At 34.6% G+C, this 57671-nt stretch carries 56 protein-coding genes (1 of these 56 running past the window's edge); 28 read left to right on the plus strand and 28 right to left on the minus strand.

Annotated elements, in window-relative coordinates; translation table 11 throughout:
- The 6 genes from C8J95_RS06025 to C8J95_RS06050 form a co-directional block, all read left to right on the plus strand.
- A partial coding sequence (locus C8J95_RS06025) for a pitrilysin family protein (RefSeq protein WP_146173448.1) occupies window positions 1-1053 on the plus strand: 1053 nt, incomplete at its 5' end.
- A gap of 129 nt (window positions 1054-1182) precedes the next feature.
- Window positions 1183-1575, plus strand: coding sequence for a DUF3060 domain-containing protein (locus C8J95_RS06030; RefSeq protein WP_255412731.1), 393 nt, complete (start codon window positions 1183-1185; stop codon window positions 1573-1575).
- 105 nt (window positions 1576-1680) lie between these two features.
- On the plus strand, window positions 1681-2010 hold the full coding sequence (locus C8J95_RS06035; RefSeq protein ID WP_107807597.1) for a PadR family transcriptional regulator: 330 nt from the start codon (window positions 1681-1683) through the stop codon (window positions 2008-2010).
- A 5-nt stretch (window positions 2011-2015) separates the two neighbouring features.
- Window positions 2016-2738, plus strand: coding sequence for a hypothetical protein (locus C8J95_RS06040; protein ID WP_107807598.1), 723 nt, complete (start codon window positions 2016-2018; stop codon window positions 2736-2738).
- 4 nt (window positions 2739-2742) lie between these two features.
- Window positions 2743-3453 carry a hypothetical protein gene (locus tag C8J95_RS06045; protein ID WP_107807599.1) on the plus strand — a complete coding sequence of 237 codons (711 nt, stop codon included), beginning with the start codon at window positions 2743-2745 and terminating at the stop codon, window positions 3451-3453.
- Window positions 3454-3539: 86 nt separating this feature from the next.
- Complete coding sequence (locus C8J95_RS06050; RefSeq protein ID WP_107807600.1) at window positions 3540-4232, plus strand: hypothetical protein; 693 nt, start codon at window positions 3540-3542, stop codon at window positions 4230-4232.
- Between the two features lie 32 nt (window positions 4233-4264).
- Here C8J95_RS06050 and C8J95_RS06055 read toward each other — a convergent pair whose 3' ends face one another.
- Genes C8J95_RS06055 through C8J95_RS06065 form a run of 3 tightly spaced genes read right to left on the minus strand, consistent with a single transcriptional unit; the run spans window position 4265 to window position 6690 of the window.
- Window positions 4265-5026, minus strand: coding sequence for a hypothetical protein (locus tag C8J95_RS06055; RefSeq protein WP_107807601.1), 762 nt, complete (start codon window positions 5024-5026; stop codon window positions 4265-4267).
- A 13-nt stretch (window positions 5027-5039) separates the two neighbouring features.
- Window positions 5040-5567: an RNA 2',3'-cyclic phosphodiesterase gene (gene thpR, locus C8J95_RS06060; RefSeq protein WP_107807602.1), complete on the minus strand. Its 528-nt coding sequence runs from the start codon at window positions 5565-5567 to the stop codon at window positions 5040-5042.
- Window positions 5560-6690: a serine hydrolase gene (locus C8J95_RS06065; RefSeq protein WP_107807603.1), complete on the minus strand. Its 1131-nt coding sequence runs from the start codon at window positions 6688-6690 to the stop codon at window positions 5560-5562. The genes thpR and C8J95_RS06065 overlap by 8 nt, the downstream gene beginning before the upstream one ends.
- 571 nt (window positions 6691-7261) lie before the next feature.
- Here C8J95_RS06065 and C8J95_RS06070 point away from each other — a divergent pair.
- Together C8J95_RS06070 and C8J95_RS06075 are read left to right on the plus strand one after the other, a co-directional pair.
- Window positions 7262-7633 (plus strand): hypothetical protein, encoded by a 372-nt coding sequence (locus tag C8J95_RS06070; RefSeq protein ID WP_107807604.1) that lies wholly within the window; start codon window positions 7262-7264, stop codon window positions 7631-7633.
- Window positions 7634-7901: 268 nt separating this feature from the next.
- Window positions 7902-8825: a hypothetical protein gene (locus C8J95_RS06075; protein ID WP_107807605.1), complete on the plus strand. Its 924-nt coding sequence runs from the start codon at window positions 7902-7904 to the stop codon at window positions 8823-8825.
- Between the two features lie 61 nt (window positions 8826-8886).
- On the opposite strand, the gene C8J95_RS06080 is transcribed toward C8J95_RS06075, so the two are convergent.
- Entirely contained in the window at window positions 8887-12252 is a 3366-nt protein-coding gene (locus C8J95_RS06080) for a methylmalonyl-CoA mutase family protein (RefSeq protein ID WP_107807606.1), read from the minus strand.
- Window positions 12253-12429: 177 nt separating this feature from the next.
- Between C8J95_RS06080 and C8J95_RS06085 the strand changes: the two genes are divergently transcribed.
- Window positions 12430-13956, plus strand: coding sequence for a membrane-binding protein (locus tag C8J95_RS06085; protein ID WP_255412732.1), 1527 nt, complete (start codon window positions 12430-12432; stop codon window positions 13954-13956).
- An 8-nt stretch (window positions 13957-13964) separates the two neighbouring features.
- Window positions 13965-14297, plus strand: a complete 333-nt coding sequence (locus C8J95_RS06090; protein WP_107807607.1) for a hypothetical protein — start codon at window positions 13965-13967, stop codon at window positions 14295-14297.
- Window positions 14298-14357: 60 nt separating this feature from the next.
- On the opposite strand, the gene C8J95_RS06095 is transcribed toward C8J95_RS06090, so the two are convergent.
- Window positions 14358-15473 (minus strand): DUF3667 domain-containing protein, encoded by a 1116-nt coding sequence (locus C8J95_RS06095; RefSeq protein ID WP_107807608.1) that lies wholly within the window; start codon window positions 15471-15473, stop codon window positions 14358-14360.
- A 318-nt stretch (window positions 15474-15791) separates the two neighbouring features.
- On the opposite strand from C8J95_RS06095, the gene rplM reads away from it, so the two are divergent.
- The 3 genes from rplM to rpsB all read left to right on the plus strand — a co-directional run bounded on the left by rplM (window position 15792) and on the right by rpsB (window position 17581).
- Complete coding sequence (rplM, locus tag C8J95_RS06100) at window positions 15792-16247, plus strand: 50S ribosomal protein L13 (protein ID WP_059156676.1); 456 nt, start codon at window positions 15792-15794, stop codon at window positions 16245-16247.
- Between the two features lie 5 nt (window positions 16248-16252).
- Window positions 16253-16639 carry a 30S ribosomal protein S9 gene (gene rpsI, locus C8J95_RS06105; RefSeq protein WP_034868046.1) on the plus strand — a complete coding sequence of 129 codons (387 nt, stop codon included), beginning with the start codon at window positions 16253-16255 and terminating at the stop codon, window positions 16637-16639.
- Between the two features lie 183 nt (window positions 16640-16822).
- The gene (gene rpsB / locus C8J95_RS06110) at window positions 16823-17581 is read left to right on the plus strand and encodes a 30S ribosomal protein S2 (RefSeq protein ID WP_009085459.1); all 759 of its coding nucleotides are present in this window, start codon (window positions 16823-16825) and stop codon (window positions 17579-17581) included.
- A gap of 72 nt (window positions 17582-17653) precedes the next feature.
- On the opposite strand, the gene C8J95_RS06115 is transcribed toward rpsB, so the two are convergent.
- Window positions 17654-18094, minus strand: coding sequence for a DUF6759 domain-containing protein (locus tag C8J95_RS06115; RefSeq protein WP_107807609.1), 441 nt, complete (start codon window positions 18092-18094; stop codon window positions 17654-17656).
- 143 nt (window positions 18095-18237) lie between these two features.
- Between C8J95_RS06115 and tsf the strand changes: the two genes are divergently transcribed.
- The 3 genes from tsf to C8J95_RS06130 all read left to right on the plus strand — a co-directional run bounded on the left by tsf (window position 18238) and on the right by C8J95_RS06130 (window position 22754).
- The gene (tsf, locus tag C8J95_RS06120) at window positions 18238-19062 is read left to right on the plus strand and encodes a translation elongation factor Ts (protein WP_059325960.1); all 825 of its coding nucleotides are present in this window, start codon (window positions 18238-18240) and stop codon (window positions 19060-19062) included.
- A gap of 107 nt (window positions 19063-19169) precedes the next feature.
- Complete coding sequence (gene guaB, locus C8J95_RS06125) at window positions 19170-20630, plus strand: IMP dehydrogenase (protein ID WP_065081046.1); 1461 nt, start codon at window positions 19170-19172, stop codon at window positions 20628-20630.
- Window positions 20631-20747: 117 nt separating this feature from the next.
- Entirely contained in the window at window positions 20748-22754 is a 2007-nt protein-coding gene (locus C8J95_RS06130; protein ID WP_107807610.1) for a beta-N-acetylhexosaminidase, read from the plus strand.
- Between the two features lie 31 nt (window positions 22755-22785).
- Here the strand turns inward: C8J95_RS06130 and C8J95_RS06135 are convergent, their stop codons facing one another.
- The 9 genes from C8J95_RS06135 to C8J95_RS06175 all read right to left on the minus strand — a co-directional run bounded on the left by C8J95_RS06135 (window position 22786) and on the right by C8J95_RS06175 (window position 32707).
- Window positions 22786-23832, minus strand: a complete 1047-nt coding sequence (locus tag C8J95_RS06135; protein ID WP_078771889.1) for a hypothetical protein — start codon at window positions 23830-23832, stop codon at window positions 22786-22788.
- A 121-nt stretch (window positions 23833-23953) separates the two neighbouring features.
- Window positions 23954-24910 (minus strand): acetyl-CoA carboxylase carboxyltransferase subunit alpha, encoded by a 957-nt coding sequence (locus tag C8J95_RS06140; protein ID WP_107807611.1) that lies wholly within the window; start codon window positions 24908-24910, stop codon window positions 23954-23956.
- Window positions 24911-24956: 46 nt separating this feature from the next.
- Complete coding sequence (gene gltX, locus C8J95_RS06145; RefSeq protein ID WP_107807612.1) at window positions 24957-26468, minus strand: glutamate--tRNA ligase; 1512 nt, start codon at window positions 26466-26468, stop codon at window positions 24957-24959.
- A 282-nt stretch (window positions 26469-26750) separates the two neighbouring features.
- Window positions 26751-27650 (minus strand): glycosyltransferase family 2 protein, encoded by a 900-nt coding sequence (locus C8J95_RS06150; RefSeq protein WP_146165445.1) that lies wholly within the window; start codon window positions 27648-27650, stop codon window positions 26751-26753.
- Entirely contained in the window at window positions 27647-28468 is an 822-nt protein-coding gene (locus C8J95_RS06155) for a DUF6492 family protein (protein WP_107807614.1), read from the minus strand. Before C8J95_RS06155 ends, C8J95_RS06150 begins: the two co-directional genes overlap by 4 nt.
- Before the next feature lie 69 nt (window positions 28469-28537).
- Window positions 28538-29749, minus strand: coding sequence for a glycosyltransferase (locus C8J95_RS06160; RefSeq protein ID WP_107807615.1), 1212 nt, complete (start codon window positions 29747-29749; stop codon window positions 28538-28540).
- 4 nt (window positions 29750-29753) lie between these two features.
- Window positions 29754-30701: a hypothetical protein gene (locus tag C8J95_RS06165; RefSeq protein ID WP_107807616.1), complete on the minus strand. Its 948-nt coding sequence runs from the start codon at window positions 30699-30701 to the stop codon at window positions 29754-29756.
- On the minus strand, window positions 30698-31690 hold the full coding sequence (locus tag C8J95_RS06170; protein ID WP_107807617.1) for a hypothetical protein: 993 nt from the start codon (window positions 31688-31690) through the stop codon (window positions 30698-30700). The genes C8J95_RS06165 and C8J95_RS06170 overlap by 4 nt, the downstream gene beginning before the upstream one ends.
- A gap of 36 nt (window positions 31691-31726) precedes the next feature.
- Window positions 31727-32707 (minus strand): hypothetical protein, encoded by a 981-nt coding sequence (locus tag C8J95_RS06175; protein WP_107807618.1) that lies wholly within the window; start codon window positions 32705-32707, stop codon window positions 31727-31729.
- A gap of 328 nt (window positions 32708-33035) precedes the next feature.
- On the opposite strand from C8J95_RS06175, the gene C8J95_RS06180 reads away from it, so the two are divergent.
- Window positions 33036-33908 carry a hypothetical protein gene (locus C8J95_RS06180; protein WP_107807619.1) on the plus strand — a complete coding sequence of 291 codons (873 nt, stop codon included), beginning with the start codon at window positions 33036-33038 and terminating at the stop codon, window positions 33906-33908.
- A 28-nt stretch (window positions 33909-33936) separates the two neighbouring features.
- Here the strand turns inward: C8J95_RS06180 and C8J95_RS06185 are convergent, their stop codons facing one another.
- The 7 genes from C8J95_RS06185 to pdxA form a co-directional block, all read right to left on the minus strand.
- Window positions 33937-34683 (minus strand): glycosyltransferase family 2 protein, encoded by a 747-nt coding sequence (locus C8J95_RS06185; protein WP_107807620.1) that lies wholly within the window; start codon window positions 34681-34683, stop codon window positions 33937-33939.
- Window positions 34684-34713: 30 nt separating this feature from the next.
- Window positions 34714-35949, minus strand: a complete 1236-nt coding sequence (rocD, locus tag C8J95_RS06190) for an ornithine--oxo-acid transaminase (RefSeq protein ID WP_107807621.1) — start codon at window positions 35947-35949, stop codon at window positions 34714-34716.
- Window positions 35950-36129: 180 nt separating this feature from the next.
- A complete protein-coding gene (gene accC / locus C8J95_RS06195) occupies window positions 36130-37488 on the minus strand; it encodes an acetyl-CoA carboxylase biotin carboxylase subunit (protein ID WP_107807622.1) in 1359 nt (452 codons plus the stop codon).
- Between the two features lie 90 nt (window positions 37489-37578).
- A complete protein-coding gene (accB, locus tag C8J95_RS06200) occupies window positions 37579-38055 on the minus strand; it encodes an acetyl-CoA carboxylase biotin carboxyl carrier protein (RefSeq protein ID WP_107807623.1) in 477 nt (158 codons plus the stop codon).
- Between the two features lie 104 nt (window positions 38056-38159).
- Entirely contained in the window at window positions 38160-38363 is a 204-nt protein-coding gene (gene rpmF, locus C8J95_RS06205) for a 50S ribosomal protein L32 (protein ID WP_034868008.1), read from the minus strand.
- 38 nt (window positions 38364-38401) lie between these two features.
- Window positions 38402-38941 carry a DUF177 domain-containing protein gene (locus C8J95_RS06210; protein ID WP_107807624.1) on the minus strand — a complete coding sequence of 180 codons (540 nt, stop codon included), beginning with the start codon at window positions 38939-38941 and terminating at the stop codon, window positions 38402-38404.
- A gap of 48 nt (window positions 38942-38989) precedes the next feature.
- Window positions 38990-40078, minus strand: a complete 1089-nt coding sequence (gene pdxA, locus C8J95_RS06215; protein ID WP_107807625.1) for a 4-hydroxythreonine-4-phosphate dehydrogenase PdxA — start codon at window positions 40076-40078, stop codon at window positions 38990-38992.
- 43 nt (window positions 40079-40121) lie between these two features.
- Between pdxA and C8J95_RS06220 the strand changes: the two genes are divergently transcribed.
- From C8J95_RS06220 to C8J95_RS06230, 3 genes are read left to right on the plus strand one after another with little or no spacing between them, the layout of a single operon-like run.
- Window positions 40122-40703 carry a riboflavin synthase gene (locus C8J95_RS06220; protein ID WP_107807626.1) on the plus strand — a complete coding sequence of 194 codons (582 nt, stop codon included), beginning with the start codon at window positions 40122-40124 and terminating at the stop codon, window positions 40701-40703.
- Between the two features lie 3 nt (window positions 40704-40706).
- Complete coding sequence (locus C8J95_RS06225; protein WP_107807627.1) at window positions 40707-42164, plus strand: ATP-binding protein; 1458 nt, start codon at window positions 40707-40709, stop codon at window positions 42162-42164.
- The gene (locus C8J95_RS06230) at window positions 42164-42853 is read left to right on the plus strand and encodes a tRNA1(Val) (adenine(37)-N6)-methyltransferase (protein WP_107807628.1); all 690 of its coding nucleotides are present in this window, start codon (window positions 42164-42166) and stop codon (window positions 42851-42853) included. Before C8J95_RS06225 ends, C8J95_RS06230 begins: the two co-directional genes overlap by 1 nt.
- Window positions 42854-42909: 56 nt before the next feature.
- On the opposite strand, the gene C8J95_RS06235 is transcribed toward C8J95_RS06230, so the two are convergent.
- A complete protein-coding gene (locus tag C8J95_RS06235) occupies window positions 42910-43620 on the minus strand; it encodes a cell division ATP-binding protein FtsE (protein ID WP_107807965.1) in 711 nt (236 codons plus the stop codon).
- Between the two features lie 171 nt (window positions 43621-43791).
- Entirely contained in the window at window positions 43792-43947 is a 156-nt protein-coding gene (gene rpmH, locus C8J95_RS06240) for a 50S ribosomal protein L34 (RefSeq protein WP_009085498.1), read from the minus strand.
- Window positions 43948-44097: 150 nt separating this feature from the next.
- Here rpmH and C8J95_RS06245 point away from each other — a divergent pair, with 150 nt between their 5' ends.
- On the plus strand, window positions 44098-45102 hold the full coding sequence (locus C8J95_RS06245) for a bifunctional oligoribonuclease/PAP phosphatase NrnA (protein ID WP_107807629.1): 1005 nt from the start codon (window positions 44098-44100) through the stop codon (window positions 45100-45102).
- 116 nt (window positions 45103-45218) lie between these two features.
- Window positions 45219-48323, plus strand: a complete 3105-nt coding sequence (locus tag C8J95_RS06250; RefSeq protein WP_107807630.1) for a carboxypeptidase-like regulatory domain-containing protein — start codon at window positions 45219-45221, stop codon at window positions 48321-48323.
- 67 nt (window positions 48324-48390) lie between these two features.
- Here the strand turns inward: C8J95_RS06250 and C8J95_RS06255 are convergent, their stop codons facing one another.
- The 4 genes from C8J95_RS06255 to tilS all read right to left on the minus strand — a co-directional run bounded on the left by C8J95_RS06255 (window position 48391) and on the right by tilS (window position 53412).
- The gene (locus tag C8J95_RS06255; RefSeq protein ID WP_107807631.1) at window positions 48391-49158 is read right to left on the minus strand and encodes a hypothetical protein; all 768 of its coding nucleotides are present in this window, start codon (window positions 49156-49158) and stop codon (window positions 48391-48393) included.
- A 10-nt stretch (window positions 49159-49168) separates the two neighbouring features.
- Window positions 49169-49924 (minus strand): alpha/beta fold hydrolase, encoded by a 756-nt coding sequence (locus C8J95_RS06260; RefSeq protein ID WP_107807966.1) that lies wholly within the window; start codon window positions 49922-49924, stop codon window positions 49169-49171.
- A gap of 138 nt (window positions 49925-50062) precedes the next feature.
- Complete coding sequence (locus C8J95_RS06265) at window positions 50063-52114, minus strand: thioredoxin family protein (protein ID WP_107807632.1); 2052 nt, start codon at window positions 52112-52114, stop codon at window positions 50063-50065.
- The gene (gene tilS, locus C8J95_RS06270) at window positions 52111-53412 is read right to left on the minus strand and encodes a tRNA lysidine(34) synthetase TilS (protein ID WP_107807633.1); all 1302 of its coding nucleotides are present in this window, start codon (window positions 53410-53412) and stop codon (window positions 52111-52113) included. Before tilS ends, C8J95_RS06265 begins: the two co-directional genes overlap by 4 nt.
- Before the next feature lie 133 nt (window positions 53413-53545).
- Between tilS and C8J95_RS06275 the strand changes: the two genes are divergently transcribed.
- From C8J95_RS06275 to leuS, 6 genes are all read left to right on the plus strand, one after another.
- Window positions 53546-54193, plus strand: coding sequence for an O-methyltransferase (locus tag C8J95_RS06275; RefSeq protein ID WP_107807634.1), 648 nt, complete (start codon window positions 53546-53548; stop codon window positions 54191-54193).
- Complete coding sequence (locus C8J95_RS06280; protein WP_107807635.1) at window positions 54193-54912, plus strand: C40 family peptidase; 720 nt, start codon at window positions 54193-54195, stop codon at window positions 54910-54912. The genes C8J95_RS06275 and C8J95_RS06280 overlap by 1 nt, the downstream gene beginning before the upstream one ends.
- 17 nt (window positions 54913-54929) lie before the next feature.
- Entirely contained in the window at window positions 54930-55280 is a 351-nt protein-coding gene (locus C8J95_RS06285; protein ID WP_107807636.1) for a nuclear transport factor 2 family protein, read from the plus strand.
- Between the two features lie 25 nt (window positions 55281-55305).
- Complete coding sequence (locus C8J95_RS06290) at window positions 55306-56544, plus strand: 3-deoxy-D-manno-octulosonic acid transferase (protein ID WP_255412733.1); 1239 nt, start codon at window positions 55306-55308, stop codon at window positions 56542-56544.
- Window positions 56545-56631: 87 nt separating this feature from the next.
- Window positions 56632-57084 (plus strand): lipocalin family protein, encoded by a 453-nt coding sequence (locus C8J95_RS06295; RefSeq protein ID WP_255412734.1) that lies wholly within the window; start codon window positions 56632-56634, stop codon window positions 57082-57084.
- A gap of 115 nt (window positions 57085-57199) precedes the next feature.
- On the plus strand, window positions 57200-57671 hold the 5' end (the start) of the coding sequence (gene leuS, locus C8J95_RS06300) for a leucine--tRNA ligase (RefSeq protein ID WP_107807639.1). 2348 nt of this gene lie beyond the right edge of the window; only the first 472 of its 2820 coding nucleotides appear in the window; it begins with the start codon at window positions 57200-57202; its stop codon lies beyond the right edge, outside the window.

Raw genomic sequence — 57671 nt, forward strand, 5'->3', positions numbered from 1 at the left:
AAATCCAGTATCAATTTTGGATTCGGAGGCCAAAGTTTGTCTGTTAATGTAAATACATATAAGAATAATTTTGCTGAGGTGATGGGAATTTTAAAAGATATATTATCTGATTCTGTATTCCCTCAGGATGAACTTACCAAATCAATAAAAGAATACAATACATATTTGGAGTCATCTTTAAATGATCCCCAGACCTTAGCCTTCACGGAGATTAGCAGAATAAATCAAGGCTATCCAAAAGACCATATTTACTATACTCCATCAATTCAGGAGCAAATTGACTTTAATAAAGGAGTGAAACGCGAACAAATCGTTGACTTCTATCAGAATCTTATTGGAGCTAACTACGGAGTAGGTTCAGTGATCGGTGATCTGGATGCTAAAACTGTTAAAACAGTATTAGAAGATACATTTGGAAAGTGGAATACAAAAACCAAATACAATTATGTAGTTCCAACTTTCTTCCCTTCTAAAAAAGAAGATAAGGTAATTAACACTCCGGACAAAGAAAATGCAGCGGCAGTTGGTGCTATAAACTTTAAAATGGATAGAAAGAGTCCTGACTATCCGGCTCTTCTTTTGGCAAATGAAATGTTAGGAAGCGGAGGGTTCTTGTCAGCAAGAATTCCGATGCGTCTTCGTGAAAAAGATGGAATCAGCTATGGCGCAGGATCATATATGAGTGTACCTTATATAAATAATGTTGCTTCATGGGGTTATTATGCTTTCCTTAATCCAACAAAGAAAGATGCTGTAAATAAAGCTGTTCGTGAAGAAATTGCAAAAGCTTTAAAAGAAGGTTTCACTGATGGAGAACTTAAGGCAAATAAGCAAAGCTGGCAAAACTCTAGAAAAACGGGATTGGGTAATGACGGAACTTTAATGGGATTAGTAAATAGTAAATTGTTATATGATATTCCGTTAGAAGACTATGATGCTCTGGAAAGTAAAGTGCTAAATATAAGCGTACAGCAGGCAAATGAGGCATTGCGTAAGTACCTTAAAACAGATCAGCTTACTACATTAGATGTAGGGGATTTCAGTAAAAAATAGATTCTAATGATATAGGAGCCAAAGAATTACATTGCAAGAAATATTGTACTGAATAGTAAAAATATTTTTCATTATATAATTTAATAATGTTTTTTTCGTTATAACTGATAAAATACTAAATGATATATTATGAAAAAATTATTTTTTTTATTCTTTTGCATGTTGTTCATAGGTACATCTGCTACAATTAATGCACAGGTTTTCGGAGGGAATAGTAATACATCTGGCAGCGTAAGTGAAAAGGATGGAAATATCCATATTGAAGGAGTAGGACATCAAAAGAAATTTAGTTCGGATGGTGGAGTACTACATATAGAAGGAACAAACAATACAATCACTGTGAGTGGATTCTTGTCTAAGGTAATTATAGAAGGAGCAAGTAACACGGTTTATATAGATAAAGTAAGCAGTGTAAAAATTGAAGGAGCAGGGACTAAAGTGTATTACAAAACATCACCTACTAAAACCGGACGACCGGCAACTAATATTTTTGGAGCAGGAAGCAGTGTTATAAAGCAATGATTTAATACTTAAATATAGAAATAAAAAAGGTATCAAAATTTTTTGATACCTTTTTTATTTATGCATAAGAAATTTATGTATATTTGATATGTAAGAAAATTAGGTATGTCTAAAAAAAATAATAAATTATACAAAGGAACTTTGCAGAATATCATTCTGAAGCTTCTAGCTCAGGAAGTTAAGATGTACGGCTACCAGATGACGCAAAGGGCAAAAGACCTGACGAAGGGAGAGCTGGAGATGACAGAAGGTGCGCTTTATCCACTGTTACATAAATTGGAAGATGATGGACTTATTACATCTGAAATACAGAATATTAATGGGCGTGACCGTAAATACTACTTGCTTACAGAAAAAGGAAAGTATCAGCAAGCTGAACAAGAAGAAGAAATGAAAAGCTATATTCTGAATCTGAATACTATTTTTAATATTTAACAGAAATGGAAAACCAGGAGAAAAAAATAACAGACTACTTAATTGAGAAAAGGCTTCCCTTGGATATCCTTCTGGAGGTAAAAGATCATATGGAAGATCAAATAGCGGTATTGGAAAGTGAACAAAATTTAGATTTTGATGAAGCTTTTGAACAAACTAAAATTTCCTGGGAAAAAGATTTAAAGATGGGATTTAGCCTCTTTTCCTATAAATTCAGGAAGATTACCAGACTCCAAAATAGTATTATGATGCGTAATCAACTTAGGATTCAGAAAGAGGTAATGCTAATAATGTTGGCGATATTTTTTACGACTGTATTTTCAGCTTTTTATCTTCCCACAATTTCCAAGTATATTTTTTTAATAATTTATAGTACTGTAGCACTTTTAGGAATTGTGGCTTCTATTTTAGACAGGAAATTATTACAGACAACAAGAGCAAATTATGATAAGAATATTAGTGTTTTTCAGAGAAGTACAAGCAATTATATGTTAATAGGAGCTTTCTTTATTATACTTAGTAATATTATAGATATTGATGCTTGTATGGAAAAGGTAAGAAATAGCATAATTCAACTATTTAGCTATAAAAACTTTGCGGGACAAAATATTCTGCATCTGATGGCTGCATATCTCTACATCTATTCAGTTGTGTATGGATACTTTTGCTATATCAACTATAAAAAAGCAATAATAAAAATAAAGGAGAGAATGACATTTGAACTTTAACACCATGAATACACTATCACAAAATAATCCAGTACGTCAATACTTATTAGCAAAAAAACTTCCGTGGGATATTATGTTGGAAGTAGAAGACCATATTCTTACACAGATACAGGACTTAGAAATATCAAAAAACCTGACATTCGATGAAGCCTTTTTGCAGGCTCAATTATCATGGAAAGAAGAACTGAAAACAGACCGCCCGTCACTAACAACTTACAATGAATTTCTGGCGACGCCTTTTGTTAGGAAAATTTATTGGCAAAAGCATAAAAGTGTAATTTTTCGTTCTATAGGCTTTGGCTTGTGTGTGTTAATATTTCTTATTCTTGCCGCAAAAGGATTAGATATTTCGTCTTTCCGAATTGTCTTTATGGTTATGGTGATTCTGTCTACTTTTACTCCTGTCTTGTATTATATCAGGTATTTTCGGGTATTTCGGTTTACAGATAAGTTTGCAAACAAAGTTTCAGTATACCAACGAGAGTTTATCATATGGAATTTTATCTTAGGAGGTTTTAATTTTTTCTGGGTTTCACAAAAACAAATTCCGGAATTTTACCAGCTATTAAATGCATATAAATTAGAAGATACTTTATATACCTATTTCATGTTTGCATTTTTATTATTCTGGATGGGTATGTCTTGTTATTGTCTTCTATTTAGCCTGAGGTTTGTAAAATCTGTGAAACAAATAAAAAAACAATTAGCATTATGATTGCTACAAAAACAGAAGAATAGAGTCCAAAAATACAGAAACAGTATTATACAGATAAAACCCTTTTTACAAAAAATACAATAACGATGGATATACTAGAAAGAAAACAGATTCAGAAATATCTGGAAGATAAACGTCTTCCGTTGGATATTTATATGGAGATAGAAGACCATATTATTTCTCAGATAGCAGAAATGGAGACAAAAGGAGTCAGTTTTCAGGAGGCTTTTTTACAGATAAAAACTAAATGGAAGAAAGAATTATCCTTTCAGAATTTTAGTTTTAGTGATGTGAAAGCAGTACCCAAAATTGTAGCTAAGATAAGAAGTGCATATGTAAGAGAAATAGTGCCTAAAATTTTGACTATTTCATTCTTGATATTATTAGTTCTGGTTTTGGGAGCTTATAAATCCGACTTAGAAAGTTTTAAAATATTTTATACAATTATTTATGCAGGATTTATAATTCTTCCGATTATTGTCTTTGTCTTAAATTTTATGGTATTGGTTCAGAGAGGGAATCACAATAAGCGCCCACTGAATGCTTATCATAAGATGGTAGAGCTGGCTGTAGGAATGTTTATATTTCCGATGGTAAATATAGCTAATACGTCAAAGTCATCTGAAATGTTTTATAATGTATTTTACATATCTGAAACAAGTTTGCTAAGCAAAATATTAACACTTAGTATGCCATTATATTTTTCATCAGTATGTTTATTTGCTGCCTTTATTTTTATAAAATACAAAAGAGAAGTCGCTAAAATGAAACTAGCATAAAAAAGAAAAGGTGTAGTCAACTGCACCTTTTTCTATTTCTCATCTAGCCCCTTACTGAACTCCATTAGTGTTTTCCCTTGGATAGCTCTTTTGCTGCCTTTTTCAATAGCCTTATCCCATTCTTTTTCTCCTTCTTCCGTTCGGCCAATAACATATAAATAACTGCCTAAAGCGGTATGTCCTTCAGGTTCTCCCATGTCGATTATTTTTTTCGCTAATGCTAATAACTCAGGATGTGGCTGAATATTTTGTTTTGATAGATCTTTCCCTGTGATCAGGCCCGGAGTAACTTCCAGCATTTTCGCTCCGAATAAATCAAGACAGGATTTTGCAAGTCCCTTGTCACAAAGTTCTGTATTGAAGCTGATAAAATCCGTGTCGAGTAGGGCCGCCAGGTCACCCTGATTTTTCTTTTTATCGTAGTATTGGGCTAATAATTCTGCTTTCTTTTGTGATAATTCAGGGTTCTTTCGGTTATTTACCGATACAGAATCTTTATTGAATTTCCATACTTCATTTTCAACCCAGGTGGAGATACCGTGAAGTTCCTTTCCTTTTATTTTAAATATAAAAATATCTTTATCGGGATAGATTATTAGGCTGTCATTTCGGGTAAAATAATCTCCATGTGCCATTTCACCGATCAGAACTTTTCCGTTGCCATCGAAATTAAAACTCCCATATAAGCCTCCGTTTCCTTTGATACCATAATAGCCTTGTAATGCGTTATCGGGTTTTTGAGCGAAAGTAAAAGTTGACAGAAATATTAAAAAGTAAGATATAATTTTTTTCATATGGCCAAAGATACTATTCTCCGGTTAATTTTTTTGACAATAAAGGGATCCATTTTCCATCATGGCGAAGAAGTCGAATTTCATCGACTACGAATTTAGTTTTGTAATCTTTATGTTCATAGAAATCCCATGCTTTCTTGAAATTATCAAAGCTTAGATCTCTATAACCGACTGTTACATGAGGATTGAAAGAATTTTTTATAAAGCTAAAACGTTCTTTTACTTTGGAATGAAGTGTATTCAGGTTTTCACTTTTTTCAGGTTGAACAAACAGAACCGGATTTTTGGGATTCGGAAAAGATCCAAATCCATCTAATACTAACTCGAAAGGTGAAATATGTGTATCAATCTTCTGAAAAGCTGTAATGATATCCTGTTCCATATCCTGATCTCGCGAAAAAGGAGGGAATAGGGTAATATGAGCATCATTTTTCAATGCCTTGGAATTACTGTAATTTCTGGCCAGATCTTCTTTGAAAACCCTGATTTCCTCAATAATTGATTTTGGGGGATAGATGGCTATGAAATATAATTTATTCATTTTTATGCTCAACAGGCTTTAGCAAATCTTTCTGTAAATCTACGATAACATTCTGAAGATTATCTGTAATGTTTTTAACCTCCTTATGTGGATTAAATACTGCATTTTTACCTTTATTTTCATCAGCAATGTTAGAAAGAATAATTACTGAAGTTTTGGTTTCCGGATAATAAATATTCAAAGAAGGAGATCCCTTTACATAGCCACTATGGAAGTAAGCTTCAGGTTTTCCGGTATTCAGCATAATGCCATAACCATATCCCATTTTCCCAAAGATAGCATGTTGCCTTTCCGCGTTTTTCTTTGTGAATTCTTTTAGAGTTTCCGGCTTTAGAATTTTACCTCCATATAATTTCTGATTCCAAAGATGAAGATCATCTATAGTTGACAATATTCCACCCGCTGGTGTGCCTATTTCTTTTCCGGCAAGTCGTTTAGGCATATTGGGAACAACTTCCTGACCCTTATTATTTCCAAGATATGCACTTGCAAAATTTCCGGTTTTAAAAGTTAATGCTGTAGATGAATGCTGTAAGCCTATTTTACTAAAGAGCTCTTTGATATTTTCGTCGTAGGATTTTCCGGAAACTTTCTCCAAAATCTGGCCTAATGCATTAAATCCATCATTAGAATAAAAGAAACCTGTTCCGCTTCTAAACATAAGTCGGTTGCCTATAATGTTCAGTCCGGAAGTATGATTCAGTAGCTGATTAATGGTTATATTTTCATATTCCTTGATTCGAAAATTTGGCAAATACTGTGAAACTTTGTCTTCCAGTTTTAATTTGCCCTGTTCCTTTTGCAATAAGATAAGAACAGCAGTAAACTGCTTGCTTACCGAGCCAATCGCAAAAATGGTGTTGTTGTCAATTTTAGTTTTACTCTTAAAATTAGAATAGCCATTTTCTTTTCTGTACAATAAAGTACTGTCCTTAAAAACAGCAATACTTCCGTTGAAGTGATACTTTTTAAACACTGTATCAATCTGCTGTTGTGTAAGTTTAGTTTGAAATGCTGTTATTGTAGAATCTATAACAACATTGCGGTCGATAGTTTTTTGCTGTTCTGTTTTACATGAAAATAACAGCGCGAAAAGAAATAGAAATCCTAATTTTTTTACCATAAGTGTTTTGTTATAAGTTTGAATAGAGTATTGATTAAAATAACATAACTGATTTTAAATTTAGTGAAATACTCTGAAGTCTCCTAACGCAACAAATTCCATGCTAAAAAGGAATTAATAATTTTTAGTAACTAATTATAATAAATGTGAAATGAAAATTGAATAGTTATTCGTTGAAAATAGAACACTTGCTAGATATAATAGAGCAACAGAGAGTTGAATATCTCGATTCTGTATCCGGATACTTTCATTTGTTGGTGAAAATTATTTTTTAATTGACGACTATAGAGCAGAATATAAAATTAATAATAGAAAAAGGAAGTGAGATAGAAATGGTATTGATGATAAATATAAAGCAAGTGAAAATTATTTATGATCTTATTTATTAGTTTATTGTACTGATATATGTTTAAGATATGTGTTGGGTGTTTTTTTGTATAAATAACCGCACAAATAATTTGATTCAAATTGGGGAAATCCGTAAAATAGTTTGATGTGAATCTAATATATAATTTTATATATTTTGATATATGAAATATATTTTTTAATTTTGTAATTAAATATATTTATTATGAATATTTTAGATACAATTGTATTTGAAGATCCTAATAAAGTAAGAGGAGCTATTAAAGCTACAATTCATAAATCTGGAAAACTTGGATTTTCATCCGGTGCTGAGGAATTTTTGGAAATTGTAGATAATACTTTTTTTAAAATAGGCTTTAATGACAATACAGATGATGGAAATATTTATATGGTTCCTTCTAAAACGGAAGAAGGAGCCTTTAAAATTTCTAAGGCTGGACAATATTATTATATTAATTTAAAGAATGTTTTTGATAAACGAGGGATAGATTACAAGAACAAAAGTTATATATATGATATAAAGAAAGAGAAAAGTGATAATACCAATTATTTTATTTTAATTAAAAGAAAAAAATAAAGGAGGGAGAAAAAATTGTAAAAAAAGGCTGAATAAACAGCCTAGGAAAATTTATTAGATTTTGTTTTATTTTGGTGGGGACCTAATATATAAACAAAATATATTCTAAAGAAGTGAGATTACCTCGTCTACTTTTGTTGTGCGAAAGTACAATAATTGTTTCTTTTTTCCAAATATTAAATTCGTTTTAACACTCATGTACGTTAGAGTGAAATATAAAAATTTAATTATGTTTTTTTTCGAAGAAAACAAAAAAAAGAAATAAATTATGAATTATAAAGTTTCAACTTATAAATTCTCTATACAAAATAAAAATGGTGAGAATTTTCCTTTAGGCAATTTGCCTGGTAATATAGATTTTTTAAATCTCTTTGAAGAGTTCTGCCAAGATATTATTACCAACACCAAGAAATTTAATGAAAACGGAAGAGATAAGAGTCTTACGTTAAGAGAGCCTCAAAAGACTATCAATGATGAAAGATTTATATGTGGTAGGTTTGATGCTGGTACGACTGGAGACCCTGTGAATATTAATAATCCAGAAACAAACGTTACGAATTATTCTGTTACGTCTGATGAATTACAAGCAAGGATTTTGAATTTTTATATTCAGATCCCCAGAGGTAATAATGAAGGTTTTTTGATCTTACAGAGAAAATCTACACATAGTATAAAGAAGGGTTTTGAAGATTGTTTTAACAGTTTCTTGATGAGAAAAGGTTTTGAGGGAGAAAATAAAATTAGAATTAAGCTTTCTCCTGCTCCTAATTTTAAATTAATGGAAAGAATGATGGAGTACGGTGATTTGAAAGAGATTAATCTAGTTAAGAATTCTGTCGCAACAAATTTTCAAGATTATTTCGATGGAATAGGCTCTTTTGGAGGGGTTAGTATTCAGCAGCTGAAATTTGATAAGAAAATTGCAAAAGCCGCATATAAACCTGTCCTATATGATCTATATAGAGGTAAATATAAGGAGAATGAGCAAATAGAAATTAATGGACATATGTATGATGAGATTACATTTACATTATATCTTGATAAAACGACGAAGACTTTTTATGTGAAAGATAAATCGAAAATTAGATCTGAAATTGATATAACATCAATGATTGGTGAAGATCTGTATGGAGAGATACCTTTGAATCAGTTTGTAGAAATTGCTAAAAAGCTAATTACAGAGATATCATAAAAATTAAAAAGAGAGACTCAAACATAAGTCTCTCTTTTTTTAGCTATAAATTATGATAAATCTACATATTTCTTCTGTATTTACCACCTACTTCAAACAAAGCATTGGTAATTTGCCCCAAAGAACAATATTTTACAGCATCCATCATAACCCCAAATAGGTTTTGCTGATTAATGGCTGCATGTTGTAATTTTTTTAAAGCTTCTTCAGATTTTCCTTCATTTGCTTCCTGGAAGTTGTGAAGAGATTCAATCTGTGCTTGCTTTTCTTCCTCGGTGGAGCGAATAACCTCTCCTGGTAGAACCGTTGGAGAACCATCTTTGCCCAGGAAGGTATTTACACCAATAATAGGGTACTCACCAGTATGTTTTAGCCATTCATAATGCATAGATTCCTCCTGGATTTTTGAACGCTGGTACATAGTTTCCATAGCACCAAGAACTCCTCCTCTTTCTGTGATTCTGTCGAATTCAGTATATACAGCTTCTTCTACCAAGTCTGTTAATTCCTCGATAATAAAAGAGCCCTGAAGTGGATTCTCATTTTTAGCCAGACCCAATTCTTTGTTGATGATAAGCTGAATAGCCATTGCTCTTCTTACAGATTCTTCTGTTGGTGTTGTAATGGCTTCATCATATGCATTGGTGTGAAGTGAATTACAGTTGTCATAAATAGCATATAATGCCTGAAGCGTAGTTCTGATATCGTTGAAGTCAATTTCCTGAGCGTGAAGTGAACGTCCGGAAGTCTGAATATGGTATTTCAACATCTGGCTTCTTTCATCGGCACCATATTTTAATTTCATGGCTTTAGCCCATATTCTTCTCGCTACACGACCGATGACTGCGTATTCAGGGTCGATACCGTTGGAGAAGAAGAAAGATAAGTTTGGTGCGAAATCATTGATGTCCATCCCGCGGCTTAGGTAGTATTCTACATAGGTAAATCCGTTTGCCAATGTAAATGCTAACTGCGAAATCGGATTAGCTCCGGCTTCTGCAATATGATATCCTGAAATAGAAACAGAATAGAAATTTCTTACTTTTTCTTTAATAAAGTATTCCTGAACATCACCCATTAATCTTAGTGCAAATTCGGTAGAGAAGATACAAGTGTTCTGTGCCTGATCTTCCTTCAGAATATCTGCCTGAACTGTACCCCGAACGGTAGCTATTGTTTGGGCTTTGATTTTTTCATAGACATCTGCAGGGATTACTTCGTCTCCGGTAATTCCTAACAACTTTAGGCCTAATCCATTATTAGATGGCGGTAATTCTCCGTTATATTGTGGTCTTTTTAGACCTTTATCATCAAACTTGGCTTTTAGAACAGCTTCTAATTTTGATTCAAGTTTATGTTCAGTAATATATTTTTCAACGTTCTGATCTATGGCTGCATTCATAAAGAAAGCCAATAGCATAGGAGCAGGTCCATTAATGGTCATAGACACAGAAGTAAGTGCATTCACAAGGTCAAAACCAGAGTATAGCTTTTTAGCATCATCCAGTGTTGCAATAGAAACTCCGGCATTACCAATTTTACCATAAATATCTGGTGGTAAAGCAGGATCCTGACCATATAATGTTACGGAATCAAAAGCTGTAGACAAACGTTTTGCAGGCATTTCAGCCGAAACATAATGGAATCTTCTGTTGGTTCTTTCTGGTCCGCCTTCTCCGGCAAACATTCTGGTTGGATCTTCACCTGTTCTTTTAAACGGATAAATACCAGCTGTAAACGGAAAGCTACCCGGAAGATTTTCCTGTCCTTTCCATTTAATAAGATCTCCCCAGTCATTGTATTTTGGTAATGCTATTTTAGGAATTCTGAGGTGAGACAGAGATTCTGTTGAGGTTTCGACTTTAATTTCTTTTCCACGAACAAAATAAGAATAGAACTCTGCATTAAAAGCTTTTTTAGTATCGTTCCAGTTTTTCAGAAAGTCTATATTTTCCTGTTGCAGCTCTTTTTCCGATTTTTGATATTCAGTTTCTAAAACATCATTGGAGATAATTTTCTTAACACCATCAATATGATACATCGTTCTGGCCAGTTCAGCCTGTTTCTCTATAGCTGCATCGTATTGCTTGTTGTTTTCTACAATTTCAGACAGATAACGAACTCTTTTTGGTGGAATTATAGTAACTTCATCTGTTACCTCTTGCTCAATGAAGGTATTAAATTCAGGAGCATCGTTACCCTGAACCTGTTTAAGAGTTTCGTTTACTTTTATTATTAGTCTGTTGTAGAGTTCTGTTGTGCCATGATCGTTAAACTGAGAGGCTTTAGTAGCAAAAACAGGCATGTCATCCAATGGACTTTCCCATAAAAGATGGTTTCTTTGAAATTGTTTTCTTACTGCTTGTAATGCATCTAAGGCACCACGCTTATCAGATTTATTTAAAGCCACAAGATCTGCATAGTCCAGCATGTCTATCTTTTCAAGCTGAGTAGAGGCTCCGTATTCAGGAGTCATTACATACATTGATACATCGGCAAAGTCAGAAACTTCCGAGCCAGATTGCCCGATACCAGATGTCTCCAGTATAATAACATCCGGATGTGCTAATTTTAGGACATTTAGAGCAGAGTGAATAAATGGCGAAACCGAAACATTATTTTCTCTGGTAGCCATCGAACGCATGTAGACTCTAGGATCATTAATGGCATTCATACGGATTCTGTCACCTAATAATGCACCACCAGTTTTCTTTTTGGAAGGGTCTATAGAGATAATGGCAATTTTTTTATCCGGATTAGAACGCAGAAAGCGTCTTACCAGTTCATCTGTTAAAGACGATTTACCAGCACCACCAGTACCGGTAATACCGATAATCGGAATGTTAAGGTCCTTTGATTGTTCATCTATAGCCTTTACCAGCTCAGGTTTTTCGTCTGAGAAATTTTCCACTGCCGAAATAATCTGGGCAATGCTTGTTGGATTGTCAAAGTTTATAGCATCGAGATCTTTAGCAGTTATATCTTTTCCGGTAGCGAAATCAGATCTGTGTACAAGATCATCAATCATTCCCTGAAGGCCAAGCTCGCGCCCGTCGTCCGGAGAATAAATTCTGTCGATACCGTAATCCATAAGATCTTTTATTTCTTCCGGTAGAATAACGCCACCTCCGCCACCGAAGATTTTAATCTGTGGTGAGTTCTTTTCTCTCAGCAGATCATATATATACTTAAAGTACTCGTTATGTCCGCCCTGATAGGAAGTCAATGCTATAGCGTTAGCATCTTCCTGTATTGCTGTATTTACAACTTCTTCTGCTGATTTGTCATGTCCAAGGTGGATAACCTCGCATCCGGTTCCCTGGATTACCCGCCGCATAATGTTTATAGCAGCATCGTGTCCGTCGAACAAAGCCGCTGCTGTAACGATCCTAACTTTATTGTCAGGAGTATATTTTTTTGTATTCATATTAGGGTTTAGTAATAATTCAAATATAATAAATTGAGAGCATATCTTCTTCAGAGTTATATGGTTAACAGAAAAGGCTTGAAAATGGCTGGTTTCAGCCATTTTTGCTTAGAAATCATAGTCTATAGATTAAAAATTGATACTTTTATGCACGTAAAATTTAATACTAAACACTATATGATAAACTTTAAAACTACTTTAATAATAGCGTTAATCAGTGCATATTCTGTAACATTTGCTCAGGAGCGTATTTATTTTGATGAAAATTGGGAAGCTACCACCAAAGACCAGATGGTTTACTACCGTGAAACCTCTAAACAAGGAAATCTTATTCTTTTAAAAGATTATTATAAAAACGGAGCATTGCAATTCGAAGGTTTAGCATCGGATGTAACGCCAAACAATGAAGTATATGAAGGGAAAGTAAAATGGTATTTCCCTGATGGCAAACCTGAAAAAATTGCAGAATATGTAAAGGGTGTACCAACAGGCGTATCTAAAATGTTTGACGGGCAGGGACGTATTGTTGAAGATCTGATCTATAATAAAGAAGGAAAGTATGACGGGACATCCTACCTTTATAAGATTGTTGATGAAGATACAGGGTATAATATGATCACTGAGTATAAAAATTCTGAAGCTACATTTACTGTTATTTTCGATGATTCTAAAAAGGGAATACGAAGTGAAACTATCTATAAGGATGGTTATGAATCTGAAGTTAAATATTACGATGAAAAAGGGAAATATCTAGGTAGCAAAACATATAATCAGAAAGAAGGTAAATATGAAGGTACTATTATAGAATACTATTATGGACCAATGAGAATTGCCAGTATAGAAAGATATAACAAAAAAGGAGATCTGTTGGAGTCCAGAAGCTATTATAGAAACGGTAAGCTAAAACAAGATGTGAAAATCTCCGGTAAAAACAGACAGAAAATAACCTATAATATAGAAGGTAAAATAATAGCAAAACTTGACTTAAAATATAATGAAGAAATTAAAGATGCTGTTGCATATGAAGGTGAAGATTATGAATTCTATGAAGAAGGAGAGACTGTAAGAAATATATCTGTTTATCATGATGGGATTTTTACTTCTGATAAAAATTATGATGAAGACGGAAAATTAAATACCGAAAATTTTTATAAAGGTGAAGACAAGGTAGCTGTTAATTACTATAATACTGATGGTTCTTTAAAAGCAAAACTTGAGTTAAAGGATGGCGTTGGTTATAATGGGACTGAAATTGCCAGCACTGGTGAAATAGTGTATAAGGACGGAGTTGTTCAGGATATGAAAAGACTTTTTGAAAACGGAAAAGTACAATGGACAAGGCATCTTAACCCCGAGAAAAATATATATGAATCTAAAGTATATAACGAAGACGGAGCAGTACTTTATTCTTATACAAGATCAGTACAGGAAGATTCATTTAATGGGGAAGTATTACAATATGTAAAAGGTAAAGTAAGTAACAAGGCTGTTGTAAAGGATAATAAGCTTGTTGGTGGCAAAATCCGAATCGATGAAGATGTACGTGATGTAGAGATCGAAAGAAAGGGAGAATGGATAATAATTCGACAGTATACAAAAGCAGGTAAGCTATTTTCTGAAGAAAAAATTCTTATTAATGAAAATCCTTATGGAGAATCTTATTATTTTCGCGAAGAATCTCTTGTCAAGAATTATAACTATTAATAAGAAGCATGAAAAAAGCAATTTTATATCTTTTATTGGGAACTGCAGTTAGTTTCCTGTTCCATTATTTTTTATCAGGATTCGGGAAAGTTTCATTAGACCTTTATTATGCTTTTGCTTTTGGATTAGGTTGGGGAATGGCTTATTTCCTAGACAGACCCGATTTTGCACTGCCAAAAAAATTGGGGCTATCCTTTATAGGAATTATCCTTTTAGTAGTATTGGGAATTCTTTTCTTTAATCTGGAAATTGCTATTCCCTCTATTATTCGTTTTTCAACAGTTTTTGTTGCCTATTATCTTTTGGCTAGCTTCAGACAAAGCAAATCATTGAGAAAATAAAATAAAAGAAGCGTTTCAGATATCTGAAACGCTTCTTTTTTATACTCTAGATTTTGATGTTTAGTGAATCATCAGGAAGCTTATTAATATTAGAATCATTAAAAGGAATGTAAATAAAATTGTATTAATAAAGAATAAAGATATCCCTGCAATACCTGTAGTAATCGGATGTGTCCTATATACTTTATAATGAGCAATGAAAAAATAAACGCCACTATAAATTGAGAATATGGTAGCTAAGAAATATCCGATATTTCTGAAAAATGATAAAAACGGGAACCATTTTGCAATAAGACTTAGGAATAGAACTATTGCAATCTCTACTAATAGAAATGAAAAATAATGCAACGTGAAAACACCGTGATCAAAATACCAAAACTTTTTCTTGCTGTGGAATAGCCATAGTGTAAGTGCAAATAAAGGTAGATATAAAAAGAGAGCTTTTGGCAGGGAATGAAAGAAAGTTATAATTAAGCCATTCAGTACATCTTTATAAGTTGCACCATGTTCATGAAGCTCAAAAGCTTTTTTTACAATAGGTCGCTCAATAGTAGTAAAGTTCATAGGATTTTTTGCTTGTATTGAATCGTATTGTTTTATATTATTAGCACCTTTTATATGAGTGCCTTCTAAAAAGCGTTGATCTTTCCAGTTCATAAGATCACCTTGGATAGTATTTTTTTTAATCAGAGAATCTTTTGTAGCTTTTAAGAATGTCTGAAGTTTTATTGAATCAACTTTCTTTATGTTATTTTCTTTGACGATAATACCTGTTGCTTCAATTGTGTTTAATTCACGGAGGTGATTTTGAGTTTGAATCAGTTCTTCATCTTTTTCATTATGACCACTTCCGACGTTTATGGGTAAAAAAGCAACCATTAGAAAAGTTATGAAACTCATGAAAATATATAGTTTCACAGGCGGAACATACTTTTGGCGTTCACCTTTCAGGTATGTAGTTGTTAATTTTCCAGGATTGAAGAGGAGATTTTTTAACGTTCCCCAAAACTGCCCGTCATAGTGGGTAAAGTCTTCAAAGAAATGTGTGAAAAGATAATAGAAGGGCTGTTTAGGTTCTGTGTTTTCCTGTCCACAATGCGGGCAGAATCTCTCTTCTACCTGATGGCTACAGTTTAGACATGTCTTGTCTGATCGGAGTTTTCCATGGTGTCCCATTTCTGAATAGTTTTTTCCAAAAATAATCAGATTTTGCAAAAATGGAAATAAAAAAAGCAATACCTTATAAAAAGGGACTGCTTTTTTCTATGTTGATGTGTTTTTATGTTTGAATTATACACAATTCGTGTGCCAAAATATATTGAGGCGATATAGATAAAAATCGATTTTTATATAAGTTTTTGAATGCTAGTATTTTGCCAATTTAAACAGACTTGTAATATAAAAAAACAAATAGCTGTTTTGTTTTAGAAAAATTATTTATACCTTTGCAAACCCGTAATGGGGAAAATTATGTTTAATCGTAAACGATAAGTAGTGAATACATTAAGTTACAAAACCGTATCGGCTAACAAAGCTACCGCAAATAAAGAATGGGTTGTGGTAGACGCTGATGGACAGCCTTTAGGGCGTTTAGCATCTAAAGTGGCTAAGATTTTGAGAGGAAAGCACAAAACTAACTTTACACCGCACGTTGATTGTGGCGATAACGTTATTATTTTGAATGCTGAGAAAGTAGCACTTTCAGGAAACAAGTGGGCTGATAAAGAGTACATCTGGCATACTGGGTACCCAGGAGGTCAAAAATCTTTAACTGCTGCAGAACTTCATAAGAAAAACAGTGCAACGGTAGTTGAAAAAGCTGTAAAAGGGATGCTTCCTAAAAACAGATTAGGAAAAGCTATCTTCAAAAACCTTCACGTATACGTAGGTGGAGAGCACAAGCATGAAGCACAGCAGCCTAAAGAAATTAATATTAACGAAATTAAATAATTAAGATGTCTACAGTACACAAAATCGGAAGAAGAAAAACATCTGTAGCGAGAGTTTACGTTAAGCCAGGTGCTGGTAACATTACTGTTAACGGTAAAGATGCTAAAACTTACTTCTGCACAGATATGTTGGTTTACAAATTAAATCAACCATTTTTATTAACTGAAACTGCTGGACAGTACGACGTTACCGTTAATGTTTTCGGTGGTGGTATTACAGGTCAGGCAGAAGCTATCAGACTAGGTATTTCAAGAGCACTTTGCGCAATCAATGAAGAATTTAGATTATCATTGAAACCTCACGGTCTTCTTACCAGAGATGCTAGAATGGTAGAAAGAAAGAAATTCGGTCAGAAAAAAGCGAGAAAGAGATTCCAATTCTCAAAACGTTAATTTTCAAAACTCAGGATCTCGGATCATGGATTTCGGACGCTTCACTTGGTCTGTTATCTTATTTCTGAAATCTATTTTAAACAAAACAAAAATTGCCCGTTTAGTTTAGCACCCAAACACTTCTCCCGTTCTTTGAAGTTGTTGATTGCTTAAAGCGGAATGTAAACTAAAAAAATTAAAGACATGGCAAAAGCAAATGTAAAAGACCTATTAGAGGCTGGCGTACACTTCGGTCACATGACTAGAAAGTGGAATCCAAATATGGCTCCATATATCTTCATGGAGAAAAACGGTATTCACATTGTCGATTTACATAAAACGGCAGTAAAATTGGACGAAGCTTGTAACGCTTTAGAAAAAATTACTTCTGCTGGTAAAAAAGTTCTTTTCGTAGCTACTAAAAAACAAGCTAAAGAAGTTGTTGCAAAACACGCTTCTGAATTGAACATGCCTTATATTACTGAAAGATGGCCAGGTGGTATGCTTACCAACTTCGTAACTATCAGAAAAGCGGTTAAGAAAATGAACGCTATTGATAAAATGAAGAAAGATGGTACTTTCGAAACTTTATCTAAAAAAGAAAGATTACAAGTTGACCGTCAGAGAGCTAACCTAGAGAAAAACTTAGGTTCTATCGCTGACATGGTGCGTCTTCCTTCTGCTATTTTCGTAGTAGATATTATGAGAGAACACATTGCGGTAACTGAAGCTAAGAAATTAGGTATTCCAGTTTTCGGTATCGTTGATACTAATTCTGACCCAAGAAAAGTAGATTTCGTTATCCCTGGTAACGATGATGCTTCTAAATCTATCGATATGATTCTTTCTGTAGTGTCTGAATCTATCAAAGAAGGTCAATCTCAAAGAAAAGCTGAAAAAGAAAAATCTAAAGAAGGTGAAAAAGCAACAGCTGATGCTGATGCTGATTTCGATGCTGAATAAGAATTTTCTTATATACATAAAAGAACCCGTTAGTTTACTAGCGGGTTCTTTTTTATCCAAATATGGAATTGATTATTTTAAAGATATCTGCTGGGAGCTGCGAATACTAATGGTTTCTCTGTAAACTTTCTGACAAACATTAGCCGAGAGTGTATAGGTTCCTTTCCGAATCATAGCGTAACCAACCTTTCCCGTGCCAATTGGTATTCTTTTAAATACACTACTGCCACTGATGGTGAAAACCATATTACAGGAAGATTCATTTTTTATGACAATAGAAGTATTAATAGCATTTGGATCTGTACTATTCAGAAGATCATTTAATACAGCTTCCGTTTCAGGTTTATAAGTTTTTAGTAACTCACTATATTCTCTTTCAGTATTTGCTATAGAAGTATTGTTGCTTCCAGGATAAGAGGGATGTCTCGGAAATCGGTTGTAAGTGCCATAATTCATGGCATCACACCCAGCCAGAAATACCATTGTAGAAATAAGGAATAAATATTTTTTCATCCGTCAAAGATAAATTAATCTTCTTAAAATTAATTATTTCGTAATATACCTAAACACAAAACACAGCTTTTTAATTTGTTGTATTTTTTTTATCTTTGCACTGCTAAAATTTCAAGCATTATTTAATTAAAATATTTCAAACTATGTATACACCAGTAGCAGCAGACGTAGCTAAACTAAGAAACCACACAGGTGCAGGTATGATGGATAGCAAAAAAGCTTTAGTGGAAGCTGAAGGCGATTTTGAAAAAGCTATCGAAATCCTTAGAAAAAAAGGTCAGAAAGTAGCAGCTAACAGAGCTGACAGAGAAAGTACTGAAGGTGCTGTTATCGCAAGAGTTAATGAAGATAACACTTTAGGTGCTATCATTAGCCTTAACTGTGAGACTGACTTCGTTGCTAAAAACGAAGCTTTCATCGAGTTAGCTTATGAATTAGCTGAAATGGCAATTACTGCTGCGACTAAAGAAGAGTTATTAGCTACAGATTTCCACGGAATTACTGTTGCTGAGAAATTAATCGAGCAGACAGGTGTTATCGGTGAGAAAATCGAGATCGGTAGCTTCGAAAGAATTGAAGGACCTTTCTTAGGTGCTTACATCCACGCAGGTAACAAAATTGCTGCTATTACTTCTCTTTCTGCTAATGTAGAAGGTGGTGTTGAAGCTGCAAAAGCTGTTTCTATGCAGATTGCTGCAATGAACCCAATCGCTCTTGATGAAACTCAGGTTTCTCAAGAAACTATCGATAAAGAATTAGAAATCGAAAGAGATATCTTAACTAAAGAAGGTAAGCCTGCAAACATTATCGATAACATCCTTAAAGGTAAAATGCAGAAGTTCTACAAAGAAAATACTTTAGTTCACCAGGCGTTCATCAAAGACGGAAGCCAATCAGTAGCTGACTATGTAAAATCAGTTAGCGCTGACCTAAAAGTAGTAGGATTCGTAAGAGTAAGCTTAGCTTAATCAAACTGAAATAAAAAGAAACCTCGGGAAGTTCCCGGGGTTTTTTGTTAATCAGAATTAATGTTTCTCATTCCATAATAATTTCGTAATTTTGCAAAGAAAGTGCTATGCCTATACACGACAAAATAATAGAGACGGCAATCACCTTTGATGACGTTCTTCTAGTACCTTCATATTCTGAAGTATTACCAAATCAGGTTTCTCTAAAATCAAGACTTTCCGATAAAATCACCCTGAAAGTTCCTATCGTTTCTGCAGCTATGGATACGGTAACGGAAGCTTCACTTGCTATTGCATTAGCGAGAGTAGGCGGATTAGGATTTATTCATAAGAATATGCCTATCGAGGAGCAAGCTAATCAGGTTAACAGTGTAAAAAGATCCGAGAACGGTATGATCTCCGATCCTGTTACATTATCCAAAGAACATACTCTTGGAGAGGCTAAAGGGATGATGGCTCATTATAAAATTTCAGGACTTCCTGTAGTAGATAATGATAACAAACTGGTAGGTATTATTACTAACAGAGATGTGAAGTACCAGGAAGATCTGGATCTTAAGGTTGAAGAGATTATGACAAAGGATAACCTTATCGTTTCTCACAAGTCAACAACTCTGGAAGAAGCAAAAGAAATTTTGTTGAAGAGCAGAGTAGAAAAACTTCCAATAGTAGATGCTGAAAACAAATTGGTAGGATTAATCACTATTAAAGATATTGACAATCAACTGGAGTATCCTAATGCTAATAAAGACGGAAACGGAAGACTTATTGTAGGTGCTGGAGTTGGAGTTGGAGCAGATACAATGGACAGAGTGAAAGCTCTAGTTGTAGCTGGTGTGGATATTATTGCAGTGGACTCTGCACACGGTCATTCAGAAGGTGTTCTGGAAAAGATAAGAGAAATCCGTGCAGCATATCCGGATCTGGATATTGTTGGTGGGAATATTGTAACTGCTGAAGCAGCAAAAGCGCTTATTGAAGCTGGTGCAAATGTTCTGAAAGTAGGTGTTGGTCCAGGCTCTATCTGTACAACAAGAGTTGTTGCAGGTGTAGGTGTACCACAATTATCTGCTATCTATAACGTTTACGAATATGCAAGGACACAAAATGTAGCTGTTATTGCAGACGGAGGTATTAAGCTTTCCGGAGATATCGTAAAAGCTATTGCAAGTGGAGCCGGAGCAGTAATGCTTGGATCTCTTTTAGCAGGAACAGAAGAAGCTCCGGGGGATGAAATTATTTTCCAGGGAAGAAAATTCAAGTCTTATCAGGGAATGGGATCTTTAGCAGCAATGAAGCGTGGTGGTAAAGAAAGATATTTCCAAAGTGAGGCAAAGAAATTTGTACCGGAAGGTATCGAAGGAAGAGTTCCTTTCAAAGGTAAGTTAGAAGAAGTTATTTTCCAGCTTAGCGGAGGATTAAGAGCCGGAATGGGATACTGTGGGGCTAAAGATATCGAATCTCTTCAGAAAGATTCTAAAATGGTTCGTATCACAGGATCTGGGCTTAAAGAATCTCACCCGCATGATGTAATCATTACGCAGGAAGCTCCTAATTACTCATTGTAAATTATATTTGATACAATAAATAAAAGCCAGCTATGCAGCTGGCTTTTTTGTTTGAATATTATTCCGGAAATATGAATATCTTTACGATAACTAATAATCATAATTCCTTAATTTATAATGAGAAATGTTTTCATTCAGCTCTGTCTGTTGGTAGGTACAGTATGTACTTTTTATAGTCAGGAAATTTCTGTAATTCCTAAACCCCAGCAGCTGCACCAAAAGACCGGAAATTTTGTAATTGATCAAAATACAGGAATACAGTTGAAAGGAACCTCCGAAAAAGATGTTCAGTTATTTCTAAATCAGCTGCGAAAAGCTTCCGGATATGCTCTGTCTGTAAAAAACGGAAAAGAAAATACAATAATTTTCCAATTGGATGTAAAATTGGGATTGCCAAGTCAGGATGGCTATACACTGGATGTATCTGATAAAAATATTGTAGTAAAAGCTAAAAACAGGAATGGTCTTTTTTATGCGACACAGACGCTTAGACAGTTGTTACCTGTCTCTGTAGAAAGCTTGGTCAAAAAAGAAAATCAGAATTGGACAATTCCGGCTTTGACAATTACTGATTATCCAAGATATGGCTGGCGGGGGTATATGAAGGACGTTAGCCGTACCTTCTACAGTGTGGATGTTGTAAAAAAGTATTTAGATCTGATGGCGCTTTATAAGATGAATACTTTTCACTGGCATCTAACGGATGATCAGGGATGGCGTATTGAAATTAAAAAGTATCCTAAACTAACTTCCGAGCAGGCAACAGTATTTCACAGGACAGAAAATCAGCCGGCAGAAAGAAGTGGATTTTATACCCAAGAGCAGATAAAAGAAGTTGTAGCTTATGCCAAGGAGCGAAAAATAACAATTGTTCCGGAGATTGATGTTCCGGGGCACTCATGGCCTACAATATTAGCTTATCCACAGTTAGGTGTTAATGAAAATAGTTACCCATATTTTGTATTTCCTTTTGTATCCTCATGGGGATATTGGGGGAATCAGTTCACTCCAAATACTTTAGATCCTTCTAAAGAGGAAGTATATACCTTCTTGCAGAATGTTTTTACAGAAATAGCAGTATTATTTCCGGGTGAGTATATTCATTTTGGCGGAGATGAAGTCAGACATGTACTTTGGGAGAAAGCACCACATGTACAAGAGTTTATGAAAGCGCACCAGATTGGTAATGTAAAACAATTACAGAGCTATTTTGTTCAGCGTGTTTCTGGTATTATCAAAAAACTGGGCAAAAAGCCTATTGGTTGGAACGATGTACTGGCAGATGACAAAGGGCTGCCGAAGGAAACTGCTATTATGAGTTGGTTGGGAGAGGAAGCGATAAAAGAAGCAGCGAGCCATGGCTTTAAAGCTGTAGCAACACCCGCTTCACATATTTATTTAGATATTACACAGGCTGACAGAAATGACGGAACTCCTAGTGACTTGGCATATAGCAATATTAATTCAATAGACAGAATTTATGCTTATGATCCGTCTGCTGGCTTAACCAAGGAAGAAGAAAAATTTGTATTAGGAGTACAAGGGAATCTATGGTCGGCATTGACACAGGAGGCTAAAGATATGAATGTGCATGTTTTTCCTCGTTTATTAGCCATTGCAGAAATAGGATGGACATTACCTGCCAATAAAAATTTTGAAGATTTTAAAAGGCGTCTTTTAACGGGTGAAAAAAGATTAGATGAGTTGAAGGTCGATTATTATAAACCGGGAGGATATATAGCAGGAAAATGGGTTAAAAACGATATTAAAGAGGAATTTACCGACCTGTCATTTGATGTTACTTCTAAAATATATGCAAATGGAAGAATTGTTACCGGTTTTTTCTATACCTCCGGTAAAAACTTTTTAGAAATTGATGGAGTGCAGCTGCTGGAAGATGGTAAAGTAATATCCGAAGATCTGCATCATGCATTAGCAGATACCTTTAGAGGGACGAATAAAATAAAGCCATTCTATTATAATCTAAAAGTAGATCGGTATAACCCAAAAGCAAAATATAGCTTAAAGGCAAAAGTCCGTGGAGTAGGAGGTACAGATTCTAATGGAAACTTTACATTTAGTCTTAGTCCTTATAAACCATTTACAGCTGTTGAACCTAATTAATATAAAAGCCTGAGAACATCTCAGGCTTTTTCTAATATGATTTCTTATAATTTCGGAGAACAAACTTTATTCCGGTTTCAATAATATCACCCATTGTTTTACAATATTTGAAATTTACATCGTAAGTCAGCTTTTGTAATGCTGTTTTTAACTCTTTAACATTAGCCTCTGGTGCAAGATCTTCTTTTTTCATTATCGAAATCAGTTCATCAAACCTGTTTTGGCTACTGGTAACTCTTTTTACAATCTGTGAGCGAACTTCTTTCCGGTATTGTTCTATAGAATTAGGCTTCAGTTTTTCCAATACCATATTTACCATCACACTGTTTTCTTTGAAATACTGAGGAAGGTATACCTTGATATTTCCTTCATAAGTTTGCTGATCAAAGTCTATAGGACGGATTCTGTATATTACCTGATCGAAATCGTGTACCGGAATAATCACATAATTGTAAGAGCGCATATCTCCTAAAAGGCCGATAAGGCAGCGTTCATTGAATTTCACAAATTCCTTGGATATCTGAGCTTTTTCCAGTTCTGTACAATTAGATAGATGCTTCTTAATGAATACATCTCCCGGTATTCCCAGAATATGCTCTTCAATCAGTGTGTTTTTATGAATAAGAAAATTGATTCTGTTTGGAGAAAGTAAATCCTCCAGTTCTAATCCATATATCCGCGAGGCGTCTGCCTGTTTAATATAAAAGTTGGTATAATTATCATTCAGAATATTTCTTACCCGGATTCGGAAAGGTTTGGAATTGCCAAAAGTGCAGAAGTCTATTGTGTCTACTTTTAGATAAGGTAAGGTAGCCTCGTCTCCGTCCGAATGGAGTAGGGTATATATTTTATTTAGATTGGCTTCTATTTCCTGAAATTCATGTTCAGGATAGAATACACCTAGCCATAAAGTATCTTTGCCTTCTTTATCCAGAATACTTATACTGTCACTAAACCGTAAAAGATCTTCATACAGAAACTGAATTTTGGTAGTTCTGTTGTGTTTCTCCAGATATTGCTGTAAAGCCTCGGAAACAGGGAATATGGGTTTTCTAAAAGCAATCCTTACATCTTTCATTACATTCTATACTTTAATCTAAATATAAAAAATATTTGAATGCCTTATCCAAGAATTGTTATTTTATCAATAAGAAAAGCCACTCTTTTGAGTGGCTTTATATGTTTTAAGGAATTTAGATTTATCCTTTGAATTTACCCATATTGATAAATTTCTCCTGTCTTTGCTCCATTAATTCTTTTCCATTAAATTTCTTTAAAGATTTAATATTGCTTAGGATTGTACTTTTTACATTCTGAAAAGCAACTTCCGGCTCGTAGTGAGCACCACCAAGAGGTTCTTCGATGATACCATCGATTAATTTCTCTTTTAGCATATCAGGAGCAGTCAGTTTCATTGCTTCAGCAGCAACCTCTTTGTACTCCCAGCTTCTCCATAAAATGGTAGAACAGTTTTCAGGCGAAATTACAGAATACCAGCTATTCTCCATCATGTAAACTTTGTTTCCTACACCAATACCTAATGCACCTCCACTAGCTCCTTCACCAATTACAATCGTGATAATAGGAACCGTCATACGGCACATTTCATAAATGTTTCTTGCAATAGCTTCTCCTTGTCCACGCTCTTCAGCTTCAAGACCAGGATATGCTCCCGGAGTATCAATAAGAGTAACAATAGGGATGTTAAATTTCTCTGCAAGCTTCATCAAACGAAGTGCTTTGCGGTATCCTTCTGGGTTCGACATACCAAAACGACGATGTTGTCTTTCTTTTGTTGTTCTCCCTTTCTGGGTTCCGATAACCATTACACTTTGTCCTTCAATTGTAATAATTCCACCTACCATTGCAGGATCGTCAGCAAAATTACGATCTCCATGAAGTTCTAAGAAACTGCCTTTGTCTGCAACTCCGTTAATGAAGTCTAAAGCATAAGGTCTGTTTGGATGGCGGGAAAGCTGAACTTTCTGCCATGGTGTAAGCTTGCCGTAGATATTCTTCTTTTCAGCAATAATTTTATCTTCTAACTGGCTACAAGCCAATTTTACATCGATACCACTTTCTTCACCTACTAAAGAGCATTTGTCATATTGCTCCATAAGCTCTTCAATCGGCTTTTCAAATTCTAAATATTCCATTCGTATGAATTCAAGGTCTCAAATTTAAGGATTTTTTATGGAATCCCTATTTTAAAGTTTCAATAGCTTTAGTAATTCTGGAAATACTCTCTTCTTTTCCGATCATTTCCATAAGATCTGGTACGTCTGGTCCCTTAAGCTCTCCAACTAAAGAAAGACGTAAAGGCATCATTACTTTTCCCATACCAAATCCTTTGGTTTCTGCTAAGTGATGGATACTTTCTTTAATAACTTCAGGTTTAAAATCTATAGATGAAATAACCTCAGTTAATTCTTGCATTAATGCAGCTGTTTCCGGAGACCATGCTTTTTTCGAAGCCTTTTCATCAAAAGATTCTGGTGCATGGAAAAAGAATTTACCATCATTATAGATATCTTTAACAAAGGTTGCTCTTTCTTTCATCAGACCAATGATTTTTAAAGCTTTCTCATCAGAAACTTCAATATTATTTTCTACCAGCACTTTTTTAAAGTCAGGAAGGATTACTTCATTAGACATCAGTTGCAAGTACTGCTGATTGAACCATTTTGCTTTTTCAGCACTGAATCTTGCTCCGGCTTTATGAACTTTATTAAGGTCAAATTCTTTAATCATTTCATCCATACTCACAATCTCTTTATTGTCAGCTGGTGACCATCCTAACATGGCAACCATATTGATGAAAGCTTCCGGTAAATAACCTTCTTCACGGTAACCAGCAGAAGTGTTTCCTGTAGCAGGATCGGTAAAATTAAGCGGAAATACAGGGAAACCAAACTTGTCACCATCTCTTTTGCTTAGTTTACCTTTTCCTTCAGGTTTCAGGATAAGTGAAAGGTGAGCGAATTCTGGAGCATCCCAACCCATTGCTTCATATAACAATACATGAAGTGCCATTGATGGCAGCCATTCTTCACCACGAATAACATGCGTAATTTTCATTTCATGATCATCGATAATGTTAGCAAAATGGTAGGTTGGCATTCCGTCATTTTTTACCAGAACTTTATCATCCAGTGTATTAGTATTTACACTGAATTTTCCACGGATGATGTCATTAAGATTAATGATTCTGTCCAATGGCATTTTGAAACGGATTACATATGGCGTTTTTTCTTCCAGAAGTTTTTTTACTTCTTCTTCAGGAAGAGAAATACTATTTCTTAGTCTGTTACGGGTTTCGTAGTTATATGCAAAAACATCACCCTTAGCTTCGAATTCTGCACGAATCTGATCCAGTTCTTCAGGTGTATCGAAAGCCAGATATGCATAATCTGTCTTAAGAATTTGTTCAGTATACCTGTCATAGATATCTCTACGTTCGGATTGACGATACGGAGCATAAGGACCGCCGTGTTTTGGACTTTCATCTGGTACCATGCCAATCCATTCCAGCGCTTCCATAATGTATTCCTCAGAACCCGGAACATAGCGCTGAGTGTCAGTATCTTCAATTCTCAGGATGAAATCACCATCATTGTGTTTTGCAAACAGATAGTCATATAATGCTGTACGTACACCTCCCAAATGTAAAGGCCCGGTTGGGCTGGGAGCAAAACGTACCCGTACTTTTTCCATGTAAAAAAATTTGGTGCAAATTTACTTAAAATTATACGGTTATCAGCTTTTGATTATAAGATTTGATTTACACAAATCCAGGTTTATACACGATAATGGAAAATGGTGCGTTTATCTAATAAGATTTTTTATAGAGAAGAATCATGATGCTGAATGGATAGAAGGCGAATGAGGTAGCATTCGAATATTCTTAAGAAAGGAAAAAAGATAAAGTTGATCTCTAACTTTATCTTTTTATTTAAACAATTTGTAGATCATAAATGCATAAAATCCTAACCAAACTTAAAGTCTTTTTTTGATCTTATATTTTAATTTATCTATGAAATTTTGTTTTATTTTATGCTCTTCATTTTCATGAAAGTAATTAGCTCTCCATGGTTTCTCGGATTTTGTTACCAATTCATATAAAACCCTGTTTCTTTCAGCTAACTTCAACCTTTTTTGATAAGTTTTGTCATCCAATAAATTTCTATCAGTAGTATAAGATATTTTTGAATAATGATTTTGGTGAAGCACAATAGAGCTGTCGATGATTTTTACTTCTAATCCTTTTAAACGGATTCTATGTAAAAGTTCATTATCATCAAAAGCGATACCTCTTGCAAATCTTTCGTCGAAACCACCTAAGTCATATAGGTTTTTCCTTGTAATAGCCGAACAGAAATGATAACCTTTAGGATTTGTAATAGAATGATTATACCAACAATCCAGTCCATCTCCAATATATCCTATATTATTGTCATCCATTAATTTTTGAATTTTTTCTGGATGTTGAAGTAGTGTATCCAGATTATGAGTACTCTCAATTCCAAGAGAGAAGCATGCGAAACTTAAATAATTATTATCATGAAGATGATTCTGCACAAAATTTATAATGTTGCCATAATGAAGACACTCTGGATTCTGTAATATTATAATATCTCCTTTTGCTTCTTTAAAGCCAATGTTAAATGGAATGCAGGAATTAAAATACCACTTATCTTCCTTTTCTAATCTGATAACCTTTAAGAATGAATATTTTTCCGTTAAATCTTCCAGTCTTTCATTTTCATCACTTCCGTCATCTACCGCAATAACTTCCAGATCAGAAGAAGTGATATTTAATTGACGGGAAATACTTGAAAGTGTATTTTCAAATAATTTCTTTCGGTTGTAGTATGCAGTAACTATTGATATTTTCATTTGAAGAATAGAAATTTTTTCTTTTTTTGTTGCCAATTACTTTGAAAGATAATACCCAAATAATTTTTTTTTAATTTTTCAATATTATGAAACTTCTTTTCCAATAAATATTGCTCTTTGTGGTGATAAACCTTAAAAAAACCTTCTATAGGTAATATTTCAATTAGTTTAGTTTTAAATAAATATTCTCCATAAATAACACATTCTGATGGAGGGGTATTTTCATCTATCTTATTAAAAAAATCTATAAAATTAAGATTTTGCTCACCTAGAAATACCTCATTGAAATGTTTCCAGACATTACAATTCCATAGATAGGGTGAAGGGCCATAATCCCATTCTTTTCCTATGTTCCCAAATAGAGGACGTGTGAAACGGAGTGCTTCTTTAAAAAATATTTTTTCTGAATCCAGTCCTATATTCTCCATCGTTTCAAGAAAGCCTTTTGACTCATGCATAATAGTATAAGGAGTATTATCATTATACATGAAATCCGAATAATAGAAATCACGAATAAATTCTGAATCAGAGTCAATACAAAGATAGTTTTCACAAATCCCCAGACGATATACATTGGATTTTATAATCTGTTGATATCTCCAACCATCATTATCTGGGTATTCAAAAATATCGCTGTCTTTGATAAGGTTGATGTTCTTGTGATTGAGATTATCTGCAAAATAATCAAAGTCAGAATCATTTACGGAAAGATAAACGGGTAAATGATCCTTGTTATATAGTTCAATAGATGCGATTAGTTTTTTTACCGGATCAAAATCCCGGCGAAAACTTTTGATAAATAATATTAATTTATGCATTTTTAAAGTTTTTATAATGCTCTTAAATTTATTGTAAAGGTTAAATAATCTAAGCGAATTATAATTTTATTATTGTAATAACTGAAAGATTTCTTCTTTCTGAGCTTCTATAGAAAATGGATAGATTGCTTTTTCCGAATTATTGTGCAGAGTATTCCATGTTGATTCATTCGTACATATTTCAATAATATTATCAGCAAATTTTTGATAATCTTCATTTCCTGAGATTAAAGCGGTTATTCCGTTTTCTAAAAACATACCTTCTGCTCCGATATTAGTAGTTAATACAGGAAGAGTATACTCTAAAGCCTGTCCGATCTTTCCTTTTACCCCTGCACCAAACCGTAGAGGAGATACTGAGGCAAAGCACTTTTCATAATAGGGAGTAATATTTTCGACATAACCAACAACTTCGAAATTTTCAGAATTCATTTTGGAAATAGACAGAGGGGCTTCTGAACCGATAATGGTTATTTTCAAATCAGGTAAAACTTTCCAGACTAAAGGCATGATCTTATGATATAACATTTCTACAGCATCTACATTAGGATCATGTAAGAACGTCCCAATAAAGAATATTCCTTTCCGTTTTTCGAAAGATGGCATTTCCTCTGGTTTCACTTTTAAATTATGAACGTTACTTACTGTAAATAATTTTGATTCATCTACAAAAGCAGTCATAAACTCTTTCTCTTTCGTACTGATTACAGCAATTTTATTTGCTTTTTTACACAGTTCAGTTTCTATATGTTTGTAATGAATTAATTCTTTTGCTCTCTTTTCATCATATTTAATCTCCAGGCCTCTTTCCATTCTGAGATAATGAATGTCAACCATATCATAAATTATCTTAGCTTCAGGAGCTTCTTTTCTGAAAAAATCCAGATAATATTCAAAAAGCTCAGGTCTGTGACACCATACAAAATCTAACTTTGGAAGTAAGTTGTTGATAAAGTGTTTTTTCCCTTTCATAACACCGTACTTCCCAATATATGGGGTATAAACTGTTACGTTATGATCATTTAGGTTTTTAATATATTTCTTCGACTCAGTTTTGGGAATTGATTTCCTCCAATCCATCAGGTAAACATTGTAATGCTTTGCTAAAAATTTTGCAATTTCTGTAATTCGGTTAGAAGCCGAGTCTTTATCAAATGTTGGGATTTGACTATCTACAATAAGTATGTTTTTTTTATTCTCATCAGGAGTGATTGTTTTCTCTGATAAGGGATAGTTACTCTTTATATAAATATAATTCTTTATTTTTCTTTTAATCCCCATAACATTATAATTTAAATATTTTCTTTGTGAAGTTCTTTACATTATATTTATTTATAATGTCTTGAGAGATTTCCACATAAGGTAATTCAAGAAACCTTTTAATTTTATTAACATCCATATTCTCACTATTTATTACTAACATATTATTAGGATGGTAAAAATCATAATTTTGTACCATTGCATTGGTCGTTATCAGCTTCTTTCTATATCCAATACTTTCAAAAGTTCTGAATGAAAGCCCTTTCTGATCTATTCGCTGTATATCTATCATTGCTTTAGACTGGGAAATGATTTTTTTTGTTTCGTTAAGAGAAAGATATTTTGTAGTTGAATGTAAATACGGATATACTAACTTTTCAAACCAGAACAAAACAAAATGAATTTTGAAACCTGCATCAAATAGTATTTTTGATATATTGTTAATCTCATCAATTCTTGAGTCATATGATGAAACGTTAAAAATATCATATAGTATTTGTTGAGTCTCTATGTTTTCATCATAGATAAAATTAGATGCTTCAAGGAAATTATATTTTTCTATATCTTCTTTTTCATAAGAATAAATTTCATCAAAAAAAGCAGATATTTCAAGCTGTTTGGGATATTTCTTACAGCTGTCATAATAATAGGCAATAAAACGGTGTGTATTTCTCTTTAAAACTTTTAATAATGAGGTTTCTAGTAGGTCAGGACGAATAACGAAAATAATATCTTGTTTCTCTGTAATTTGCTGTAAAATTTGTTGACTAAAGTATTTTTTTTTTAGGTTGCTACCAACTAGCTTAGTTATTCCATTCCAGAGTTTCACAAATATATTTGGGTAAGTATATTTTATGGAGTCTGTTTTGATATCTGTAATCACGATATCTTGTTTTAATAGTAACTCTTGTACAACGAAATCAATATAACCATACGCAAAAGGATAAATTAGTGTAATTTTCTTTGACGTCATTTTTTAAATATTTCTTTTAGTTTTTTTTCAAATGAAATTTCTTCATTTAAAACCATTTCTTTGTAAGGTACAAACTTAGGAATATGTTCAGAGTATTTTTCCAAGACCTCTTTTATCTTTTCTATAATATGAGGAATGTTTTCTTTATTGAAATTAAACTTATATTCATCAGGAATCATGAGGTCCTCATAATATACTGAAGAACCGTTTTTACCCGAAATGATGCAACAATCTTGTGATACAGATTCACGGAGCATTTTGTCTCTGCCGGGATTTTCACCAAAATCAACATACAATAAAGATTTTGCCATCAAATTTTTTATCTCATGAGCATTCATATTTTGTATAGGAATCCATATTAATTCCGGAGAACTTTTAATTAGTTCAGGTATTTCTTTTTTGCCCTTATGGGGATTATATAATATAGTCTTGTTTTTTAAATCTTTCTGATGAGTTCCTTTGTTATTTTTTAAGAAGATAGGATTGATATAATCACAGACATAGTCTATTTGAGCTTCAGGGATGTTATTATCTTTTAAATAAATAGAAGACCTGTATGACTGAGCCCATTGAAAAACATTAGGTAAATGTTCAAAATTGTATTCTTTATTTTTTTGCTGGTAGAATAATCTGGAAAAAACATTTTGGCGACGTATTCTTAGATCCATTAGCTTCTTATAATAATCAACACTTAGCCACCAGATTATTTTCTGAGACTTTGGATATTCTTTCACTAAGAAGGTCATAGACTCTGGGATAATCAGTATGTTTTCCTGGCGATCTTCTATGGTATCTATTTCCTGTGTATTATATACTGAATAGTTTTGAGGTTTAGCATTTTTCTTTTTAGGTAAATAAAACATGAAAACATTTCTATTTCCTAAGCGTATTAATTTGTCAGACAATTGATGCAAAGCTTCTGGTCCACCAGTAACTTTTTGAGGAGGACAAAATATTATAACCTTAGACTGTTGTGTATAAGTAATCATATTTAAAAATTCGGTGTAATGAATATAATCAGTATTTTATGTCAAAGGTAGATTAAAGACTCTTTCCGTCCATTGATTCAGAGTATATTTATTGTAATATTCTTTTGCAAGCGCATTATAAGGCTTCTGAAAGAAGTCTGAATTTATATTAGTCATATCTTTATCCAAAACTAATATATTATCAGGATTATAAAAATCGTAATTTTTTATATTTTCGTTATCTGTTATAATTTTCTTTTCCAAAGCAATTGCCTCAAAAACACGAAAACTTAATCCATTCTGCCCTTCTCGCATAAGCTCCAGAATTGCGGTGCAGTTTTGGTAAGATTCTATCATATTTCTTGGATCAGTCCGTTGTGTCCTAAAAGTTACAGAAGAACTTTTAACAGGAAAAAATTTTGTTTGTAATATTTTTTTCCATGCTTTTTTTCCAACAATGATAAATTGGGATTTAACTTTTAGTTCCGCTAGTTTTTTTTCTAGTACGCCTATCTGTCCCAATCGTTTTTTATCATAAGAAGTAATGTAAAACAGATCATTAGATGGAGACTGGTCTTCTTGTGGCAGATGAGAAAGATAGATATAGTTTGTTAGTTTTTCAAAACCGTGCTTTTCTACATCCGAATCGTCAAAAGAAAAAATCTTATCAAAATAATGCAGTTTGTCTTCTACAGGAAATCGTCCAACACTATCATAGAGATACGTGATAAGCCGATCAGTATATTTTTTTACAATTTCTAGAGTCGCAATATCCATTGAATCCGGATTTAGTATTAAAATCTGATCCTGCTTGCCAAGAGCCTGGAGTGATTGAATAATAAAATTTTGGCGCTTTTCATATTTCAGATTTTTCTTCAGAAAGACTTTGCTAATAGCATTGACGGCTTTGTCTTTGAAACTTGCATGTGTAAGCGCCCCAATATTGATATGGTGTGCTTCAACACCTTTATTGGAAAGAGTTTCAACTATATATTGGTCGTAATGCCAATAATCAAAGCTTATGACGCAAATTTTCATTAATTCGTTTTATTTTTTGTTCCCTACTTCTTTCGAAGATTCTAGTGCTATCAATAAGATGGCTTTGATGAAAAAAGGTTGCGTTATTTTTTCATAATTTTAACTTAAGCAAAAATTATTCAATTTTTTACATAAACGAAAATAAGACTATTTTCTGATGTTGTAGATGACTTTTATCAAAAAAATAATAGTTATTCTTGCTACAAAAAATATCAATTAATACAAAAACAGAGACATATAATTTTTGATATCCATGGTTTTATCCTAAATTTGGGCCTCATAAAAGAAATTTATTACAATTTTCAAGTTTCTACATGAATATCCCAACATGAATATAGTATACTTAGTTTTTGGCAATAATCTGGATCATTATCAACAGGTGTATTTCTCAATATACACTGCTTTTGCCTATAAAAATCCGGAAGATAAAATTATTGTTATAGCAGAAGATGCTTCATTGTTCAATTCTTTTGAGGATAAAATAGAGGTAATACCAATAAACAGAGAAACGATAACAGAGTGGGAGGGGGAGCATAAATTTTTCTGGCGGGTTAAAATTAAAGCACTGGAACTAATTGCTAAGAAGTACCCGAACGAATCTATTCTTTATTTAGATGGAGATACCTTCTTTTATCAGAAAACGGATAGTCTATCCAACAGTTTGCAAAGTGGACAAAATCACATGCATATAAAAGAAGGGAAGTTATCTGTGCTCTCTTCTAAAACTGAAAAGCTGATGTGGCAGCAGATGAAGGGGAAGACCTATCATAATATCAGAATAGATGAAGCTACGAGTATGTGGAATGCAGGATTGATAGGGATTTCTAACCAGCATTTAGAAGGCTTGCAGCTTACCCTAAATGTTAACGATGCATTATGTGCGGATAATGTTACGAGGCGACTTATCGAACAGATGGCATTTTCTATAGGGTTGAATGAGTACTCTGTATTACAGCCTGCAGATGATACTGTAGGACATTATTGGGGCAATAAGCAACAATGGAATACAATAATCGATCATTTCCTGAAAGAAACTTTCATGAAGAAATATTCTTTCGAACAGATTATAGATAGAGTTAAAGAAATGGATTTGTTACAGAACCCTATCTGGATAAAAGAATCTAATACACAGAGAAAATTGCGAAGCTTTATCGATATATTTTACAGGGATAAAAGGCCTGTTTATGTTATCACAAAATAAGATCAATAAAAAAGCTAAAGTATTTACTTTAGCTTTTATTTTTAAGTGTCTGATAAGTCTCATTAACATATAAACTCTGGAGATAACTGATTTTTAATCCATCAATTCCGTCGAGGATACCTAATTTTAAAAAATAGGTTTTAATAAATTTAAATGCGACTTTGCTCCAGTGGGTAAAGGCAGAATACTTTTTTCCTTTCTCTATCAGCTCAGTGCCTTTTAATAATCCATAATACATCATTTTCTTTTTAAAAGACTCAAAATCTTCAAAAGAATAATGGAGTAGTTTATATTTTAAAATCCCAGTACTTCCTTGTACCTCAAGAGTTTCGTGTACTTTTTTTGTTCCTGTATAAAAAGCTTTGGATTTTCGAAAAAGTCGGAAGTTTTTATCATTCTGAGTTCCTGAAAAATTTATTTTCTTTTGGCCTACAAAAAAGATTCTGTAAATATAATAAGCATCTTTAGAATCCTTGTTGTTTATCGTCTCAATAATCTCTTTTTCAAGATCAGGAGTTGTACGCTCATCGCCATCAAGAAAGAATATCCAGTCATTTTCAGCTAAAGAAAGTGCCTTGTTCCGTTGTTTAGTATAATCAACAAATTCTTGTTGATAGACTTTAACTTTTGGATTTTGTTGAGCAATTTCCACTGTTTTGTCTGTGCTGAAAGAATCAACAACAATAATCTCATCACAGAAATTAAAACATTTTAAAACAGCCGCAATATTGCGTTCTTCGTTGTAAGTAATGATTAGTCCACTGACTTTTTCCATACAGAGAAGTTATAAATAAAATATAACTTATTAAAATTCTAAAATCGTTTTCTCAATAATTTTTACGCAGTCAAGTAGTTGCTCCTCAGTAATTACTAAAGGTGGTGCCAGGCGGATAATATTACCATGAGTTGGCTTAGCTAATAATCCGTTTTCTTTAAGAGATAAACATAAATTCCATGCTGTAGAACTATCCGGAGTGTCATTAATAAGAATAGCATTTAATAATCCTTTTCCTCTTACTTTAGTAATCAGACCAGTTTTTTCTATTAGTTTTTCAATTTCACTTCTGAATAGATTTCCTAATTCTTCAGCTCTTTCGGATAATTTCTCGTCTTGTACAACATCCAAAGCGGCCATCGCTACTGCACAGGCTAATGGGTTTCCACCAAAAGTAGATCCGTGCTGCCCAGGCTTGATAACATCCATGATATTGTTGTTCGCTAAAACAGCAGATACAGGATACATTCCTCCGGATAAAGCTTTGCCCAGAATAAGAATATCTGGCTGAACATCTTCATGGTGACATGCTATTAGCTTACCTGTTCTGGCAATCCCCGTTTGTACTTCATCTGCTATGAAAAGAACATTGTATTTTTTACAAAGTTCGGAGGACTGCTTCAGGAATCCTTCGTTTGGAACATATACACCAGCTTCCCCTTGAATAGGTTCCACAAGAAAGGCAGCAATATTTCCCGCTTCTTTGCTCAGAACTTCTTCTAGCGCAGCAATATCGTTATAAGGAATACGAATAAAACCAGGAGTGAAAGGACCATAATTTTGATTTGCATCCGGATCATTGGAGAATGATACAATAGTTGTTGTTCTTCCGTGGAAGTTATTTTCGCATACAATAATTTTTGCTGCATTTTCAGTAATCCCTTTTACTTCATAGCTCCATTTTCTCGCTAGTTTTACTGCAGTTTCAACTGCTTCAGCTCCGGAGTTCATTGGTAAAACTTTGTCAAAACCTAAAAGAGAGGTTATCTTTTGCTCATATTCTCCCAGTTTCGAGTTATAAAAAGCCCTCGAAGTCAATGCTAATTTACTTGCCTGATCAACAAGTGCCTCTACAATTTTGGGATGAGAGTGTCCCTGGTTAACAGCAGAATATGCAGAAAGAAAATCATAGTATTTTTTGCCTTCTACATCCCATACAAATACACCTTCTCCTTTGTCTAAAACAACAGGTAATGGGTGATAATTGTGTGCTCCGTGTTTCTCTTCAAGTTCAATGAAATATTCTGAATTTTTAATTTCTGACATAATATTTAAAGTTTGAGTGACGAATTTACGGTTTCTATTTCGCCTTCACAAATTCGGTTTTTTAAACATAAAGTGCATGATTATTTGGTGAATCATGTAGATTTTGTATTTAATTCTGATGTAAACAAAAATGGCAGGAACTAATTCCTGCCATTCTTTATTTTGTATGTATATATCACTTTAGAAGTGATTTTCATAATTTTTATCCATTACAAAGCTCTCCATAAACTTTGTTGTATAATTCCCGGCAATGAAGTCTTCATTATCCAGAAGTTGTCTGTGGAATGGAATAGTAGTCTTTACTCCTTCAATATAAAACTCCTCTAAAGCTCTTTTCATTTTTGCAATAGCTTCTTCACGTGTCTGTGCAGTTGTAATAAGCTTAGCAATCATTGAATCGTAGTTAGGTGGAATCGAATATCCGGAATAAACGTGGGTATCTACTCTTACACCGTGTCCGCCAGGAATATTTAATCCTTTGATAACACCTGGTGAAGGACGGAAATCCGCATATGGATCCTCTGCATTGATTCTACACTCTATAGCATGAAGTTTAGGGTAGTGATTAATACCAGAAATAGGAGTTCCGGCAGCCAATAAAATTTGCTCTCTGATAAGATCATAATCAATTACCTGCTCCGTAATAGGGTGTTCTACCTGAATACGGGTATTCATTTCCATGAAGTAGAAGTTTCTGTGTTTATCTACAAGGAATTCAATCGTACCAACTCCTTCATATCCAATGTATTCTGCTGCTTTAACTGCTGCATTACCCATTTCTTCACGAAGTTCCGGAGTCATAAATGGAGACGGAGTTTCCTCAATCAGTTTTTGGTTTCTTCTCTGAATAGAACAGTCTCTTTCAGAAAGGTGACATGCTCTTCCGTTTTGATCTCCTGCAACCTGAATTTCAATATGGCGAGGCTCTTCAATAAGCTTTTCCATGTACATACCTCCGTTTCCGAAAGCAGCAACAGCTTCCTGAATTGCAGAATCCCAGTGATCTTTAAGGTCTTCTTCTTTCCATACAGCACGCATTCCTTTACCACCACCACCAGCGGTAGCTTTTATCATTACCGGATAGCCAATTTCTTTAGCAATCTTTACAGCATGCTCATAAGAATCGATAAGTCCGTCGGATCCTGGAACACATGGGATACCTGCAGCTTTCATTGTAGCTTTAGCTGTAGCCTTATCTCCCATTTTTTCAATTTGTTCCGGAGTAGCTCCGATAAATTTAATACCATTCTTCTGGCAGATTCTGGAAAAATTAGCATTCTCTGAAAGGAATCCGTAACCAGGGTGAATAGCGTCTGCATTAGTAATTTCTGCCGCAGCAATAATATTAGGAATCTTTAAGTAAGAATCTTTACTTGGTGCAGGTCCTATACATACAGCTTCGTCTGCGAAACGCACGTGTAAGCTATCCTTATCTGCTGTACTGTAAACAGCAACGGTCTTAATTCCCATTTCTTTTGCAGAACGCAAAATACGCATGGCAATCTCACCTCTATTGGCAATTAATATCTTTTTGAACATTGTTTCGAAATTTTAAATTTTAAATTCTGAATTTTAAATTATTTTAAATACAAAAGCATCTAAAATTTATAATTTGTAATCTAAAATTCCTTAAGAAGGATCTACTAAGAATAAAGGTTGATCGTATTCAACTGGTGAAGCATCATCAACAAGGATTTTTACAATTTTACCGCTTATTTCTGATTCAATCTGGTTGAATAATTTCATTGCTTCGATAACGCAAACTGTATCTCCTGAAGAGATTGTATCACCTACATTTACGAACACATCTTTATCCGGAGATGGTTTTCTGTAGAAAGTTCCGATCATCGGAGATTTCACTGCTACATATTTGCTGTCGTCATTATCAGCAGCTGGTGTTGTAGCTTGTGGAGCAGATGTTACAGGTGCAGTAGCCTGAGGAGCTGTTTGTTGGAAAACGGGCTGTTGAGGAATGTAAGTAAAACCTTCTGCAGCAGCGCTAGGAGTCTTGATATTGATTTCAAAATCCTTTGTTTTATACTTTACTTCAGACACTCCGGCCTTAGCAACAAACCTGATCAGGTTCTGTATATCTTTAATATCCATAAAAATAGTTTTTTAGGGGTCAAATATACGAAATAACAACAAAAAACCATTCAATTTCATGGAAATCGAATGGTTTTTGTATAAATTTCAGAGAAAACCGGGTATTAGTTTTCTTCTGTAGTTTCAACTTGTTTTTCAAGTACAACTTTACCTCTGTAGTAAAGTTTACCTTCATGCCAGTGTGCTCTGTGATAAAGGTGAAGTTCTCCAGTTGTAGCGTCTTTAGCTAACTGTGGAGCTACAGCTTTGTAGTGAGTTCTTCTTTTATCTCTTCTAGTAGCAGACTGTCTTCTTTTAGGATGTGCCATTGTCTGATATTTTTAATATTTTTTAATTCTTGTTTTAATTAATTTTTGCCCTTTAATTTATTAAGTGCTGCCCATCTTGGATCAATCTCGCCTTCTTCATTTTCTTCTGTCTGATCCTCTTCAACTTCTTTCGGGCTGTATTGGTCCAGAGTTTCTAAATCTTCTTCTGTTAAGTTGGGAGAAAGTTTCTTCATCGGTATTGCTAATACTACAGCTTCAAATATAAGTTGTGAAATATTGAACTCATACTCATTCTGTGGGATTACAATAACCTCTTCATTGCTATCGTCATATTCTTCTCCGAATTTCACCAATACTTTTATATCATTATGTATTGGATGACTAAAATCTTCATTGCTGATGTCGCAGGTTAACTGAACTGTTCCTTCAACTTTAATTTCAAATTCTAAAAAAGTTGAATGTTTGTCTAACTGTGCTTTCACTTCAAGATCAGCCTTGTCAAACTCTTGTTCAGTATCAAATAAATTAAAGAACTCCTGTTTTACATCAAAAATAAACTCGTGTTTACCGTTTTTTAAACCTGTAAATGCGATATTGTAGTTTCTGATTTTCTCCATAAAAATGGTTTGCAAAAATAAATTAAATAATTGAGATTACAAAGTAAATTATTCATTTTCTTCAGGTAAGTCTTCATCTACTCCGTTGGCATCGAAGGTTTTCTTCGGCTGTAACTTGTTTTGAAGTAATTCCTGATATTCTCTTCTGTTCTGGAAAATTTTTATTCCCGAAAAAATAGCTTCTTCAAAAGATTGTGCATCTGCAATATTTTTTCCTGCAATATCATAAGCTGTTCCGTGATCCGGAGACGTTCTTATAAAAGGAAGACCAGCACTATAATTTACTCCTTCTTCATAAGAAATAGTCTTGAATGGAGCAAGTCCTTGGTCATGATACATTGCTAAAACAGCATCGTAGGCTTTGTACTTTTCAGGTTGGAAAAAGCTGTCCGCAGGGAAAGGTCCAAAAGCCAAAACTCCTTCATCAAATAATTTGTTGATGGCAGGGGTGATAATTTCTATTTCCTCTTGGCCTATGCTGCCACCATCTCCTGCATGTGGATTTAGTCCTAAAATTGCTATTTTAGGTTTCTGGATACAGAAATCCTCGCGTAATGTCTGATCCAGTGTTCTGACTTGCTTTACAATTCTCTCCTTGGTAATCTTAGAAGCAACTTCTGCAACAGGAATATGATGTGTAGATACAGCAACCTTTAAGTCTTCGGTTACCATAAACATCAATGCTTTCTGCTTGAACTTAGCTTCCAGATACTCAGTATGCCCTGTATAATTAAATCCTTGCTTTAGCATTTCGTCCTTATTAATAGGTGCTGTAACCAGAACGTCAATTTCTCCCTTCATTAAGGCTTCGGTTGCAGCTTCCAGAGACTGAATTGCCAAGGCGGTAGATTCTTCAGTGGGTTTGCCAAATTCAATGTTTACATTGTCTTTCCACAGGTTTAGAATATTAATTTCGCCATGCTTTAGCTGCGATAATTGTTGTATCAGGTGGTAGTTCTGATTGACTTTGAAAACGTTCTTCTGGTAGGAGAATAGTTTCCCGGAACCAAATATAACTGGAGTGAAAAAATCAAGTATAGATTTTTCCTTCAATGTTTTAATGATGATTTCCGGTCCAATGCCGTTAAAATCCCCTATAGAGATTCCCACACGTATTTTATGATGCTTAGCGCTCATTTTTTGCTATCTTTGAAGATACAAATTTAATATTTTTAAATCAATGTTTACGGGAATAATTGAAGCGATAGGAAAAGTAGAAAATATCGTTCATGAAGACGCTAATGTTCACTTTACAATAAATAGCCCTTTTACAGGGGAACTGAAAATAGATCAGAGCGTTGCTCATAACGGTTGCTGCCTGACTGTAGTAGCTATAAAAGATAGTGAGTATGTTGTAACAGCGATAAAGGAAACGCTGGATGTAACGGCTTTAGACGAACTGAAAGTTGGAAATCTGGTAAATTTGGAACGTTGTATGATTATGAATAGTCGTTTGGATGGACATATTGTACAAGGGCATGTTGATCAGACAGGCTATTTGGATGCTATAGAAAATCAGGACGGAAGTTATCTGCTTACTTTTAAATATGATGAAAAGGATTTCACAACAGTTAACAAAGGTTCTATTACTGTAAACGGTATTAGTCTGACAGTAGTAAATAGCCAGAAAGGCCAGTTCTCTGTAGCGTTGATACCTTATACCTGGGAACATACTAATATGCACCAGTTAAATATTGGTGATAAGGTGAATTTAGAATTTGATATTATTGGCAAGTATGTTGCTAAGCTTATGAATAAATAATATATGGCTCTAGGTCAGAGAGGAATAAGTCTTCAACTTAAAATTTTTTCGGGGTTAATATTAGTGTCTCTATTATGTGTTGCAGGGACAACTCTTATTTCTTATCTGGTGATCAGAAGAGTGGCGCAGGTTCAGAATGAAACCTCGCTTCAGAACAAATCTCTGGCGCTTACTACAGCATTAGATTATGCAATTGTCCATTCGCATGTTACTAAAGAGAACATTGCGACCGAACTTCGATACAAACTGATGGAGATTTCGGATATCAATGGACTGTTGGATATTATATTATATGACAGTAAAGGAAACTTTCTGGTTTCTAATAGGGATGCATCGCTGATAAAACAAAAAAGAATCCCTTCGGAGGTGCTTAGTAAAATTCTGCGTAGTGAAGGCGGAGCACTGGATTTCAGGTTTTATGACGATAAAAGTAATGCTACAATTACATCTTCATACAGAGTCCTTAGAGATGATCCGAGTCTGGATTCCGAACCATTAGCAATTGCTTATTTTCCATCATATTATTTTAACAATCAATATGTAGATATATTCAATAAACACCTTCAGTTTATTGTTTTAGTTAATGTGTTTGCGGTATTGCTGAGTATATTTATCAGCTGGAGAATTTCCAAAAATATTACCAAGACCATCACATCAATTTCGTCTAAGATAAGTGATGAAGGAAGAGATCTTAAGCCTATAAAATATTCCAGTAGGGATGAGCTAAGTGTCCTGGTTAGAGCTTATAACAGAATGATTTATCAGCTTCGGGAGCAGACCCAGCTAAAGGCGCAGGTTGAAAGAGAAAAGGCGTGGCGAGAAATGGCCAAGCAGGTTGCACATGAGGTCAAGAATCCTTTGACTCCTATGAAGTTAACTATTCAGAATTTCGAGAGAAAATTTGATCCTCAGGATCCTGAAATAGAAAATAAGGTACATAAGATGAGTAAGGTAGTGGTCGAGCAGATTGATCTGATTGCAGAAGTTGCCAGTGCGTTTTCTGAATTTGCCAAGCTGCCTGAAAAAGAAGATACTATTCTTAATCTTAACGAAGAAATCAAGAAGGTTGTAGATATATTTGACAAGAACGATATTTTTATACATTCAAATAAGGATAATATCATGCTGAGATTCGATAAAATCTATATCAGTCGTATTATGACTAACCTTATTACCAATGCACAACAGGCAGGGGTCTACGGGAGAAGGCCTATTATCAATATCGATCTGGAGCAATTTAATAAGAAAGTAACCATTAAGGTAGAAGATAACGGAAGCGGAATCGAAAAAGAAAAGCTTGAACAGATTTTTGAGCCTAATTTTACCACTAAAAGCAGTGGGATGGGACTTGGGCTTACAATGGTCCGTAAGATGATTGATGAGTACAGGGGGACCATCTCTGTGAAATCTGAATTCGGAAAAGGAACACAGTTTACCATTAGCTTACCGGTCGGCATTTAATGAAGCCTTTTGTTTTTAAACAATTTGAAATTCTTCAGGATAAAGAAGTTTTTCGAGTGGGTACCGATGGAGTTGTACTTGGAGCATTGTGTAATGGTGAAGGATCTGTCCATGCTTTAGAGGTTGGCTGCGGAACCGGACTCATTTCTCTTATGCTGGCGCAGCGATTTCCTTCAATTAGATTCGATGCTTTAGATATCAATGCTAAAGCGGTAGAAATTGCAGGGAAAAATTTTAATAATTCTCCTTTTGCTGACAGGCTGAATGTTGTTGAAGTCAATTATAATGATTTTGTATCGGCTAATAAATATGATCTTATTGTAAGCAATCCGCCTTATTTTGAATCAGATTCTTCTAAAGATCTTATTGCAAGACATCAGGTACTGTTGTCTTTTCAGCAGCTCATTTGTAAAAGCGCTGTGCTTATTTCAGATACCGGGATTTTATCTGTTATTATTCCGGGTGATGATGCTGAAAGTTTTATAACTATTGCCAAAGAGAATGACTTATACCTTATTCGTAAAATTGATATTTATGGAATAAAAGGTGGAAAGTTGAAAAGAAATATTCTGGAGTTTTCCAGACAACCATCAGAATTGGTTTTGGAAAAGCTTGTTCTGGAAAAAGAAAAAAGAATTTATTCGGATGAGTATAGAGAGTTGACGAAAGACTTTCATCCGATGTTTTAAAAAAAATCCCGCTTAATATTACTAAGCGGGATTTTACATTATTTATATCATTTATCTTATTCAAAAAGTTCTGCAGTATTCATTACTGTTACCTTGCCATCCTCACAACGGATTGCTTCGGCAGGGTAGTTCTGAATCATGTGGTAATCATGTGTAGCCATTAATACGGCACAGTTACGCTCTTTGGAGATGTTGGTTAATAGAAGCATAATCTCGTTAGATGTTTCCGGGTCAAGATTTCCGGTAGGCTCATCTGCAAGGATTAACTCAGGGTGGTTAAGCAAGGCTCTGGCAATTGCAATACGCTGCTGCTCTCCTCCTGACAACTCATGTGGCATTTTGTGCTTTTTAGTCTTCATGCCTACACTGTTTAGTACCTCGTCTATACGGTCAGTGATTAATCTTTTATCTTTCCAGCCGGTTGCTTGAAGTACAAAAATCAAGTTTTTCTCAATAGTTCTGTCAGTAAGTAACTGGAAATCCTGGAACACAATACCCAGCTTTCTTCTTAAAGGCGGGATATCGGATGTTCTTAATTTAGATAAGTCGAAACCTACAACCTCTCCAATACCTTGTCTTAGAGGAAGATCTCCGTAAAGAACCTTTAAAAGTGAACTTTTACCGGAACCTGTTTTTCCAATAAGGTAGCAGAATCTTCCTTTCTTAATGTTAAGGTTAACATCCGAAAGTACTGTGAAGTTTTTCTGAATTATCTTGGCATTCTGAAGAATGATGATATCATCACCATGCTCGTGTTTATGTGGCATATCTTTACTTTTAACAATTGAAATCAGCACCTGGTGCTGATTTTAAAGGCTAAAAATACAAAAAACTTTTTTAGAATAAATGAGTTTTTGTATAAATCAGAGGATAAACAAATAAAAATGCCTGAAGTAAAGAATACCTCAAGCATTTTAAAATCTATAATAATACAGAAATTATCTCTTAGCTCTAGACGCGCTAACAGTCAATCTCTTTCTGCCTTTAGCTCTTCTTGCAGCCAAAACTCTTCTACCATTTGGCGTTGACATTCTTTCTCTGAAACCGTGTTTGTTTCTTTTCTTTCTTTCTGATGGCTGGAATGTTCTTTTCATTACCTAAGTATATTTATAGTTAGTAATATTTCTATTGTATATTTTCAGACTGCAAATTTATGTATTTTTTATTAACCTGCAAAAATATTTTTATTTTTTATTAGGGAATGCTGTTAATATCTTTGCAGAATTATATTTTAAAGACCGTCTATGTTTTCAAACCAGGAGCTTTCCGAAATAAAAAAACTACTTCAACCTGATAAAGAGATTGTTATTGTCACTCATTATAATCCGGATGGAGATGCTATTGGCTCCAGTCTTGGGCTGAAACATGCACTGAAGAATCTTGGAATTGACGCTACAGTAGTAGTTCCAAATGACTTTCCGAAGTTTTTAAAATGGATGCCAGAAGCCAAGCAGGTTATGGTCTCAGAATTCAAAAGAAAAAAAGTTGCAGAGATATTTCATAATGCTGACGTAATTTTTTGTTTAGACTTCAACACACTTTCCAGAATTGGATTTATTGGCGAATGGATTGCCAGATCATCTGCTGTGAAAATCCTTATTGACCACCACCAGATGCCTGAGGAATTTGATTATGTTTATTCGGATACTTCAATTCCCGCAACTTGTCAGATGGTTTATCATTTTTTAGAAGCTTTAGGGTTAGATCAGCATATTTCTGAAGATAGTGCAAGATGTCTTTATACCGGTATCATGACAGATACCGGAGGTTTCCGTTTTCGTTCCACAAGTGCAACAACTCATAGAATTGTTGCCAATCTCATAGAAAAAGGAGCAGACCCTGCGCAGATTACTTCAGATACCTGGGATACGAATACTGTAAGTCGTTTGCATTTACTTTCTTTAGTCTTGAGCAGAATAGAAGTTGTAAAAGACGGGATGGTTGCGATTCTGTGGCTAAAGCGTGAAGAAATGGAACGTTTTGGTTTTGAAAAAGGAGCAACAGAAGGTTTTGTAAATTATGGACTAAGCGTATTAGGTGTAAAGATGTCTGCCTTTTTTATGGAAGATATCCAGGATGATTTTATTAAAATATCTTTCCGTTCCAAAGACGATTTGGATGTAAACTTGTTTTCCAGAAGCTATTTCGGCGGAGGAGGGCATATTAATGCGGCAGGAGGGCGCTCTGAATTGTCTATAGAAGATACTTTGGAACGCTTTAAAAATATCATCGAAAAAGAAAATTTCTAAATCTTGTTAAACATACGTTAAAGAGCAGGTGTGATAAGTTAATGATTCTTTAAAATTAACTTATCATTCTCGCAAAATACGTAGGGTACTTTTGTCTGGATTATATAAAAGTATCTATGAAACGTATTAACGTAGCTCTTGCATTTATGCTGCTAAGCTTTGGAAGCATGAGTGTATATGCACAAACAACACAAGCTTCAATCCTGGGGCGGGTAACGAGTCAGAGTAATGCACCGCAGACAAAAGCAACAGTCAAGATTCTTAATGAGTCTACCGGCTTTTCCACAGAAACAGTAACCAACTCCAACGGGGAATATATATTTAAAGAAATCCCTTTAGGTGGCCCTTACAGGGTTTTTGTAAACGGACATGAAAGAAAAGAAGGTTACAACGTTAATTTCGGTGATCAGCTTACTGTAAATATTAATCTTGCTGATTCTGATGAAAAAAATATCAAGGAAGTTGTTATTACCGGTAACCTAAAAAACAAAGTAGGTAATCTTGGTTCTGCCACTGCAATTACTGCCAAAAATATAAGTATACTACCAGTTAACGGGCGAAACTTTGCGAATCTTACCGAACTTTCACCATTAAGTGGTAAAAACGGAAACCTCTCTGGGCAGTTAGGTTCTTCAACAAACTTTACAATTGACGGGATGACGGCTAAAAATCCAACTTCAGCAGGGGCAACAACCAGCAGAAGTGGTGCGCCATACTCAATCTCTATTGAAGCTGTCCGTGAATTTAAAATTACAACAAATCAATACGATGTTACCTTAGGAAGAAGTGGAGGGGGAACTGTAAGTGCAGTTACCAAATCAGGTACCAATACATTTACGGGAAGTGTATTTGAATATCAAAGAGCAGGATGGCTTACCAGTGGTTATGATATCAGAGGAAACAGAGTGAAAAATGATTACTCAACCTATCAGTTTGGTTTTTCATTAGGAGGTCCGATTATTAAGAATAAATTGCATTTTTTCATGGCCTGGGACCACCAGTTGGATAGCAGACCTCTTATTATTGCTGATGTACAAACCAGAGAAGATGAACTTCGTTTCAATGTAACAAATGAGACATTAAATAAAGTTCTGGAAATTGGACGGAATAAATACGGTGTAGGAAATACTCCTCAGTTTGGAACATTTGACAGAACGAGAAATTCCGATGCCGGTTTTCTTCGTTTAGACTGGCAAATTAGTCCAAAACATTTATTGACGTTAAGGAATAACTTCACGTACGACTTTAATAAGAATGGACTTGCGGATAATACCAACATTAACTTCTATGAATCCTATGGTAATGATAAGAACTGGGATAATAGTTTATTGCTGACGCTAAGATCTAATTTTAGTCCTTCAATAACCAATGAATTAAAGTTCCAACATTTATATACATTCCAGAATAGTTATCAGAATGATGAATTGGGGCGTACAGTTCCCCGTGGTATTGTGGAGCGTGTAAACTCTGTAATAGAAGGACAGAAAAATCCTCTTCAGACCAATATTCAGTTCGGAGGGCATAGATTTGGACAGGAATCTTTTAAAAATAATGTATTCCAGTTGGTTAACAACCTTTATTATAATACAGATAAAGTAAAGTATACCTTTGGTGTGGACTTGATGTATACACGAGCTAAATCTGTTTATGGAAGTGAGGTGAATGGAAGATTCCATTTCGATGGAATGGACAATTTCCAGAATATGACTCCTTACAGATTCTACAGAGAAGTACCGTTATTAGATGATCCGTCTATAAAGTCCAGTATATGGAATTTAGGGTTCTATGGTCAAATGATGACAAAAATTGCAACGGGACTTAATTTCACAGCTGGGTTAAGATTTGACTATGGTGGTTATCCTAAAACTGAACTTAATCAGAAATTATATGATGAAATGGGTATCAGAACAGATAACAAGATTAAATCTTTCGTTATTCAGCCAAGGGTTCAGTTCGACTGGGATATCAATGAAAATCATAAAGATTTCATCAAACTTGGTGGTGGGGTGTTCTCATCGGATATCAATAATTATATGTTGATTAATAACCTGTACTTCGATGGAAGACATTCTGCAACAGTAGATGTTGATCCAAGAACTATTCCGGGCTTTACACCAGATTTTATAAACTATAGAAAAGATTATTCAACAGTTCCTTCATTAGCGCAATATCAATTGCCAACAATTAATTATACAGGGAAAGATGCTAAAATTCCTATCATTTATAAAGCCAATATTTCCTATAGTCACTTCTTTACTGAAAGATTCCGTGTAGGAATTGCTGGGTATGCTGCATTCGGAAGAAATAACTATTTCTACTATGACAGAAATATGGTAGATAAACCATTCTTTACATTAGCAAATGAAGATAACAGAGGTGTTTTTGTGCCCGTTAATAGTATTAATACATCGAACGGGAATTCTAATTGGTTGGACGGACGTATCAATAAAAACTTCGGAAGGGTAATGGAGCTTGTTAGTGATGGAAAAGTAAACCAGTATTCCGTAGTTTTTGATACCAGCTTCAAATACTTTAAAGATGGAGAAATTACAGCAAGTTACACATGGGCAGATATTAAAGATAATACTTCTTATAATGGTAACGTAGCAAACTCTGCAATTCTTTCTACAATGGTGAGTAGCGATCCGAGAGATCTTAGAATGGGATATTCAGATAACCAGTTCAGACATAAAGTGGTTGTGTATGGTAACTCTCCGACTTTTGAAGGATTTACTGTCGGAATTAGATATGCCGGAATTGGTGGGACCAGATTCTCAATGACAGCAGGAGGAAACATCAACGGAGACTTTGTAAACAGTAATGATCTTGCTTATGTATTCCCTAATCTTACGGCTTCTCTATTAAGTGATCCGGAAGTAGGGAAAGCACTTAAAAACTATATCAGCGAATACAATGATAAAATTGCTGAAAGAAATGGCGGGATAAATGGCTTCTATGGAATCTGGGATCTTAGAATAGCCAAGAAACTTAAATTTGAAAAAGTAGGAAATCTTGAATTCTCTGTAGATATATTCAATGTTGCAAACTTGCTAAACAAAGAATGGGGAGTAAACAAATCTTACGGAAATACAAGTTTGTATAAGATTACAGGATTTGATAAAGAAACAAAGCAATTCACATATGCTTTGAATACAAAAGGTCTTCCGCCATTATCGGGAAATCCATACCAGATTCAGATTGGAGTAAGATATTCTTTCTAAAAGTTTTTTATAATTCATATTATTAGTTCAGAAAAGAGACCGGAATTTTTCGGTCTCTTTTTGTTATTTAAGGTTCGTCGCAATCAGCTTTTAGTTTGGTAAATATTTTATCAAAACTTGTAAAAGTTTTTCCGTCTTCATCTATAGCAGGTCTAAAGCTATTGTTAGCACAATTATGGAATCCTATACCAAGAAGATCAATCAAGGCATAATCATCCCTCTGTGGTGTTTTTAATTTGTTATTAAATTCTGCGATTACTCTTTTGGGATCATAATTGAGTTTGCTTTGTGCTTCAATATGAATTTTCCATGCATCATACATCTTCTGTTTGTCAGAAGAAGTTACAGCATCAACATAGCTTTTACAGGTTTCATAAAATTTGCTCTTTTTCAGAGCAGAAGGATCTGAGTATGCCAAAAGAAGAGTTTTGTTGAGAAGATATTCACCCTCGAAAGCTTGGATCGTTTCTTCACGCAGCTTTTTCCATATAGGAGCATCTATTATCTTTAGGCTATATAAGTCTTTTTTCTTTTCTTGATATTGTTGTTCCAGTTGCTCCAGATACTTTACTTTATTTTTACGAACGTCTTCCAGATCCGAAAGTTTGAAAACTGTATGACTGTCGAAATGAACCCCACCGTATTTATACAGGAGCTTATATACTCCATCAATTTCTTCTTTTTTATACTTGGTCGGGTTATAGTAGCCCTTATTATCACAATTAAAAGTTTGATAAGAATAAAGAACCAGATTGCTTTTTTTCTGGGGGAGTTTTGTTTGTCCCCAGCTCATCGTAAATAGTCCGAGACAAACACTAGCAATAATTTTTTTCATTTATGTAATTTTATAATAATTCGGTTTTTATAATTTCGGTACAGATGGCTGGTTTCTCCCAGTGTCCATTGTGTCCACAATCCAATGTATAGGCTTTTATATTGCTTCTGTTCGGAAGGTTTTCCATAACCTGTACACTGTTTACAGCATTGTCGAAGCGTCCCGAAAGAATCAGAATTTTTGCTTCTGATTTTTCCAGAATATGTCTTTTGTCTGTACGCTCAACCATTCCTTTTACCGAAGCGAGTGCACCTTCGCGTGGTGTAGTCAGAGCAACTTGCTTGGCATAGTCAATCTTGTCGCGAAGCTGTTCTTTTTCATACGGATTAAACAAATTCGGAACCCCTGCTGCTACGTACTTATTATATTCTTCCATAATAATACGAAAGGATTTTCTTCGGGTATTTTTCTTTTCTTCAGTATCCGGAAAGTAGGTAGAGAAGAAGAGCGTAATTGATTGTAAATCGTCCGGATACATCTCAGCATATGCCAGAGAAACATAACCACCCATGGAATGTCCTAGTAAATGTATTTTGCCATTAACAAGGTCTTTCAATGTGGACTTTACCTCTGCAGCCATTAGTTCCATGGTCTGCACTTCTGCAGAGAGTTCTGACTTTCCATGGCCCGGTAAGTCTATTCGTATCACCCTGAAGTATTTCTCCAGTTCAGGAAGCATATCGTACCATACTTCGGTACTTTCCATAACACCATGAAGTAAGACTAAGATCTGATTGCTATCTCCGGATATTTCGTAATGAAGCATTATAAATTCTTTTTCACGAAAATACGACTTTAGTCCGGGAACAAAAAAGCAGACATATGTTTTGTGAGTAAATAAGAAGGTTTGAATAAAAAAGGCGGCCGGAAATTTTCCGGCCGCTTTTAGCATCAATATGTTATATTATTTATTCTTTTTGTAGTAGCTAATTCCGCACTCCAGGAATTTCTTAAAGTCTTCTTTAGGCATATACCCTGAAACAGGAGCGTTTATAACTTTCTGGTCAGGTGTTACTAACACGTAATGCGGCTGAGAGTTATTATTGAAATTCACCTGCTGGAACATGGACCATTTATCTCCAATTGTTTTAATTTTCTTTTTCTGACCATTCCCCATATCTATGGATGTTTGTTGGTCAGCAGGAAGTTCTTCTTTGTCATCTACATAGACAGATGCCAGAATAACTTCGTTCTGAATAATTGGCAGAATGTCTGGTTCACTCCATACAAATTCCTCCATTTTACGGCAGTTTTCACAACCATATCCGGTGAAGTCAATCAATACAGGTTTGCCTTCTTTCTTCGCCAATTCTATTGCTTTGAAGTAATCATGCTCTGGTTTTAGCCCTAGAATACCATCTTTTTCACTTTTGTAAAGACTCACATTCATTGGAGGTAAGATACCGCTTAATGTCGCCAGTCTTGGTTTTTCAGAAGGTAATAAGCCTGGAATTAAATAGAGAATAAACCCTATTCCCAGGATACCTAATATTTTTCTGGTAACGGAGATTTTAGGATTTTTATCATCGTGCGGGAATCTTATTTTACCGAATAAGTACAGTACTAATCCAATCGTAATAAGAATCCATAGTCCTATAAATATTTCTCTTTTTAGCAGGAATGTTTTAGAAACTAAGTCTGCTTTGGAAAGGAACTTTAACGCTAATGCAACTTCTATAAAGCCTAATACAACTTTCACAGTATTCATCCAGCCACCAGATTTTGGTAATGACTGTAATGCTTGTGGGAATAAGGCCAGTAATCCGAAAACAATAGCCCATGCCAGGCCAAATCCACCTAAAGCAAAAGTTAATAATACCGGAATATTTTTAGCACTGGAAGCTACACCTCCCAATAAACTCCCCAGAATAGGACCTGTACATGAGAATGAAACAATAACCAATGTAAGAGCCATGAAGAATATACCGACTATACCTCCGGCTTCCTCTGCTTTTGCTGATTTGTTAGCAATCCAGTTTGGCAGTGTGATTTCGTAATACCCGAAGAAACTCAGTGCAAAGAATAAGAAGATTGCAAAGAAGAACAGGTTTAGCCATATATTGGTAGAGATATCATTGAAGATATTTCCGCTGATACCATCCAGAATATAGAACGGAATACTCAATGCCACAAAAATAAGTAGAATGAAAAGTCCGTAAATAATGGCATTTCTTTTTCCCTTTGCTTTGTTAGCGGCTCCTTTTGTAAAGAAAGAAACAGTAAGCGGAATCATAGGGAATACACAAGGTGTGAGAAGTGCAATAAGCCCACCTAGGAAACCAAGAACAAATACCAACCCGTTACCGGAATCTTCTTTTACCTGTTCTGTTCCACAATCTACCAATGGTTTTCTGAAGTCCAGACTGTTTACTCGGATTCCGTCTGTACTTGCAGGCATTTTCACTTCCACATCGGCAGTTGTTCCGGTTTCGGTAATTGTTGTGGTTGCAGGTATTGAATCCTGTGCTTTAACGTCTTCTTTTTCTTCAGCTTTAGTTTCTCCGGTTGCAGCAACCTCTTTCTCGAATTCTAACGTATTCGGAGCAAGGCAAACACGGTCATTACATGTCTGGAAAGTAATTTCTGCAACTACTTTAGCTGCCTTCTTAGGATCTTTTAATTTGAACTTTTGAATAAATTTAGCAGAATTGGAATAGTACACAATCTGAGCCCCGAAAGCCTCACTAAACTCTTCAATTTTTTTACCACCTTCACGGAAGCCACCAATGGTTTGTATGTCCTTGGAGGTCACTTTCATTTCGGTAGGAATACCGCTGTCCGGTGGTAAATCTTTGGAATAAATATGCCATCCACTCTCCATTTTAGCAGTTAATACCGCTTCATACTCATTATCACTAACCTTGTTTAGTTGGTAGGTCCATTTTACTACATCTTTAATCTGGGCACTAAAGCCAGTATATATGAATAGTAAAAATAGCCAAAGCCATTTTTTCATAAATACAAATATATTTTTGGGTTATTGTTTTCTGGCAGAAATCTTCCGTCTTGTCGATAATTGATGATTCCAACGACATTTTCCTCCGAATCTGAAAGTAGCCAGACTTTTTGCCTTGCTAAAATAGAGATTTTTTCGTCTTTAAAGAATTTTGAGACTAACTTTTTGCCTTTCATTCCTTTAGGGTGAAAAAAATCGCCGCTTTTTGCTCTGCGTAATTTTAGAGGTAAAACTACCTTTTGAAGATCGATTTCCCAGTAGGGTTTCTGATTTAATTTATCTTCAGAAAGTAGCATTTTTTCAGGAAAGCTAATTGCTTCACCAGAGGTCAGAATTATTTCCTGCATTGGTTCTCCCTCAGAAATATTCCTATGGGTTATAATAAGTTGATCTCGATGAACAAATAGATTGAGCGTATTTCCTTTAAACTGACTTCCTGACTCTGCCTCGAAAATCTTTTGTTGCTCGACAGGATTGGTAAACCCGTATTTTTTCAGAATTTCATAACGAGCAAAATCTGACTGAAGAGCCAATTTTTCTTTATCCAGGATAAGTTCATCATCTGTTTCAGAAATAATGATGTCATCCAGTATTTTTTGCAGCTGTACCTCTATAAAGTCTTTTGCCTGATTGAGAAAAAAGATACTTTTATCGAAATTCTCCCAAAAATAAGGATTTGTTTTCTCCATTTCAGGGGAAATGTCATGACGGATTTGGTTCCGGAGATAATCTCTACTCAGATTTGTATGATCCTCCCGGAAATTAATCCCATTTTCTTCTGCAAATTTATAGATATCTGCTTTTGTTATATGGAGTAGGGGGCGGAGTATTTTGTTGCTGTTCTCCGGGATCCCAGTTAGGCCTGTAATTCCCGCCGCTTTAGAAAGATTGATAATGAAAGTTTCCAACTGATCATTCAGATGGTGTCCCATTACGATAAAATCTGGCTGTTGTTTTTCTAAAAGGCGGAAGAAAAAACGATAACGTATTTCCCGTGCCCATAGTTCTATTGAATTCTTAGGTTTGTTGTCTTTTTCAGATACATCATATGTGTGAAGAATAATATTGTGCTGTCTGCAAAAATCTTGAACGATCTGCTGATCCAGATTAGAATCCTCTCCACGCAAATGATAATTGACATGAGCTGCTTCAAAAGAAATACCTGCTTTCAAAAACAAATTCGCAAGAACCATACTGTCTGCACCACCACTTAGAGCCAGCAGAAACGACTGAGCTTCTGCAACATTATGAAGGCTTTGCAAGTGTTCTTTCAGGTATGTAGATGTTAGCTTGGGCATATACAGGTTTAAACAACAAAGGTAGGATTTTGCTAGTTGCAAAAATAATCTGAAATTTGTTAAATAGTTTTTGCCCACCTGTCTTGATTGTGTTGCACGTAAAAGCTATTATTAACCTGTATATAAAAGAAAGATGGCTTTATTTGAAGAAAAATTCCCGGAAATAGAAAGGTATCTGGAAGATAATGCTTCTGCAGAACCTGATATCCTGAAACGACTGAGAAAAGAAACTTTTCAGAAAACGACACAGCCGCATATGATTTCCGGCTATCTTCAGGGACGTTTTTTAAGTATCTTTTCACATATTCTGAATCCTAAGAATGTTTTGGAAATCGGAACATTTACCGGATATGCAACATTGAGTATGGCTGAAGGATTAGCTGAAGACGGAAAGATTTACACGCTGGATAAAAATGAAGATCTGGCTTACCTGCCTCAAAAATATTTTGATGAAAGCGAATATAGTGCTCAAATTGAATTTATTGTAGGAGATGCTAAAGAAGAAATTAAAAAATTAGATGTAACTTTTGATTTAGTATTTATAGATGCTGACAAAGAAAATTATGCAGCTTATATAGAACTTATAAAACCAAAACTCCGGAAGGGAGGGGTAGTGCTTATAGATAATGTGTTATGGTACGGAAAGGTAATAGAAGAAAATCCTAAAGATAAATCTACCCAACAGATTAAATTGGTTAATAAAATTGTAACAGAAGACCCGGATTTTGAAAATGTAATTCTACCTTTGCGGGACGGTGTACATTTAATTAGAAAAAAATAATGGATAAAGGAGTTTGTAACGTATCTGTAGCTCCGGTGCGAGCTGATAAAACAGATAAAGCGGAGATTGTTACAGAGATGCTGTATGGAGAGAGTGCGGATATACTGGAAGTAATAAATAACTGGACCAGAATCAAGATGCACTACGATGGCTATGAAGGCTGGATTGATACCAAGCAGATTACTTTGGTGACAGATGATTTTCTGGCAAAAAGAAAAACCCATCTCGTTACAGAGTCTTTTCAATCCCGTGTGATGGAAAGCGGAAAGATGTTGTTGTCTATGGGGTCTGAGGTTTCTTTTGAAACTGTACATGCGCAACGTGGGGCAACAGTACGTCAGAGTATCGTGGAAACGGCTAAAGAATTTCTGAATGTTCCATATCTGTGGGGTGGTAAGAGCTTCTTTGGTGTAGATTGCTCCGGATTTACACAGCTAGTGTTAAAAGTACATGATATAAAATATCCCCGTGATGCTTACCAGCAAGGAGAAGTAGGAGAACCTTTGAGTTTTATAGAAGAAGCGCAGCCAGGAGATCTCGCATTCTTTGAAAACTCTGAAGGGCGTATCATTCACGTTGGTTTTATGTTAGAAAATAATCAGATTATTCATGCACATGGTAAAGTGCGTATCGATACACTGGATTCATCAGGTATCTTTAATAAAGAACTGAATAAACATACTCACAAACTAAGATTTATCCGGAATATTCTTGGATAATCTATAAATTTTAAGCGATGTCTAAAGCCCAACAATTTGCCAAAACCTGGATTGAAGCATGGAACTCCCATGATCTGGATGTCATTCTAAGTCATTATTCAGAAGATATAGAGATTACAACGCCTATGATTAAGATGGCACTGGGAGAGGGTGATGGAAATTTGAAAGGTAAAGATGCTGTCGCCGATTATTGGAAAAGAGCACTAGATAAAATGCCAGATTTGCATTTCGAGCTTTATGATGTAACGGAAGGAGTTAATTCTGTTGCGCTTTATTATAAATCCGTAATGGATAAAAAAGCTGTTGAGGTGATGTTTTTTAATGAAGAGGGTAAGGTGAACAAGATGATTGCACACTATACCGTTTAGAATAAATTCAGTTTCCGGATAAAGAATGTTTTTTTTATACGATATATCTATCTCGCTAATGGCCTTCGGGATGAAGATTGCTTCGCTTTTTAATGAGAAAGTGAAGAAAGGTGTGGTCGGGAGAAGAGATTCCCTGAAAAATGTTCAACAGACATTTACTAAAGATGATAAAGTTATCTGGATGCATGCCGCCAGTTTGGGCGAATACGAACAAGGACTTCCTGTTCTTGAGAGATTAAAAATCCAGTATCCTGATTATAAAATTCTCGTTAGTTTTTTTTCTCCATCGGGGTATGAAAATGTAGTGAAGAAAAAGCATATTGCTGATGCAATCTGTTATCTTCCGTTTGACAAAAAAAATACAATCCAGCAGTTTGTAAACTCATTTCAGACCACTATTTTCTTTACTGTAAAATATGATTTCTGGTATCGATTATTGGAAGTATTGAACCAAAAGAATATACCAATTTATGTGGTTTCAGCATTGTTTTATGAAAAACAGAAGTTCTTTACATCTGGAGGGCGATTCTTTGTGGGACAGCTCCGGAAGGATGTTAATGTCTTTTTTCATCAGACAGAGCATTCACTAAAGCTTGCAGAATCAATAGGACTTACCAACTCTTTGTATACAGGAGATACAAGATATGACAGGGTAAAACAAAATGTAAAGAATTTCACAGAGGTGCCGCTTATTCAAAGCTTTATTCAAAACAAACCAGTCTTAGTTGTCGGTAGCTCCTGGGAAGCTGAAGAGAATTTGGTTGAGAAATTTATTAATGAAAATCCGGATACAAAAATAATTCTAGCCCCTCATGATCTGAAACGTGTTCCACTGATTAAGCAGCGTTTTGGAGATAAGGCGGTTTTGTATAGCGGTTTAGAAAGTAGTCAACCATCTGCCTTAGATCATCAGCTTTTAATTATCGACAATATAGGAATGCTGTCCCGTCTCTACCATTATGCAGCTGTTGCTGTTGTAGGTGGAGGTTTCCATTCTTCAGGCTTGCATAATATACTGGAGGCAGCTGCTTACGCTATACCTGTAGTTTTTGGCAATCAGTATAAGAAAAATCCTGAAGCCGATGCTTTGATTGAAGCCGGTGCAGCAAAAAGCTTTTCCGACGAAAATGCTGCTGCTGTATTTCTTCATCAATTGTTCCGGGATGAAGATAAAAGAAAAAGTATGGCTTCTCTAGCAGGTAAATTTATAGCTGATCAGCCCGATGCAGCTGCTATTATTCTTAATAATATTCAAGTTAAATAATATTTACGCTTTGTTGTGAAAAAGTTGGAAGGTGTATATCTTTTTATTTAATTTCACGGCATAGAGAAATATTAATATCAGATGAATATGAAACTAAAACTATTCTTTTTATTTATTGCTGCTTTTTTAGCAATCGGATCATGTAGTTCCAGAGATAATAATGATAATTACCTTGTGGTTGAGCCTGCTGAGGTTTATGGAAATTGGAGACTTGAATCTCTTACTATTGAAGGTAACGGGCAGAAAAAGGTTTTTAATGATCAATGTTTTCAAAGATCTACCATTTTGTTTAATGGAGCCGATAATAAAGGGGTAGAGCGTGGTTACGAAAGTATTTCAACACCCGGGACTTGTAAAGACTCTGGAAATCTTAACTTTACTTTTAGTATTGAAAGAAATACAATTTATCAGACCTATACAGGCGGGCAGAAAGATGAGGCAAAGATAGAAGGAGTGACAAATACAACGCTTGTAATTTCACAAAACAAGACTATTGATAATATAAAGGTGAAAGCTACAATGAAGTATATCAAAGCATAACAAAAAATAAACTCAGTACAATTTAATAGATCTCCACAAGCTTTTGTGGAGATTATTGTTTTTTATATTGTACTTTTGTGAAAATCTAATTTTAATAAAAAAATAATTTTATAAAGTGTATTACGATCATAACCAGATTGAAAACAAATGGCAGCAGTATTGGGCCAAAAATGAAACTTATAAGACCGATGCGAAATCTACAAAGCCTAAATATTATGTACTCGACATGTTCCCTTATCCTTCAGGAGCAGGACTGCATGTGGGACACCCACTGGGCTATATCGCTTCGGATATTGTAAGCCGCTACAAAAGACATCAGGGATTCAGTGTCCTGCATCCTATTGGTTATGACAGCTTCGGTTTACCTGCAGAACAATATGCAATTCAGACAGGGCAGCATCCGGCTATTACAACAGAAGAAAATATTAACCGTTATGAGAAGCAGCTGAAAAGAATCGGTTTCTCATTCGATTGGTCAAGACAATTCCGTACTTCAGATGCTAGTTATTACAAGTTTACGCAATGGATCTTTATAGAATTATTCCATTCGTGGTATAATAATGATACCGACAAAGCTGAAGCTATCG

It is taken from the genome of Elizabethkingia sp. YR214, from assembly GCF_003058195.1.
Classification (GTDB): Bacteria; Bacteroidota; Bacteroidia; order Flavobacteriales; family Weeksellaceae; genus Elizabethkingia.

Bases quoted from the DNA above. Each gene is read 5' to 3' on its own strand.
- C8J95_RS06080 (WP_107807606.1), bottom strand. From the start codon at position 12,252: ATGAATACAAAAAAATATACTCCTGACAATAAAGTTAGGATCGTTACA.
- accC (WP_107807622.1), bottom strand. From the start codon at position 37,488: ATGTTCAAAAAGATATTAATTGCCAATAGAGGTGAGATTGCCATGCGT.
- C8J95_RS06045 (WP_107807599.1), top strand. From the start codon at position 2,743: ATGAATACACTATCACAAAATAATCCAGTACGTCAATACTTATTAGCA.
- C8J95_RS06180 (WP_107807619.1), top strand. From the start codon at position 33,036: ATGAATATAGTATACTTAGTTTTTGGCAATAATCTGGATCATTATCAA.
- C8J95_RS06040 (WP_107807598.1), top strand. From the start codon at position 2,016: ATGGAAAACCAGGAGAAAAAAATAACAGACTACTTAATTGAGAAAAGG.
- C8J95_RS06070 (WP_107807604.1), top strand. From the start codon at position 7,262: ATGAATATTTTAGATACAATTGTATTTGAAGATCCTAATAAAGTAAGA.
- C8J95_RS06260 (WP_107807966.1), bottom strand. From the start codon at position 49,924: ATGCTTCATTACGAAATATCCGGAGATAGCAATCAGATCTTAGTCTTA.
- C8J95_RS06230 (WP_107807628.1), top strand. From the start codon at position 42,164: ATGAAGCCTTTTGTTTTTAAACAATTTGAAATTCTTCAGGATAAAGAA.
- C8J95_RS06290 (WP_255412733.1), top strand. From the start codon at position 55,306: ATGTTTTTTTTATACGATATATCTATCTCGCTAATGGCCTTCGGGATG.
- C8J95_RS06275 (WP_107807634.1), top strand. From the start codon at position 53,546: ATGGCTTTATTTGAAGAAAAATTCCCGGAAATAGAAAGGTATCTGGAA.
- C8J95_RS06030 (WP_255412731.1), top strand. From the start codon at position 1,183: ATGAAAAAATTATTTTTTTTATTCTTTTGCATGTTGTTCATAGGTACA.
- C8J95_RS06035 (WP_107807597.1), top strand. From the start codon at position 1,681: ATGTCTAAAAAAAATAATAAATTATACAAAGGAACTTTGCAGAATATC.
- rpsI (WP_034868046.1), top strand. From the start codon at position 16,253: ATGTCTACAGTACACAAAATCGGAAGAAGAAAAACATCTGTAGCGAGA.
- C8J95_RS06075 (WP_107807605.1), top strand. From the start codon at position 7,902: ATGAATTATAAAGTTTCAACTTATAAATTCTCTATACAAAATAAAAAT.
- C8J95_RS06235 (WP_107807965.1), bottom strand. From the start codon at position 43,620: ATGCCACATAAACACGAGCATGGTGATGATATCATCATTCTTCAGAAT.
- thpR (WP_107807602.1), bottom strand. From the start codon at position 5,567: ATGAATAAATTATATTTCATAGCCATCTATCCCCCAAAATCAATTATT.
- C8J95_RS06225 (WP_107807627.1), top strand. From the start codon at position 40,707: ATGGCTCTAGGTCAGAGAGGAATAAGTCTTCAACTTAAAATTTTTTCG.
- C8J95_RS06135 (WP_078771889.1), bottom strand. From the start codon at position 23,832: ATGAAAGATGTAAGGATTGCTTTTAGAAAACCCATATTCCCTGTTTCC.
- C8J95_RS06255 (WP_107807631.1), bottom strand. From the start codon at position 49,158: ATGAAAAAAATTATTGCTAGTGTTTGTCTCGGACTATTTACGATGAGC.
- C8J95_RS06175 (WP_107807618.1), bottom strand. From the start codon at position 32,707: ATGAAAATTTGCGTCATAAGCTTTGATTATTGGCATTACGACCAATAT.
- C8J95_RS06115 (WP_107807609.1), bottom strand. From the start codon at position 18,094: ATGAAAAAATATTTATTCCTTATTTCTACAATGGTATTTCTGGCTGGG.
- C8J95_RS06050 (WP_107807600.1), top strand. From the start codon at position 3,540: ATGGATATACTAGAAAGAAAACAGATTCAGAAATATCTGGAAGATAAA.
- C8J95_RS06170 (WP_107807617.1), bottom strand. From the start codon at position 31,690: ATGATTACTTATACACAACAGTCTAAGGTTATAATATTTTGTCCTCCT.
- C8J95_RS06185 (WP_107807620.1), bottom strand. From the start codon at position 34,683: ATGGAAAAAGTCAGTGGACTAATCATTACTTACAACGAAGAACGCAAT.
- C8J95_RS06265 (WP_107807632.1), bottom strand. From the start codon at position 52,114: ATGAAAAAATGGCTTTGGCTATTTTTACTATTCATATATACTGGCTTT.
- pdxA (WP_107807625.1), bottom strand. From the start codon at position 40,078: ATGAGCGCTAAGCATCATAAAATACGTGTGGGAATCTCTATAGGGGAT.
- rocD (WP_107807621.1), bottom strand. From the start codon at position 35,949: ATGTCAGAAATTAAAAATTCAGAATATTTCATTGAACTTGAAGAGAAA.
- tilS (WP_107807633.1), bottom strand. From the start codon at position 53,412: ATGCCCAAGCTAACATCTACATACCTGAAAGAACACTTGCAAAGCCTT.
- C8J95_RS06295 (WP_255412734.1), top strand. From the start codon at position 56,632: ATGAAACTAAAACTATTCTTTTTATTTATTGCTGCTTTTTTAGCAATC.
- C8J95_RS06065 (WP_107807603.1), bottom strand. From the start codon at position 6,690: ATGGTAAAAAAATTAGGATTTCTATTTCTTTTCGCGCTGTTATTTTCA.
- C8J95_RS06245 (WP_107807629.1), top strand. From the start codon at position 44,098: ATGTTTTCAAACCAGGAGCTTTCCGAAATAAAAAAACTACTTCAACCT.
- C8J95_RS06160 (WP_107807615.1), bottom strand. From the start codon at position 29,749: ATGGGGATTAAAAGAAAAATAAAGAATTATATTTATATAAAGAGTAAC.
- C8J95_RS06165 (WP_107807616.1), bottom strand. From the start codon at position 30,701: ATGACGTCAAAGAAAATTACACTAATTTATCCTTTTGCGTATGGTTAT.
- C8J95_RS06085 (WP_255412732.1), top strand. From the start codon at position 12,430: ATGATAAACTTTAAAACTACTTTAATAATAGCGTTAATCAGTGCATAT.
- C8J95_RS06285 (WP_107807636.1), top strand. From the start codon at position 54,930: ATGTCTAAAGCCCAACAATTTGCCAAAACCTGGATTGAAGCATGGAAC.
- C8J95_RS06155 (WP_107807614.1), bottom strand. From the start codon at position 28,468: ATGCATAAATTAATATTATTTATCAAAAGTTTTCGCCGGGATTTTGAT.
- C8J95_RS06090 (WP_107807607.1), top strand. From the start codon at position 13,965: ATGAAAAAAGCAATTTTATATCTTTTATTGGGAACTGCAGTTAGTTTC.
- C8J95_RS06095 (WP_107807608.1), bottom strand. From the start codon at position 15,473: ATGGGACACCATGGAAAACTCCGATCAGACAAGACATGTCTAAACTGT.
- tsf (WP_059325960.1), top strand. From the start codon at position 18,238: ATGTATACACCAGTAGCAGCAGACGTAGCTAAACTAAGAAACCACACA.
- gltX (WP_107807612.1), bottom strand. From the start codon at position 26,468: ATGGAAAAAGTACGGGTACGTTTTGCTCCCAGCCCAACCGGGCCTTTA.
- C8J95_RS06140 (WP_107807611.1), bottom strand. From the start codon at position 24,910: ATGGAATATTTAGAATTTGAAAAGCCGATTGAAGAGCTTATGGAGCAA.
- rpmF (WP_034868008.1), bottom strand. From the start codon at position 38,363: ATGGCACATCCTAAAAGAAGACAGTCTGCTACTAGAAGAGATAAAAGA.
- C8J95_RS06210 (WP_107807624.1), bottom strand. From the start codon at position 38,941: ATGGAGAAAATCAGAAACTACAATATCGCATTTACAGGTTTAAAAAAC.
- rpmH (WP_009085498.1), bottom strand. From the start codon at position 43,947: ATGAAAAGAACATTCCAGCCATCAGAAAGAAAGAAAAGAAACAAACAC.
- C8J95_RS06150 (WP_146165445.1), bottom strand. From the start codon at position 27,650: ATGAAAATATCAATAGTTACTGCATACTACAACCGAAAGAAATTATTT.
- C8J95_RS06250 (WP_107807630.1), top strand. From the start codon at position 45,219: ATGAAACGTATTAACGTAGCTCTTGCATTTATGCTGCTAAGCTTTGGA.
- C8J95_RS06220 (WP_107807626.1), top strand. From the start codon at position 40,122: ATGTTTACGGGAATAATTGAAGCGATAGGAAAAGTAGAAAATATCGTT.
- C8J95_RS06130 (WP_107807610.1), top strand. From the start codon at position 20,748: ATGAGAAATGTTTTCATTCAGCTCTGTCTGTTGGTAGGTACAGTATGT.
- guaB (WP_065081046.1), top strand. From the start codon at position 19,170: ATGCCTATACACGACAAAATAATAGAGACGGCAATCACCTTTGATGAC.
- C8J95_RS06055 (WP_107807601.1), bottom strand. From the start codon at position 5,026: ATGAAAAAAATTATATCTTACTTTTTAATATTTCTGTCAACTTTTACT.
- C8J95_RS06280 (WP_107807635.1), top strand. From the start codon at position 54,193: ATGGATAAAGGAGTTTGTAACGTATCTGTAGCTCCGGTGCGAGCTGAT.
- rpsB (WP_009085459.1), top strand. From the start codon at position 16,823: ATGGCAAAAGCAAATGTAAAAGACCTATTAGAGGCTGGCGTACACTTC.
- accB (WP_107807623.1), bottom strand. From the start codon at position 38,055: ATGGATATTAAAGATATACAGAACCTGATCAGGTTTGTTGCTAAGGCC.